This is a genomic window from Pseudomonas gingeri (assembly GCF_013385425.1).
GTDB classification, from domain to species: Bacteria; Pseudomonadota; Gammaproteobacteria; order Pseudomonadales; family Pseudomonadaceae; genus Aquipseudomonas; species Aquipseudomonas gingeri_D.
In genome coordinates this window covers 286,001-342,409 of sequence record NZ_JACAQA010000005.1, presented here as the reverse complement: position 1 = coordinate 342,409, position 56,409 = coordinate 286,001, and the positions used below count along the sequence as shown (strand labels likewise).

Here is a 56,409-nt window from a genome sequence, read left to right as displayed (position 1 = left end):
GCAAAAGCTGGAAAGCAGCCTCAACAGCAAGTTATTTGTGCGCAATAAAGCGGGGGCCAAACTGACCGCGGACGGGGAAGCCTTCGTTGTCTATGCCAACCAGTTGGTGCAAACCTGGGAGGCCGCAGTCAGGGATTTACCCCTGCCCGAAGGTTTCCATAAAATATTGCATATCGGTGGCGAAGTCAGTTTATGTAATCCGCTTATTCTGGATTGGGTGCGCGAGATCCAGAAATCAATACCGACCCATGCCATCAAAACCGAGATCAGGGACGGCTCAATGCTATTGCGGCAATTGGAGCTCGGCCTTTTAGATGCGGCCCTGGTTTATCAACCGGCCTACTGGCCCGACCTGCAGGTCGAGCAGATTCTCGAAGAGAAATTGATACTGGTCCGCCTGATCGCCAAGCCTGAACCTTATGTCTACATTGATTGGGGCGATGGTTTTCGGCAATCCCATGATGCGGCCCTGCCGGAGAAGGCAAAGGCGGCGCTTTCCTTCAACCTGGGGCCCGTAGCCCTGCAATATATCCTCGACAATGGCGGGGCCGGCTACTTCAGGACCCGCGTCGTGCAATCCTATATTGAAAGCGGCATTCTTGAGCGCGTCAGCTCAGCGCCAGAATTCAGCTACCCGACCTTCCTGGTCTACTCCCGTAGCCGATCATCAACCGAACTGCAGCTTGCCATAAAACTATTGAAAGACATTGTCACTCGGGATAGCGATTGGTCTCAACGCTGGGACCCACTGATCTGACTAATGCAGGTGCACGATCAGATCGCGGTGCAAGGCCGCGATCAAGTCCGTCTGTGTGATCACCCCAACAAACACGTCATCTTGCAGGACCGGAATACAGTGCAAACCCTGCTTTGATAATAACGGTATCAGCTCAACCATGTGGGCCGTTGTCGTGACACAGGTCACGGGGGCATGCATGATGTCTTTCAACAAGGTTTTTTTCTTGCCCCCAAATACGCCTGACAACCCGCGACTCCGACGGGTTACCGGGTGCTTGATAATATCCGTCAGGCTGATAATGCCGACAATATGTTTTTCTTCATTCAACACCGGCAAGGTTTTGATGTGGTGGTGCATCAGGATCCGCACCGCCTCTTTAATAGTGGTTTCCGGCGTCCCTGACAGCACGTCCCTCGACATGATATGGGAAGCTTGAATATCCCCCATGCTCCGTCTTAAAGCATGCTTTTCAGTGGATCGAATAATACTTTCCAGATCCTCTCTCGTAACGTCAACAAATCCGTCAATATCCGCCAGGGCTGCGTCCAGGTCATCACTATTAAAACCTAGCCTCTCGAACGGCGGGATGTCCCTGGTGTGATTGATCTCTGCCGATGGATTGATATGGGCTTTAGGGTAACGAACCCCTGTCAGATTGTTGAATACCAGCGCACACCCCAAGAGAACCCCGGCATTCAGCATCACGGGATAAAAAACCTGCAGCCCCAAGGGTGCCAAATCGGTTTGAGACAAGACCACACAGAGCGCCACAGCCCCACCGGGAGGGTGCAGACAACGCAGCATGCACATGCCGCCAATGGCCAATCCCACGGCGACACTGGCACTCAGGAACGAATGACCGAGTAGCGGCACTGCTACCAGCGCAGCCACCGTAGCGACAAAATAACTGCCGACGATCGACCAGGGCTGAGCCAGCGCGCCCGTAGAAACAGCGAACAATAAAACAGCCGATGCGCCGACGGGCCCTACAAGATGAAGCGTCAGCTCCAGCCCATAGAAGTATTGGCACACCAGGGCCGTCACAAGAACACCTGCACACGCCCCCACTGATGCGCGCAACCATTCTCTGGGCTTGGTATTCGAGGGTGCCGGATAAAAACCCGACAAAGCAGACTTGATCATTTTTCACACTGAATAAAAAAGGCTCATTAATATTAATGAGCCGGTGTACCGGGGGAGGCACGAAAAAGAGCATTCGTTGGAGTCAGGCCGATATTTTGGCAACGCTGGACGTGGCTGACAAACGCAAAATATTGCTATTTGAATTCATTTTTTTTGATATAAAACTCCATCCCTTATCTTTCCCACCACTTTTCGAGCGTACAGGCCCAGCCCCCCTCCAGAAAACAAGATCAGACTGGCTACCGGGCGGTCAGGTGTAATCAGAACAAATCGTTCCGTTACCCCTGGCCGTGTAGGTAGGGTGCTTACAACTTTAATCGTCGCCGCCAATACCGGAACGGAAACGGCGCATCGAGATCAGTGAAAAATTTGTAGACCTGGCCGTTGGTCAAGATAGAAATCCGGGCACTGGTGACATGAAAATAACGAAACAGCTGAGAGGCATGATTGAGATTGAGCGATTCGCCGATTTTTTTGCATTCAATCCGAATCTGAACCTCCCCGTCCTTCATGATCGCGTAATCAATCTTCTCGCCTTTCTTCGCCCCCACATCACAGACAAACTCTGGCGTTACCTCCTGCGGGTCGAAAACATCGTAGCCAAGAACGGCGTTGATAAAGGGCATGACAAAAGCGTTTTTTGGTGGCCTCTTCAGTCTGAATGGCAGCCCCCTGAAGACGGACCTCGGCGGCGAGACTGGTGAGCTTTTCGAAGAACGCCATGAACGACCTCTGACCTGTTCAGATCCATTGACGGGAATGATGGCAAAGTGACTTCCCTTAGGGCCCCAACCACACAAAACCCGCCGTAGAACAATCCCGAAACAGATATCGTCTACCTCTCAAACATTGATTGCGAGAATCTACGGCTCCCTCTCTTGACACGAAAGTAGCTTAAAAGCTACTTTAAAAGCCAATGAACGACATTGTCCATTATCTGAATGCCACGGGCCGAGACCTCTACCAGGACTGGCTGGATCGCCTGAAGGACAGGACCGCAAAGGCAAGGATTACCCTGCGCATCAACCGTATGGCTGCTGGGGCTTTCGGAGACTGCAAACCCGTTGGACACGGGGTATGGGAGTTGCATATCGACCACGGCCCCGGCTACCGGGTCTACTACGCAAAAGCGGGAAGGCAACTGGTTCTGCTGCTGTCCGGCGGCGACAAGCGCCAACAGCAAGCCGGTATAGAACACGCTATCGAGTGCTGGCTCGATTACCAGCGGAGGGCAACATGAACAGATCGCGTAGCCATGATCAAAGTGTGATCGAGATGATTCGCAACGATCCTGCGTTTGCCGTCGAATACCTGCGGCTTGCCTTCGAAGAACTGGATGCCGACGGCGGTGAGGCCGGCTTTCTAACCGCATTGCGCCATGTGATCGAAGCACGCGGCGGCATGGCGGAAATCGCCGAAAAAGCCGGCCTGTCTCGGGAAAGCCTCTATCGCTCACTCTCGCCAAAAGGCAATCCGACACTGCGCACAATGAAACGGGTTGTGCATGCCACAGGCCTGACATTTGCCTCCATCGCGGCAGCCTGAAAGAGCGTGGTCAACCCTGATCACGCCTTGCCACCTGAATCAGCCGTTACTTCCCGTCAGCCTGCTTCTTCAAGGCCGAGATCAACGAGCTGTTCAGAGTGGCCAACGACCCGAACAGGGCCGACAACTCGGTATTCAGGGCGTTGACCTGCGCTGCCTTCTGATCCGGACTCATGCTCTTGTTCGCCTGAAGTCGCTGCAGTTCGGCCTGTTTCTGGGCGATCATCTTCTGAATCTGCTCGATCTGCTTGCGCAGTTGCTTGATCCCCGGCGGTTCCGAGGCCGCCGCCTGGGCCTGGGCGGCTTTGGACGCATCGACCCCGGCACCGGACAAATTGACCTTGACCCCTGTCGAGCTTTCAGCTTCGGTCTTGCCGTCTTTACCGGCATTGGCGGAATTCGCAGTACCGAGCGCAGACGATGCGGGAACGACAGTGGGGGTATTGATGGTAACGCTACTGATGGAAACCATGGCAGAAGCTCATTCAGGTTTAGGTCTCCTTGACATCGACCTGAAACCACCGAACTTTAGCGATTTTGTACAAACACAGATACAAATCACTACAATCGCCTTTATCAGTGCGCCACCGCCCCCCGCTTGACCCCATACATCGCCTCATCCGCGTGCTTGAACAGTTGCTGTGCTTCTTCGCCATTTTCCGGATACAGCGCAATCCCGATACTCGCCACGATGATCAGGCCGCAATCCTCCCATAACACGGGCTCGCGCAGCAGGCTGCGGACCTTGTCGGCCACCCGGTTCGCGTGCTCCGGCAGTTGCAGATGCTCCAGCAGAATAACGAATTCGTCACCACCGATACGCGCCACGGTATCGGTATCCCGGACACATCGTTGCAGGCGCCGGGCCACTTCCTGCAGGAGCAGATCGCCCACCGCATGTCCAAAGCTGTCGTTGACCTGCTTGAATTTGTCCAGATCGACATAAAGCAACGCCAGTAACGCCCCCTCGCTCCGCGCCCGGACCAATGCGCTCTTCAGGCGCTCGTGGAGGAAAGCCCGGTTGGGCAGATGAGTCAGTTGATCGTAGCGCGCCATGTACTCCAGGCGTGCATGCAATTGCTTGCGCTCGATAGCCGCCGCGACCTGGGCCGAGACGAATTGCAGCAGTTCCAGGTCGTGTTCGGTGTAGCGCTCGCCACCGCTGCTTTTTACCAACAACGCACCAATGGTGCCGTTCTGTGAATTCAACGGCACGCCCAGGCAAGAGGGTGCGCCTTCAATGTTCAGCAACAGGGGCTGGCCGCTGCGCACGATCTCGGCACAGTTACGGTCGACCGTGTGCGGTTGGCGGCGGTCGTCAATATGGTAGGGAAAACTCAGCTGATCGCGCTGCTGATCGTAAAGCGCCACGCAAAAGTTCTCCGCCGGCAGCCATTCGCCGATGATCTGGTGCACCCGCTGGAACAGCGCCAGCAGATCCTCGGTGGCGTGGGCGGCCTCGGAAATCGCGTAGAGCGCCGCCTGCCGGGACTCCGCCAGTTTGCGCTCGGTGATATCCCGGGCCACGGCGATACGCAACTGGTCGACCTCGGACCAGCGCGCCGACCACATGATATGCACCACCTGGCCATCTTTGCGCACATAGCGGTTTTCAAAATACGGTTTGGGCTGGCCGCCCATGATTTCGCTGGCGGCCATCAACGTGCGCTCGCGGTCTGCCGGCAGCACCAGGTTGATCATCGGCATACCGATCAGTTCGCCCTGGGTGTAGCCGAAGATCCGCTCGCAGGCGGCGCTGACAAAAACGAATCGCCCTTCGATATCCACCGCGCACACGGCGTCCATCAACAGGTCGATAAAGCTGGCCAGCGGTGTGACAGTCTTGGATTCCATCAGAAAGAGATCGCCCAAAAAAGTAAGCGTCAGCATCTATCCATGGAAACACCGGCTTCCTGCCCTCCCCTTGCAGCAGATTCAAGCCTTGTTCGGCATCAATCCCGGCAACGCATGGACCAGCGCATTGATGGCGAAGCCGATAAACATCACGCCACATAAGCGGGTGATTATCAACTCGTGCCGCTGGTAAAACGTCCTGACCCGCCGGGCACCGACAACACCAATGAGGATAGCGTATGCCGCGACACCGCCAAGGAAACTGAGAAAAATCAGCCAAGGCAACATCGACCACTGCAACAGTTCGGCACGACTGGAAAGCAAGGCAGTAAAAGTTGCGACCGCCACCGGGTAAGCCTTGGGGTTGGTCAGGCCGAACAGGATGCCGTGTACGAAGGGTTGCCGCGCCGCGCCCTGGGGCGTCTCGGCACTGGAGCGCCGGGTGCGGATCGCCCGCAGACCCAGCCAGAACAGGTAGAGACCGCTGAGTACACCAAGGATATCGAACGCACTGCTGCCGATTTCCCGGGCACCGACGATGGCCACCAGCGCCGTGCTGCACCAGATCACATCGCCCAACAAGTGCCCACAGAGAAACCCCGCCCCCGCCACCCGTCCGCGGGCTGCACCGATGCCAAAGACCGCCAGCACACCGGGCCCCGGGGTAATGCCGTAGATAAAGCCGGAGGCGAGCACAGCCATGAGCAACGAAGCAGTCATCGGCAATTCCTGGGCGCAAGGCGTATTGGACTGGAGTCTATCAACCCCGCCGATTCAGCGCATTGACTACCAACCGATCAACCCAACCCCATAGCCGCTGCTTGACCCGCCGCCATAGCGGCCGTGCCTTCCAGTCCTGCAGGCTGACCGGCTCGCTGAGGGCGAAATCGTAGAGGAAACTGGCCTCCACCGCCCGGGTCAACGACGGATCGAGGGCTTCGAGATTGGCCTCCAGGTTGAAGCGCAGGTTCCAGTGATCGAAATTGCACGAGCCAATGCTGACCCAGTCATCGATCAGCACCATTTTCAGATGCAGGAAGCACGGCTGGTACTCGAAAATCTGCACCCCGGCCCTGAGCAGGCGCGGATAATAACGATGGCCGGCATAGCGCACCGAGGGATGATCGGTACGCGGCCCGGTCAGCAGCAGCCGCACATCGATGCCTCGATTGGCGGCCCGACGTAGGGAGCGGCGGACTTTCCAGGTCGGCAGGAAATACGGGGTCGCTAACCAGACGCGCTCCTGGCCGCTGTTCAGCGCCCGCACCAGAGAGCGCAGAATGTCCCGGTGCTGCCGGGCATCGGCGTAGGCTACCCGGCCCAGGCCCTGCCCGGCCGGTGGAACCCGCGGCAGGCGTGGCAGACCGAAAGGCGTTACGGGTTTCCAGGCCGCACGCTGGGCGTTGGCCAGCCACTGGCGGTCGAACAGCAGTTGCCAGTCAAGTACCAGGGGACCGCTGATCCGCACCATGACTTCGTGCCATTCGAAGCGCTCTTCGCCCGGGGTCCAGAATTCATCGGTAACACCGGTACCGCCGACCACCGCCAGGGACTGATCCACCAACAAGAGCTTGCGATGATCGCGGTAGAGGTTACGTACCCAACGGCGCCAGCTCAGACGATTGTAGAAACGCAACTCGACCCCGGCCTCGGTCAAGCGTCGACGCAGGCCAAGGGTAAACGCAAGGCTGCCGTAATCATCGAACAGGCAACGCACCCGCACGCCCCGTTCGGCCGCTTCGGCCAGCACCCGGACCATGGCCTCGGCACAGGCACCGGCCTCCACCAGATAGAGCTCCAGCTCCACCTGCCGCTCGGCCCGGGCAATCGCCTCAAACATCCGTGGGAAAAAATTCGGGCCGTCGATCAACAGTTCGAAAGCGTTGTCGGCCCGCCAAGGGAAGATCGCCCCGGCCATGTCAGCGCGCCGCGAAAATCAGTACCGCGCCCACCGGTACCGACAAACTGATGGCCGACAGACCGGCGGCCTTGCGTAATGTCGCCAGCCCTGGCAGCAGGTCGAAGTCTTCGGCATGCAGCACCAACGGCTCCAGGGTCACCACCTGGAAACGCCGGTCATCGAGTCGGGTCGCCAGCAGTTCGGCGTTGTAGCTGTGCTCCTTGCCGCGCAGCTTCACCACCAGCGGCAGACGCAGCTCCAGTTGTGCGCCAGACGCCAGGTCGCTGATCGGCTGGACATTGATCTGCGCGACGATCTGCGCCTCGGGCCAGGTCTTGATCTCGAACAGGTCGCGACGCAAGCGCTCGTCGCGCAGGGGAATGCCAGTGCTGACCGACTCCAGTTCCACTTCCAGGGTCGCCAGGCCCCGACCGTCGATCTTGCCGTGCAAGGTCAGGAAACGATGGACTTCGGAAATATCGGCGTTGTGGGTGCTGATGAACGACAGGCGTGAGGACTCATTGTCCAGGTACCAGTTGGCCTGTGCCGGCAGGGCGAGCACCCCGAGCAGGGCCAGAAATAGGCGGGACCGGTGCATGCAAGCTCCTGATTGAACGTAGGCACCACCTTACCCGCCACGGATAGAGGTGGCAAACCACGGATCAGGGCTCCAGCCGGCAGCCCTCGCGCGGGCCAACCCAGACAGCACTGCTGCTGCGCCCCAGCCCCCGGGCGGTGACCCGGTGTTGCTGGGGATCATCATGGAAATCACTGACCGGAACCGACTGTTTGACGTACCCCAGGCAATAGTCCGCCGAATTGTTCATCACATAACGGCAGGAACAGTATTCCTTGGCGGTATAGGCGCTGATGATCCCCGGAAAGGCGTGCAAGGCCTGCCGCTCATACCAGGTCCAGGTGCCCAGGGCCACCAGCAACACCAACAACAGACTGACCAGCGGACGCCGGCGCACAAATCCCTTGGTACTCATGGCGCCACCGTCGGCGCGAACGCCGCCAGTGCTCGTTTGAGCAGTTCGTTGTGCCGGTAGCTGCCGTCGCGGTCATCGCCGTAGCGCACGATGACCAGGTCCGCGCTGGGGATCACGTACAACACCTGGCCCCAATGCCCGAGGGCGGCGAAGGTGTCCGGCGGCGCATCCGGCCAAGGCTTGGCGGCGCCCTTGATCGAACGATTGAGCCACCACTGGCCGCCGCCCACGGCTTCGTCCTGCCCTGGTTTGTAGCCGGCGAAGGGCCGCAGGTTGAAATTCACCCAGGCCCTGGGCAGCAGTTGCCGTTCCCCCCAGCGTCCCTCGCGCTCCATCAACAGGCCGATCCGCGCCAGATCCCTCGCCGTCATATAGACATAGGACGAGGCCACGAAAGTGCCGCTGGCATCGCGCTCCCAGACCGCGCTGCGAATACCCAGCGGGTCAAACAGAGCTGTCCAGGGATAGTTCGGGTAACGCTTGGCACCAACAATCCGGCGCAAGGCGGCGGACAGTACGTTGCTGTCGCCACTGGAATAACGGAAGGCCTGCCCCGGCCGGGCGAACTCACCATGGCCGGCGGTGTAGCCAGCCATATCGGTGTGCCCAAGGGTGTAGAGCATCGCCACCACCGATGACTTCAGCGGCGCGTATTCGTAGTCCTCCTGCCAGTCGATACCGGAGGACCAGTTCATCAGGTGTTCCAGGGTCACATTGGGATGGGCGCGCATGGGTCGATAGAAGCGCGCCGCCGAATCATGCAGCTGGAACAGGCCTTGGCCATAGGCCACGCCAAGCACGGCGGCCATCACGCTTTTGCTGACGGACCAGGTGAGGTGCGGGGTGTTGACGCTGGTGGGACCGGCATAACGCTCATAGACGATCTGGCCATGGCGAATCACCAACAGCGCATCGCTGCGAATGCCTTTTCGCGTGTCATCGTCACGGGCGGGAAACGCGTAGGACTCCAGGGCTGCAACCGCCGGCCCGGACACCTGCGGCCCCAGGGACCAGTCTTCAGCCGGCCAGACCTCGGCACGCGCGGTGACGCAGAACGCCAACAACAAGGCAGGAAAAAAGGTCGAACCCTTGGACATGGAGCCCGCTCGCAGAAATAGCCTCGCGCCAGCTTAAGCGCGTTTGATGACAGTCCGGGGCACGGACTCTCCGAGGACGAATATAAAACCTGTGGGAGCAGGGCTTGCCAGCGAAGCCTTTTGCGTTCTCAAGGACGCCTTCGCGGGCAAGCCCTGCTCCTACGGGTTTTGGGGAGTATTCAAGGTCTCGGCGCCTTGAGTGGCCCATCCCGGGACCCTGTCATATAAGCATCACCAAAGCTTCATGGCGATGACACCGGGGCTAAATAGCCTGACTTTGCACAACAAAGTCGACTGGCCGCACCCCTGGCCGGCAACCGGAGACTCGTAATGACCCAGATCGCCCGCATCAGCGACACCGGCAGTGAACGCCGCCTGCAAGCCGAACGCCTGTTGGGCGCCGCGGCATTGCAAGAAGCCCAGGCCTTGCGCTTCAACGTCTTCAGCGGCGAATTCAATGCCAAGCTCAAGGGCGCTGAACTGGGCCTGGACATGGATGATTATGATGTGCACTGCGCCCATATCGGCGTGCGCGACCTGAACAGCGGTCGCCTGGTGGCCACCACCCGCCTGCTCGACCACAAGGCCGCCAACACCCTGGGCCGTTACTACAGCGAAGAAGAATTCAGCCTCCACGGTCTGGGCCATCTGCAAGGGCCGATCCTGGAAATCGGCCGTACCTGCGTCGATCCGGCCTACCGCAATGGCGGTACCATCGCCGTGCTCTGGAGCGAACTGGCCGAAATCCTCAACGAAGGCGGCTACAGCTACCTGATGGGGTGCGCCAGCATCTCGATGCAGGACGGCGGAATCCAGGCCCAGGCGATCATGCAGCGCCTGCGCGAACGCTACCTGTGCAACGAGCACCTGCGCGCCGAACCGAAAAAGCCGCTGCCGTCACTGGATATTCCCGGCAACGTCATCGCCGAAATGCCTCCTTTGCTCAAGGCCTACATGCGCCTGGGCGCGAAGATCTGCGGCGAGCCGTGCTGGGACGAAGACTTCCAGGTAGCCGACGTATTTATCCTGCTCAAGCGCGACGACTTGTGCCCACGCTATGCGCGGCACTTCAAGGCGGCAGTCTGATGAGCCGCCTACGGGTATACGGCCGCATCGCACGGGTGCTGGTGGTGGTGGGGCTCGGCCTGAGCATGGCCAGCGTATTCGGGGTTTTCGAACGCCTGGGGGTCGCCAACTCCATGGTCCGGCGGCAACGCTGGTCACGCTTTTTCATGGCGCGCCTGAGCAATGCCCTGCCCTTTCGCGTAACCGTGCGCGGCGAACTGCCGAGCCGGCCGATGCTGTGGGTCAGCAACCACGTGTCCTGGACCGATATCGCCCTGCTCGGCGGCTTGGCCCCGATGTCCTTCCTGTCCAAGGCCGAAGTACGGACCTGGCCAGTGGCCGGGTGGTTGGCGGCGAAAGCCGGCAGCCTGTTCATCCGCCGTGGCTCGGGCGACAGCCAACTGATCCGCAAGCAGATGACCCGTCACCTGGAGCAGCAACACCCCTTGCTGATGTTTCCGGAGGGCACCACCACCGACGGTCGTTCGCTGCGCACCTTCCATGGTCGCCTGCTGTCGGCGGCGATTGATGCGGACGTGGCCTTGCAACCGGTGGCCATTCGTTATCTGCGCGACGGCAAGCCGGACCTGCTGGCCCCGTTCATTGGCGACGACGATCTGCTCTCGCACCTGATGCGCCTGTTTTCCAACGACCAGGGCGATGTGGAGATCCAGATTCTCGAACCGATCGCCTGCAACGGTCAGGAACGCGCGGCGCTGGCCTTCCAGGCGCAACAGGCGGTTCAGATGGCGTTGTTCGGTGAGGTGGCGCAAGTGAAACGTTCGGCACCGCGTCAGGCCGAAACCGAAACGGCTCGATCGGAAGCGGCATAAAACCCGGCGAGCCAGGCTACAGGGGGTCGCGCTCACTCAGCGAGTGAGCGCGGGAAAACGCCAGCAGCTCGGGATAGAACAGCCGGAAGTCCTCGCTCAACGGCTCATACAACCCCTCCAATTCGCCCATCGCATGCAGCAGCGCCTCCGGCCGCGACAAACGCCGCGAAATCCCTCGCAACACCTGTCCCAGCACCTCGAAATCGCGGTAGGAACCCAGCCAGTCGTTCGCCACCATATAAGGCACGATCTCGGCCAGACGCCCCGGCAGATTCCTCTCACTTTCCAGCACGCGATAGACCTGGGCGGTAAAGCTGTCCAATTCGCCTTCGGCATAGAGCGCCCAATCCCGCGCCAGGCAGTGATCGAAGAACACATCCAGGGCGATCCCGGCATAGCGCCGCCGTGTCAGGGAAAACCGCGACAAGGACTGACCCACCAACGGGTGCCGATCGGTAAACACATCGATATGGCGATGCAGCTGAATCGCCGCTTCGATCGAGGGGGTGAACTGCCCTTGCACGCGACCCTTGACGAAATCGCCATAGAGGCTGCCGAGCAGTTGTTCCGGGCGCTGGCCGCCCAGATGCAGGTGTGCGAGATAATTCATGGTCGACAGCTTAGCACCTCGCCAGCCTATATCGTTATAACCCGATATAGCGAACCACACTGAGTTCAGATCAAAATCATATTGGTGTATCGCGAAATACCGATATATATTTCGCCCCATCGCGATATAACGTTTTACCCACCCCGAGCAACGACCATGCCCCTTGACCTCGACGAAATAATAAAAGCGCTGGCACACCCAGTACGCCGAGACATTCTCAGCTGGCTGAAAGACCCGAAAAACCAGTTCCCTGAACAGCACCACAACCATGAGTACGGCATCTGCGCCGGACAGATCGACCAGCGCTGCGGCCTGTCGCAGTCCACCGTGTCCGCGCACCTGGCGACCCTGCAACGCGCCGGGTTGATCAGCAGCCAGAAAGCCGGTCAATGGCACTTCTTCAAACGCAATGAGGAAACCATCCAGGAATTCCTCCGCATCATGAGCCAAGAGCTCTAAACAAGGACCGCACAAGATGCCCCTCTCGTTACTCATCCTGGCCCTCAGCGCTTTTGCCATCGGCACCACGGAGTTCGTCATCATGGGCCTGCTGCCCAATGTGGCGGCGGACCTCGGCGTGTCGATTCCCGGCGCCGGCTGGCTGGTGACCGGCTATGCCCTGGGCGTGGCGATCGGCGCACCGTTCATGGCCATGGCCACCGCAGGGCTGCCGCGCAAGACAGCCCTGGTCGCGCTGATGGGGATATTTATCGTCGGCAACCTGCTCTGTGCCATCGCCAGTGACTACAACGTGCTGATGTTCGCCCGGATCATCACCGCCCTGTGCCACGGTGCCTTCTTCGGTATCGGTTCGGTGGTGGCGGCCAACCTGGTGACCCCGGACAAGCGTGCCTCGGCGGTAGCCCTGATGTTCACCGGCCTGACCCTGGCCAACGTGCTCGGTGTACCGCTGGGCACCGCACTGGGCCAGGAAGCCGGCTGGCGCTCGACCTTCTGGGCGGTGACCGTGATCGGCGTGATCGCGCTGATCGGCCTGATCCGCTACCTGCCGGCCAAGCACGACGAGGAGAAACTCGACATGCGCGCCGAACTGGCGGCACTCAAGGGCGCCGGGCTCTGGCTCTCTCTGAGCATGACCGCACTGTTCTCCGCCGCCGTGTTCGCCCTGTTCACCTATATCGCGCCGCTGCTCGGCGAAGTCACCGGCGTCTCGCCACGGGGCGTGACCTGGACCCTGGTGCTGATGGGCCTGGGCCTGACCCTCGGCAACATCATCGGCGGCAAACTGGCGGACAAGAACCTCGCCGCGACGCTGATCGGCGTGTTCATCGCCATGGCCGTACTGGCCACCGCGCTGACCTGGAGCAGCCTGGTGCTGATCCCCGCCGAGATCACCCTGTTCCTCTGGGCCACGGCCTGCTTCGCCGCCGTGCCGGCCCTGCAGATCAACGTGGTGACCTACGGCCAGGCCGCCCCCAACCTGGTCTCGACCCTGAACATCGGCGCCTTCAACGTCGGCAATGCCCTCGGGGCCTGGATCGGCGGCAGCGTCATCGCCAACGGCTTCGGCCTCACCAGCGTGCCCCTGGCCGCCGCGGCATTGGCGGTCCTGGCCCTGCTGGTGACCCTGATTACCTTTCGCCAGAGCGACAACGACGAACTGGCGCCTGCTACCCACTGAATTCCGCGACTAACTGATAACGAGGGTTGTACACATGGCAACTATTTTCGATCCGATCAAACTGGGCGACCTCGAACTGCCCAACCGCATCATCATGGCCCCGCTGACCCGCTGCCGCGCCGATGAAGGTCGCGTACCCAACGCCCTGATGGCCGAGTACTACGTACAGCGCGCCTCCGCCGGCCTGATCCTCAGCGAAGCCACCTCCGTGACCCCAATGGGCGTCGGCTACCCGGACACCCCGGGTATCTGGTCCAACGACCAGGTGCGTGGCTGGGCCAACGTGACCAAGGCTATCCACGCTGCCGGCGGGCGGATTTTCCTGCAACTGTGGCACGTGGGCCGGGTTTCCCATCCCTCGTACCTGAACGGCGAACTGCCGGTCGCACCGAGCGCCATCCAGCCCAAGGGCCATGTCAGCCTGGTGCGCCCACTGTCGGACTACCCGACCCCACGCGCCCTGGAAACCGCTGAAATCGCCGACATCGTCGACGCTTACCGGGTCGGTGCGGAAAACGCCAAGGCCGCCGGTTTCGACGGTGTGGAAATCCACGGCGCCAACGGCTACCTGCTCGACCAGTTCCTGCAAAGCAGCACCAACCGGCGCACCGACAACTACGGCGGTTCCGTGGAAAACCGTGCGCGCCTGATGCTCGAAGTGACTGACGCCGTGATCGAAGTCTGGGGCGCAGGTCGTGTCGGCATGCACCTGGCGCCACGCGCCGATTCCCATGACATGGGCGATGAGAACCTTTCGGAGACCTTCACCTACGTCGCTCGTGAACTGGGCAAGCGCGGTATCGCGTTTATCTGCTCCCGCGAGAAAGAAGCCGGCGACAGCCTCGGCCCACAACTGAAGGCGGCGTTCGGCGGCCCTTACATCGCCAACGAACGTTTCACCAAGGACAGCGCCAACGCCTGGCTGGCCAGCGGCAAGGCCGATGCGGTGGCCTTCGGCGTGCCGTTCATTGCCAACCCGGACCTGCCAGCCCGCCTGAAGGCCGATGCGCCATTGAACCCGGCGCACCCGGAAACCTTCTACGGCAAAGGCCCGGTCGGCTATATCGACTACCCGACGCTGTAAGCGCGCGCCCACAAAGCTCGCCAGCAGCAAGCCCCGGCCCGAAAGTGCCGGGGCTTTTTTGTGGGCGGCGGGTAGGACAGTCGCCTGCAACTCGCCATATTCATTGAAGCAACTCACCACAATACAGGAATAAGCCTACATACGACGCTGCCCTTTACTCCGGGTATTTTCGGTAGCAAACCCCATACTTACCCAGCAGCCCGCCGGAATCGGCCAGGCGCGCAGTGTCATGGGATGACGCTGTCTCAAAAGACCTCATTAAAAGGAATTAATAAGATGACACCCCTCTTGCAGTCCATCAGCCTCGCCCTGTTCTGTGCCGTACTCTCGGGCCTGATTTCATTGGCCGCCTTCGCCACCGGCGCGGCTGACGGCGACACGTTCGGACCTGGCGCCGCAGAACCAGACCCGTCAACACCGGGCTTTTCCAAAATAGTCACGTCCATCGAGATCAGCAACGACTCCCCCGAGCCCCTCGAACTCCTGGGCACCGGCCTAGACCTGCACGGCGCGGCGCCGTCAAGTTTCAACATCGCCAGTGGCGAGCGCCGTGAACTGGTACTGGACGGGCCGCGGGCCTGGTTTATCTATGGCGCCGGGCCGCGCAAGTGCCGATTCGTTGCCCAACATACCCTGGAAGAACGCTTCGCCCACACCCAGCGCCCCAACTACCTGCCCATCTGGATCAGGAAAGCCGAGTCCATCGGTGAGCGCCAGGCTTCCTGCAAGGCGCGCCTGAGCAAAACCCTCAAGGCGCCCCCCTACAGCTACAACGTCAAGTTCAGCATGAGTTGAGTTGTATCGAGTATTGAACAATCGCGGTGGTCAACACCGGGTCAAGACGGAGCCTGCGGGGAAAAACACCGGGCCTTGTCGCCGCCGGCCCCTCCCCCAGGCCACCGCCAGCCCGCAGAGAGCCAGCATCACCATGCCGTTGAGCGCCAGCTCAGCAATTTGTGCAACAAATCGGCACATTCATTCACAGAGTCGCAACACTTTCGCTACAAAATACGTAGCTTACTAACTACCAAGATAAAGCTGTCGGGTAGATAATGGTCAGCTGATATCTGTCGATATGACGCATCAACTTTGCTCGCGTCCGACTCTGATACAACTAGAATCAATTACGCATTTTGACTTAATTGCGCAGGCCCGGGCTCAAGCGCAGCATGTCCAGCCCGGTGTCGACCAGACGCTCCGCTTCCGTCTGCAGTTCAAAGCTGTCGGAGACCAACAGCCATTGAGCAATGATCCCATGGATGTAAGCGTGTATGGCAATGGCCGCACGGGCCGGGTCGAGTTGCTCGGGCAATTGTCCGCGGGCAATGGCGTTACGCAAGGTCAGGCCGATCTTCAGATTGCAGTCCACACTGGCGGCCTGGCGCTGACGGCGCAGGTCACACATTTCATCGGTGAACTCGCACTTATGAAACAGAATTTCGTTGATTCGCCGGGTCTGGGGGTCCAGCGCAACCTGACGAAGCACATGGATCAGCAACGTGCGCATGCAGCCCAGCGGATCGACTTCCTCTTCACTCTCGCTCGCCCGGGCCAACGCATCCAGCGGCTCGTGGAGGCTGTCGAGCATCGCCTGCACCAACTCGGCCTTGTTGCTGAAATGCCAATAGATGGCACCCCGGGTCACGCCCGCCAGGGTCGCGATGTCGGCCAGGGTCGTGCGCGCCACACCACGCTCATAGAAGGCCTTTTCGGCAGCTTCGAGTATCTGTCTCCGGGTCTCCTGAGCTTCCTCTTTGGTGCGACGGACCATGGCAGTAAAACCTCAATCAGGGTGCCACGGAGCAACGCCGGGCGTAATCGGAACTTAATGGCGGGAGGCGATTCTTGTGCCTTTTCCCGGGCTAAATTACATGCTTTGTAACTATTTCTGCGCAAAGCGCAAGTATTTACAAACAACCATGAATGTAAGTATATTCATTAGCAACCTATTTATCCACCCGGATCACCTTTCTTACCCTTCCACTTTTCTTGTGCGCATCGTGCGCGCCTGACCCGAGGATCTTCATGCAACTCAAGCCAGCTGTTACCGCTCTGGTCACTGCCGTCGCCCTGGCATCGCTGCTCAGCGGATGTAAAGAGGAAAAGGCGGCTGCGCCAGCTCCCGCCGCGCCTCAGGTCGGCGTCGTCACCCTGCAAGCCCAACCGTTTACCCTGACTTCCGACCTGCCCGGCCGGACCACGGCGTACCGCATCGCGGAAGTTCGCCCACAGGTCAATGGCATCATTCTCAAGCGTCTGTTCAAGGAAGGCGGCGATGTCAAAGCCGGCCAGCAGCTGTACCAGATCGACCCATCGGTCTATGAAGCGACCTTGAAAAGCGCCGAAGCGAACCTGCAATCGACCAAGTCGATTTCCGATCGCTACAAGCAACTGGTGAATGAGCAGGCCGTCAGCCGTCAGGAGTACGACACCGCCGTCGCCAACCGCCTGCAATCGGAAGCGGCCCTGCAAAGCGCCCAGATCAACGTGCGTTACACCAAGGTCTACGCGCCGCTGTCCGGCCGTATCGGTCGTTCCTCGGTGACCGAAGGCGCGCTGGTCAGCAGCGGCCAGACCGATGCCATGGCCACGATCTCGCAGCTCGACCCGATCTACGTCGACGTGACGCAGTCCACCGCCGAACTGCTGCAACTGCGTCGCGAGCTGGAAAGCGGTCGCCTGCAGAAAGCCGGCGACAATGCCGCCTCGGTCAAGCTGACCCTGGAAGACGGCAGCCAGTACAAGCAGGACGGCAAGCTGGAGTTCTCGGAAGTCACCGTGGATGAAACCACCGGTTCCGTGACCCTGCGGGCGGTGTTCCCGAACCCGGATCACACCCTGCTGCCCGGCATGTTCGTGCATGCCCAATTGCAGGCCGGTGTGAACAGCGCCGCGATTCTCGCCCCGCAACAAGGCGTGACCCGCGACCTGAAAGGCACCCCGACCGCCCTGGTCGTCGGCCCGGACAACAAGGTCGAACTGCGTCAGCTCAAGGCCAGTCGTACCGTCGGCAACCAATGGCTGATCGAAGACGGCCTGAAAGCCGGCGATCGGGTGATCACCGAAGGTCTCCAGTTCGTGCGTCCTGGCGTTGAAGTCAAGGCCTCCGAAGCCAGCAATGTGAAGGCAGCCAACCCGGCACCTGCCCCGGCCACAGATAAAGCCGCAGGCAGCAAAGGGGAGTAAACCATGTCGAAATTTTTTATCGACCGCCCGATTTTCGCCTGGGTGATCGCCCTGGTGATCATGTTGGTCGGGGCTCTATCGATCCTCAAGTTGCCGATCAACCAGTACCCGGCCATTGCGCCGCCGGCCATCGCGATTGCCGTGACCTACCCGGGCGCTTCGGCGCAGACCGTGCAGGACACCGTGGTCCAGGTGATCGAGCAGCAACTCAACGGTATCGACAACCTGCGTTATATCGAGTCGTCGAGTAACTCCGACGGCAGCATGACCATCACAGCGACCTTCAATCAGGGCACCAGCCCCGATACCGCCCAGGTCCAGGTGCAGAACAAACTGAACCTGGCCACCCCGCTGCTGCCGCAAGAAGTGCAGCAGCAGGGTATCCGCGTGACCAAGTCGGTGAAGAACTTCCTGATGGTGATTGGTGTTGTCTCGACAGACGGCAGCATGAACCGCGACGACCTGGCCAACTACATCGTTTCCAACATGCAGGACCCGATCTCGCGGACCGCCGGTGTCGGTGACTTCCAGGTGTTCGGTGCCCAGTATGCGATGCGCATCTGGCTTGACCCGGCCAAGTTGAACAACTTCAAGCTGACCCCGGTGGACGTGAAAACCGCCATCGCCGCGCAGAACGTCCAGGTCGCCTCCGGGCAACTCGGTGGGCTGCCGGCCATGCCCGGCCAACAGCTGAACGCCACCATCATCGGCAAGACCCGCCTGCAGACCGCCGAACAGTTCAAGGCGATCCTGCTCAAGGTCAACCAGGACGGCTCGCAAGTACGCCTGGGGGATGTCGCCGATGTCGCCCTCGGCGGTGAAAACTACAGCATCAACGCCCAGTACAACGGCAAGCCGGCCTCCGGCCTGGCAGTGAAACTCGCTGCCGGCGCCAACGCCCTGGACACCGCCAAGGCCTTGCGCCAGACCATCGCCACCCTGGAGCCGTTCTTCCCGCCGGGCATGCAAGTGGTCTACCCGTACGACACCACCCCGGTGGTGACCGAATCGATCAAGGGCGTGGTTGAAACCCTGGTCGAGGCGATCGTGCTGGTGTTCCTGGTGATGTTCCTGTTCCTGCAGAACTTCCGCGCCACCATCATCACCACCATGACCGTACCGGTGGTATTGCTCGGGACCTTCGGGATCCTCGCGGCGGCCGGTTTCAGCATCAACACCCTGACCATGTTCGGCATGGTGCTGGCCATCGGCTTGCTGGTGGACGATGCCATCGTCGTGGTGGAAAACGTCGAACGGGTGATGAGCGAGGAAGGCCTGTCACCCAAGGAAGCGACCAAGAAATCCATGGGGCAGATCCAGGGCGCATTGGTGGGTATCGCCCTCGTGCTCTCGGCGGTACTGCTGCCCATGGCGTTCTTCGCCGGCTCCACCGGGGTGATCTACAAACAGTTCTCGATCACCATCGTCTCGGCCATGGCCCTGTCGGTGATGGTTGCCCTGATCTTCACCCCGGCGCTATGCGCCACCATGCTCAAGCCGATCGCCAAGGGCGACCACGGCACGGCCAAACGCGGCTTCTTCGGCTGGTTCAACCGCAATTTCGATCGCAGTGTGCGTGGCTATGAGCGCACCGTCGGCAGCATCCTGCGCCACAAGGCGCCGTACCTGCTGGTCTACGTGATCATCTTTGCCGGCATGATCTGGTTGTTCCTGCGCATTCCGACCTCGTTCCTGCCGGAAGAAGACCAGGGCGTACTGTTCGCCCAGGTACAGACACCATCCGGTTCCAGTGCCGAGCGGACCCAGGCGGTCCTCGACGAGATGCGTGAGTATCTGTTGACCAAGGAATCCGACACCGTGGCCTCGGTGTTTACCGTGAACGGTTTCAACTTCGCCGGTAATGGCCAGAGCTCGGGCCTGGGCTTCATCATGCTCAAGCCATGGCATGAGCGCACCAGTCAGAACAGCGTGTTCGGCCTCGCTGCCCGCGCGCAGCAGCACTTCTTCTCCTTCCGCGATGCGATGGTGTTTGCCTTCGCCCCTCCGGCCGTACTGGAGCTGGGTAACGCCATCGGTTTCGATGTCTATCTGCAAGACAAGGCCGGTATCGGTCACGAGAAGTTGATGGCCGCCCGCAACCAGTTCCTCGGCATGGCCGCGCAGAGCAAGGTGCTCAGTCAGGTGCGTCCGAACGGACTGAACGATGAGCCGCAGTACCAACTGAGCATCGACGACGAACGCGCCAGCGCCTTGGGCCTGTCCCTATCGGACATCAACAACAGCTTGTCGATTGCGCTGGGTGCCAGTTATGTCAACGACTTCATCGACCGTGGTCGGGTGAAGAAGGTGTTCGTGCAAGGTAAACCGAGTTCACGGATGAGTCCTGAGGACCTGCAGAAGTGGTACGTGCGCAACACCGCCGGGGTCATGGTGCCGTTCTCCGCCTTCGCCAAGGGCGAGTGGGTCTACGGTTCGCCGAAGCTCTCGCGTTTCAACGGCGTCGCCGCCGTGGAGATCCTCGGTGCTCCGGCCCCCGGCTACAGTACCGGCCAGGCCCTGGCGGAAGTCGAAGCCATCGCCGCGAAACTGCCGGCCGGCGTCGGGATTTCCTGGACCGGCCTGTCGTACGAGGAGAAGCTGTCCGGCTCCCAGGCGCCGGCGTTGTTCGCCCTGTCGCTGCTGATGGTCTTCCTGTGTCTCGCCGCGCTGTACGAGAGCTGGTCGATCCCCATCGCCGTGGTGCTGGTGGTACCGCTGGGGATCATCGGCGCGCTGTTGGCGACGACCTTCCGCGGGCTGTCCAACGATGTGTATTTCCAGGTGGGCCTGTTGACGACCATCGGCCTGGCGGCGAAAAACGCCATCCTGATCGTCGAATTCGCCAAGGAACTGCATGAACAGGGCCGCAGCCTGATCGATGCCGCCGTCGAGGCTTGTCGGATGCGTCTGCGTCCGATCATCATGACCTCCCTGGCGTTCATCCTCGGCGTGGTGCCGTTGGCGATTTCCACCGGTGCCGGTTCGGGTAGCCAGCACGCCATCGGTACGGGCGTGATTGGCGGTATGATCACCGCGACGATTCTGGCGATCTTCTGGGTTCCGCTGTTCTTCGTATCGGTGTCGTCCATCGGCGGCGAGAAGAAGCACAAGAAGTCAGACACTACTGAAACTCCAAGCAACGAGGCTGGCCAATGAGCAAGTCCCTTCTCAGTGTAGCGGTCGCGGCCTTCGTGCTCAGCGGTTGCTCGTTGATCCCCGACTACCAGCGCCCCGAAGCGCCGGTAGCGGCGCAGTACCCGCAAGGACCGGCCTACTCGCCGGCCCAGGCGGCGAATGTCGCGGCCGCCGAACAGGGCTGGCGCCAGTTCTTCAACGACCCGGCACTGCAACAGCTGATCCAGGTGGCCCTGGAAAACAACCGCGACCTGCGGGTCGCGGCATTGAATATCGACGCCTACCGCGCCCAGTACCAGATCCAGCGCGCGGACCTGTTCCCGGCGGTCACGGCCAATGGCAACGGCAGTCGGCAACGGGTGCCGGCCGCCGTCTCGAGCACCGGCAGGGAAACGATCAACAGCCAGTACTCGGCGACCCTCGGCGTCAGTTCCTATGAGCTGGACCTGTTCGGCCGCGTCCGTAGCTTGAGCGAGCAGGCACTGCAGACTTACTTCGCCAGCGAAGAAGCCCGCCGCACCACCCAGATCAGCCTGGTGGCCAGTGTGGCCAACGCCTACCTGACCTGGCAGGCCGACAAGGAACTGCTCAAGCTGACCCAGAACACCCTGTCGGCCTATGAGGAAAGCTACAAGCTGACCGCACGCAGTAACGAAGTCGGCGTGGCTTCCGCCCTGGATGTGAGCCAGGCGCGGACCTCCGTAGAAGGTGCCCGCAGCAGCCTGGCACAATTCACCCGCCAGGTGGCCCAGGACCAGAACAACCTGACCCTGTTGCTCGGTAGCGGTATCCCGGCCAACCTGCCGACGGCTCAACCGCTGTCGGCCAAGCTGCTCAGCGACATGCCGGCCGGCCTGCCGTCCGAGCTGCTGCAACGACGTCCGGATATTCTCGGCGCCGAGCACCAGTTGCAGGCGGCCAACGCCAATATCGGCGCCGCCCGCGCAGCGTTCTTCCCAAGCATCAGCCTGACCGCCAATGCCGGGACCTTGAGCCCGGACATGGGCGGTCTGTTCAAGGGCGGTTCGGGAACCTGGTCGTTCGCACCGAGCATCAACATTCCGATCTTCAACGCCGGTAGCCTGAAAGCCAGCCTGGATTACTCGAAAATCCAGAAAGACATCAGCGTCGCCAATTACGAGAAAGCCATTCAGACCGGCTTCCAGGAAGTCTCCGATGGCCTGGCCGCACGCCAGACCTTCAACCAGCAGTTGCAGGCCCAGCGTGACCTGGTCGCCGCCAACCAGGATTACTACCGCCTGGCCGAGCGTCGCTATCGCATTGGTGTCGACAGCAACCTGACCTTCCTCGATGCCCAGCGCTCGTTGTTCAGTGCCCAGCAATCGCTGATCAGCGATCGCCTGTCGCAGCTCACCAGCGAGGTCAACCTGTACAAGGCCCTCGGCGGTGGCTGGTACGAAAACAGCGGCCAGGCCAAGCCGATCTCCGAGGAACCGCCGAAAGGCTGATCCCTCACCAGCCCACCGCTTCCAGGTGGGCTTTTTTTACCTGGACAAAAGGGCTAGTGGGAATCGCCGTCCCACCACCAATTCCAGAACCCCGGCAGGTGCACGGGCACGGTGCTGTCATGCACCGTGCGCGCCATGATCGCTCGCAACAAGGTCGAACTGTCCGTATAGAAAGGCTGCTCGGCGGTCCGCACGCCGGTGTCCCGTGCGCAGTCCATCAGGATCTGCAGATATTCCTGCATATGCCGGGCGGTGTAGCGATTGAGGTCGTGAAAGGTCACCACCACCGGAATCACCCCATCGACCACCGGCATTTCACCACGGGCGATCTGTTCGCGGACTTCGGCCAGGTGCTTGAGCAGGTTGGCTCGCCGCTGCGGGCTGGCGGTGATACCCCAGACCTTGCCGTCATTGGCACTCAGGTCGGTCAACAACACGTGCAGGCCATGCTGCTGGTAAGCGGCGAAGGTGCGCTTGTCGTAGTTCCAGAACGGCGGACGCAGGATCGTCGGCGGCGCGCCGGTGATCGCCGTAATGTCCGCAATGCCATTGTTGAGCGACTGCTCCAGTTCTTCCGGGCTCAAGGAGCGGTGATTGGTGTGCGAGGGGGTCGCGGTATGAAAGCCGAGGATATGCCCTTCGGCATGCTCGCGACGCATCAGCGCACGACCGATGTCGCTGTTACCCGCTCGGGTGGCACGGGTCTGGACGAAAAATATCGCCTTGATTCCCGGTTGGATCGGGTTATGCGCCAAGTCATCGAGCACCGACGCCGTCGGGTTCCAGAAACTCGAGGCGTTGGGACCGTCATCGAAGCTCAGCAGAAAACGGATCGGCGGCTGCGAACGCAGGGCCTGTTCGGTTTGGGGTGTCAGGGGCATCGGCGGACCGATGCAAGCGGCAAGGCTCGTGGCGATCACGAGCCCTGACAGCAATGCAGCAAACGACTTCATGGATGGGGTGGGTCCGGATCAAGGCAATGGCAGAAGGGCCATCGCCCTTATCAGAGCACAACATCCGCGAAGGCGTTCAGGCCGCAGTGAAAGTTTCATCTAAAAGAGAAGGATTTCACTCGGAACGTTTCACACCCTGGCGGACAGGAAATCCAGCACCCGCTGGCTGAAGCCGTCGCCGGCCTGCACGTTGGACAGGTGCGCGGCATGGAACTCGGCGTATTCGGCGCCCTCGACGTGCTGCTGGATAAAGATCCCGCCCGAAGGCGGCGTCACCGCGTCCTCGCTGCCGGAAATCACCAGCAACGGCAGCTGGATCTGCGTCAACTGATCGCGAAAATCGGCGTCGCGCACGGCGCAGCAGTTGGCCGCATAGCCCTCGGGCGAGGTGGCCGCGAGCATCTCGGTAATCGGTTTGACCCGATCCGGGTGCGCCTCGACGAATGCCGGGGTGAACCAGCGTGAAACCGCCCCGTCGCGCAGGGCCCGCATCGCCGCCTGGCCGCCCGTCGAAACGGCTTCGATCCGTGGATTCCAGCCGGCCGCATCGCCAATCTTGGCGGCCGTATTGCAGACAATCAGCCGGTGCAGGCGATGGCCGGCATTGATGCCCAACCATTGGCCGATCAGACCGCCCATGGACAGGCCGCAGAAGTGCGCCCGCTCGATATTCAGTGCGTCGAGCAACGCCAGGACGTCACGCCCCAATTGCTCGATGCTGTAAGGCCCGGGTGTCACCAGCGAGCGGCCATGGCCACGGGTGTCGTAACGCAGTACCCGAAAGTGCTCGGCAAACAGCGGAATCTGGGTGTCCCACATCCCCAGGTCAGTGCCCAGCGAGTTGGACAGCACCAGTACCGGAGCCTCGGGCGGTCCATCAAGCTGGTAATGCAGTTCACCTTCGGCAAGTCGTACGAAACCCACGGTTATCCCCTTCAAATAAAAACCCAACGTATTGACGCGCGTCCGTAAAGGACGCGCGCGAACCGATCAATGATCGTGGTGCAGGTAGGCCGCTTCTTTCGGCAGGCGCAGGCTGAACAGGAAGGCCACCGCCATCATCACCGTCACATACCAGTAGAAGGCGTTTTCCATTCCCACCGACTTCAGGTTCAGGGCCACGTATTCCGCCGAGCCACCGAAGATCGCATTCGCCACCGCGTAGGCCAGGCCCACGCCCAATGCGCGCACCTGGACCGGGAACATCTCGGCTTTGACCAGGCCGCTGATGGAGGTGTAGAAACTGACGATCGCCAGTGCCAGGGTGATCAGCACAAAGGCCAGGAACGGGCTGGTCACGGTCTTCAGGGTCAGCAGGATCGGCACCGTGCACAGGGTCCCCAGGGCGCCGAACCAGAGCATGCTGTTACGCCGGCCGATGCGGTCCGAGAGCAGGCCGAACAACGGCTGCATGCACATATAGAGGAAGAGTACGGCAGTCATGATGAAACTGGCGGTCTTGGCCGTCATGCCGGCGGTATTCACCAGGTACTTCTGCATGTACGTGGTGAAGGTGTAGAAAATCAGCGAGCCGCCGGCGGTGTAGCCGAGCACGGTGATAAAGGCGGCCTTGTGATCGCGGAACAACGCCCGGATGCTGCCGGCGTCCTTGTCCTGGCGGGTTTCCTTGCTGGTGGTTTCCTTCAGGGCGCGACGCAGCAACAGCGAGATCAACGCCGCGATGGCACCGATCACAAATGGAATCCTCCAGCCCCAGGCCTTGAGCTCCGGGTCGGTAAGGAACTGCTGCAGGATCACCAGTACCAGCACCGCCAGCAACTGGCCGCCGATCAGGGTCACGTACTGGAACGAGGCGAAGAAGCCACGCTGGCCACGCAGGGCCACTTCACTCATATAGGTCGCGGTGGTGCCGTATTCACCGCCCACCGACAGCCCCTGGAACAGACGCGCGACCAGCAGCAGAAACGGTGCCCAGGCACCGATGGACGCGTAGGTAGGCAGGAAGGCGATGACCAGGGAGCCACCGCACATCATCAGCACCGAGATCATCATCGAGTTCTTGCGGCCATGTTTGTCGGCCACGCGGCCGAACAGCCAGCCACCGATGGGCCGCATCAGAAAGCCGGCGGCGAACACACCGGCGGTGTTGAGCAACTGCGCCGTAGGGTCGCCAGACGGAAAAAACGCCGGGGCGAAATAGATCGCGCAGAAGGCATAGACGTAGAAGTCGAACCACTCGACCAGGTTGCCGGAAGAAGCACCGACAATCGCAAAAATTCTCTTGTTACGTTCTTCGGAGGTGTACGGCATCGTTGTTGTTGTCATGTCTCATCACTCGAAGGAGGTAAGTTGCAGTCTAGACATACTTTGCAACAGACCTGTTTTGCAAGAACATTCGCCCGAATGACAGTGCGTGGCAGTCATCCGGGCGCCTGTTTTGTTGCCTGTGGATCTCAGATCCGCTCAATCGCCAGCGCCAGCCCCTGCCCGACGCCGACACACAGGGTTGCCAGGCCCTTGCTGCCGCCGGTCTTTTCCAACTGGTGGAGTGCTGTCAGCACCAGGCGGGCCCCGCTCATGCCCAGCGGATGACCGAGGGCGATGGCACCACCGTTCGGGTTGACCTGCGGCGCATCGTCAGCGATGCCCAGTTCGCGCAGCACCGCCAGGCCCTGGCTGGCGAAGGCTTCATTCAGTTCGATAACGTCGAAGTCGCTGACGGCCAGCCCCAGGCGCTCGGTCAACTTGCGCACGGCCGGTACCGGGCCGATCCCCATGACCCGGGGCGCGACACCGGCACTGGCCATGCCGAGCACCCGGGCACGGGCCGTCAGGCCATGTTTCTTCACGGCCTCGGCGGAGGCCAGGATCAGCGCGGCGGCGCCATCGTTGACACCCGAGGCATTGCCCGCGGTGACGGTCTTGTCCGGACCGTTGACGGGCTTGAGCCGGGCCAGGGCCTCCAGCGTCGTGTCCGCCCGTGGATGCTCATCGTGCTCGACCAGGGTTTCGCCTTTTTTGTGGGCGATTCGCACCGGCACGATTTCCTCACTGAAGAAACCGGCGGCCTGGGCGACAGCCGTGCGTTGCTGGCTGCGCAGGGCAAAAGCGTCCTGGTCGGCGCGGGACACCTGATAGTCGTCCGCCACGTTGTCGGCGGTCTGCGGCATCGCATCGACACCATATTGAGCCTGCATCAGCGGGTTGATAAAACGCCAGCCGATGGTGGTGTCTTCCAGTTTCATATTGCGGGAGAACGCCGCGTCGGCCTTGCCCATCACGAAGGGGGCACGGGACATGGACTCCACGCCGCCGGCAATCGCCAGCTCCATTTCGCCGCTGGCAATGGCGCGGAACGCGGTGCCGATCGCGTCCATTCCCGAGGCGCAGAGACGATTGAGGGTCACGCCGGGCACCGTCTCCGGCAACCCCGCCAGCAACAGCGCCATACGGGCGACGTTGCGATTATCTTCGCCAGCCTGGTTGGCACAGCCGAGAAACACTTCATCGAGCTCGTTCCAGTTCACCGACGGGTTGCGTTCCATCAGCGCCTTGATCGGCACAGCCGCCAGGTCATCGGCGCGCACGCCGGCCAGGCCGCCACCGAAACGACCGATGGGGGTACGAATGGCGTCACAGATAAAGACATCGCGCATCAGGCTTCTCCAGGGGTTTGGCCGTGGGCCGCGGCGGTGCGGGCTTCGAGGTCGCGCAAGGCGTTCAGTTCGATCTCGCTGGGGGCATCGCTGACCGCAACCTGATCGGCAAAGCGCACGGCCCAGCCGGTGGCGGCGATCACTTGCTCGCGGGTCACCCCCGGGTGCAGCGCGGTCACCACGAACTCGTGGCTGGGGGCTTGCGGCTCCATGATGCACAGGTCGGTGATGATCCCCACCGGGCCGGCCCCCGGCAGACCCAGGCGTTTGCGCGAATCACCGCCTTCGCCGTGACCGACCGAGGTGATGAAGTCCAGCTTGTCGACGAAGGAACGTGCCGACTGCTTGAGGATGATCAGCACGCTTTTCGCCGAGCCGGCGATTTCCGGGGCGCCACCGGCACCGGGCAGGCGGACCTTGGGCGAGAAATAGTCGCCGACCACGGTGGTGTTGATGTTGCCGAAACGGTCTACCTGGGCCGCACCGAGAAAGCCGACATCGATGCGCCCGCCCTGCAACCAGTAGCGGAAGATCTCGCCGGTCGGCACCACGGTGTCGGCGGTTTCCGCCAGTTCGCCGTCGCCGATGGACAACGGCAGCACGCTGGGCTTGGCGCCAATCGGACCCGACTCATAGATCAGCACCACGTCCGGCGAAGAGGTCAGGCGCGCCAGGTTGGCGGCCTTGGAGGGCAGGCCGATGCCGACGAAGCAGACCGAACCGTTCTTCAGGCGGCGGGCGGCGGCCACCGTCATCATTTCATTGGTGGTGTAGGTCATCACTTAACCTCCGAAGCGTGGGCCAGTTTGCTCTGGAACTCGGCAAAGTTCGCGGTGCCATGGATGTACTCGTCGATCCAGGCGGTGAAGGTGGCGCGGTCGCGGGCGATCGGGTCCCAGGCCTGGTAGAAACGGTTATCACGTTCGGTATAGCCATGGGCGTAGGACGGATGGGCACCGCCGGGGACATGACACACCGCGCTCAGGGCCCAGGTCGGCAAGACGCAGGCGTTCATCGGCGCCTGCAGGTCGTCGACGATTTCCTCGACGGTGACGATGCAGCGCTTGGCCGCCAGGGCCGCCTCCTTCTGTACACCGAGAATGCCCCAGAGCAACACATTGCCCTTGCGGTCGGCTTTCTGGGCATGGATCACGGTGACATCCGGGCGTACCGAAGGTACGGCGGCCAGCACTTCGCCGGTGAACGGACAGGTGACCGTCTTGATCAGCGGATTGACCTTCGGCAGATCAGAGCCGGCATAGGCCCGCAGGACCGCGAACGGCAAGCCGGAGGCGCCGGCCACATAGGCGTTGGCCAGGTCGGCATGGCTGTGCTCTTCGATTTCCAGCGGGTGCGGCCAGTGTTTCTCGACGGCATCACGCAGGCGGTGCAGCGAGCCCACGCCCGGATTGCCGCCCCAGGAGAAAATCAGCTTGCGGGCGCAACCGGCACCGATCAACTGGTCATAGACCAGATCGGGCGTCATGCGTACCAGCGTCAGGTCTTTCTTGCCCTGACGAATGATTTCATGACCCGCCGCCGTCGGAATCAGATGGGTGAAGCCTTCGAGCGCGACGGTATCGCCGTCGTTGACGAACTGCTTCACCGCGTCATGCAGCGAAAGGATTTCAGCCATGGATGCAGACTCCCGGTTTCAACACACCTGAGGGGCGGCGCGAAATTCAGCGCCGTGATGAGCTCAGGGTAAGCCGGGGGTCGGCGGCCAAACAATCCGATAATCGATTAACTGTTCGATAATCGAACGGATTGTTTGCAAGCTACCGTTTAATCCTTCAAGCGATTCGTCCAGGAAGGCGCAGCCGCGTCGACTCAGGAAAACAGCTGCGCACTCAGTTCACGACTGGCCTTGAGCATGCTCGGCAGGAAACGTTGCTCCAGTTCGCTACAGCTGACACGCCCGGCATGAGCGCTGACGTTCAGCGCCGCCAGCACTTGCCCGGAGGCGTCGTAGACCGGTACGGCAATCGAACGCAAACCTTGCTCCAGTTCCTGGTCGACAATACACCAGCCTTGCTGGCGAACCTGTTGCAGGCATTCGAGCAAGGCGTCGGGGGTATGCAGGGTCCGGCTGGTCTTGGCCTGCAGGTCGGCGTGCTCGAGATACTCGTGCAAGGAAGCATCGTCCAGCGCCGCCAGGAGGATTCGGCCCATGGACGTGCAATAGGCCGGCAAGCGGCCGCCCACCGAAAGATCGACCGAGATCAGCCGCCGGGTGGTGGCGGAGCGGGCGATATAGAGGATGTCGTCGCCTTCCAGGGTCGCCATGTTGCAGGCTTCGTGCAGTTGCTCGCTCATGCGATCGAGATAGGGCTGCGCCGACACCGCCAGGGGCGTGGAGGACAGGTAGGCGTGCCCCAGGGTCAAGACCTTGGGCAACAGCGAATAGGTCCGTCCGTCGGTGGTGGCATAACCGAGCTTGATCAAGGTATGCAGGCAGCGTCGCACCGCCGCCCGCGGAATTTCCGTACGGTGGCTGATCTGCGCGATGGTCAGGTGTCGCTTGCGTTCCTGGAACGCCTGCACCACCGCCAGGCCACGAGCCAGCGAAGTCATGAAGTCGGGGTCGCCGGTAAACGCCTGGATACGCTTGGCCGGCGAGGCGACGATGGGCGGTGCCACGGAGGCGAAGGCATCACGCAGTTGGTCGTTCATTACAAGTTCCTTGTCTGCCGTGGAGGCCCATTACAGGCCGGGCCCGGGCGGATAGGCAAGCCGGGGCCACTCAACTTTGTGCGATTATCGAACCACTGGCCGATAATCGCAATTGACCCTGATCGCCGCAGCTTATACCTTGGACGCGCCGCTGCGGGTTTCCCGGGATACTGGTCAGGTACCCACCGGGAGGGCTGCGTCGGTCCGGCCTCACCCACGAAGTGAGGCCGTTTTTTTAATCCTCTGGCGGTCACGCCCAGGGCGTCGATCAAGAAATTGAACAACGGCGCCTCAACAGAACCGGGATTGTATTTCCAAGTATCGGGTTTATTGCACTGCAACTTGAATTGATAACTGTCGTCAAAAAACAGGCAGCGGTTACCTCGCCCTCAAGTTACAGTTAAAAACTCCTACACCACAAAACTCACCAACAAAGTTGACGAATTCCCTTATCTTCGCGATAGTATCAGTCAAACCGACCGCTATAATACCCTGTACGACCTCAAGGCCGTCTGGCCCGACAGGGGTTCCGACTCTCAGCGCTCAAGCCCGAGATTGAACGTCTCGTCAGGGCGGTTGTGTTTAATTGAAGACAATAACTCAACTCAAATTAGGTAGTACTGTGACGAAAGACGAACTGCGCGCGGAACTTGAGCGCCAGGAACAACGTTACAAGGATGTTTACGGCGGGGCTGTCACCACCTACGCCGCGCAACCCGATCCGGAGCGCAAACCCTGGCGCAAACGAGCCAGTCTTCTGGACCAGGCATTTACCCAGGAACTGCAAAAAATGGAAAAGGAACTCAAGGCCGAAGAGCCTTAGGCTTATCGGTATTGATACCTTGCCGGGCCTCGCCCCTCGCCGCCAGGCCTTTCCTATCCGGACAACGCCTGGTCCGCTGGACACCAAGACCTACGCCATCCGCGTGTCAACCGTCGGGCCTGACCGCCCACCCAGGTCAAATGGCGTCAGGCAGGCCCTCACCTGAAAGTTTTCTGGCATAATCGCGCCCCCTTATGACCGGGTCAGAAAACCTTCATGATCGATTTATTCAGCGGACTGGATGCCTGGGTGATTGTAAGCCTGGTGCTCGCCCTGGCCTTTGTCCTCAGCTTCGAGTTCATCAACGGCTTTCATGACACCGCTAACGCGGTGGCCACTGTTATCTACACCAAAGCCATGCCACCTCATCTGGCGGTGTTCTTTTCCGGTGTATTCAACTTTCTCGGCGTGCTGCTGGGCGGGGTCGGCGTCGCCTATGCGATCGTCCACCTGTTGCCGGTGGAACTGCTGATCAACGTCAACACCGGACATGGCCTGGCCATGGTGTTTTCGCTGCTGGCGGCGGCCATCGCCTGGAACCTGGGCACCTGGTACTTCGGTATCCCGGCCTCCAGCTCCCACACCCTGATCGGCTCGATCCTCGGTGTCGGCCTGGCCAATGCCCTGCTCAACGGTATTCCCGTGAGCGAAGGGGTGAATTGGCAGAAAGCCGTCGACATCGGCGCCTCGCTGGTCTTCTCGCCGATTGCCGGCTTGCTGGTGGCGGGCCTGATACTGGTTGGCCTGAAATGGTGGCGCCCGGAGTCCAAGATGCACAAGACCCCGGAACAGCGGCGCAAGATCGACGACAAGAAGCATCCGCCGTTCTGGAACCGCATGGTGCTGGTGATCTCCGCCATGGGCGTGAGCTTCGTGCACGGCTCCAACGATGGCCAGAAAGGCATCGGCCTGATCATGCTGGTGCTGATCGGTATCGTCCCGGCGCAGTTCGTCCTCGACCTGAGCACCACCACTTACCAGATCGAACGCACCCGCGACGCGACCCTGCACCTGAGCCAGTTCTATCAGCGCAACAATGCCACCCTGAGCGAATTCCTCGCCCTGGGCAAGAATGTTGCCGACGATATGCCGGGCAAGTTCCGCTGCAACCCGCAACGCACCGAAGCGAACATCAACGCCCTGATGAGCAACCTCACGGGCGTGACCGACTACCATTCGCTGTCGCCGGACAAGCGTATTGAAGTGCGTCGCGACCTGCTCTGCCTGGATGACACCGCCAAGCAAGTCGGCAAGTTGCCGGGCCTGGATTCCCGGGAAAAGGCCGACCTGGAAAAACTGCGCAAGGACCTGACCGCCACCACCGAATACGCCCCGTTCTGGGTGATCATGGCGGTAGCCCTGGCCCTGGGCCTGGGCACCATGATCGGCTGGAAGCGCGTGGTCCTGACCATCGGCGAGAAAATCGGCAAGCAGGGCATGACCTATGCCCAGGGCATGTCGGCGCAAATCACCACCGCCGGTTTGATCGCCCTGGCGAATATCGTCGCCCTGCCCGTCTCGACCACCCACGTGTTGTCGTCAGGCGTGGCCGGGACCATGATTGCCAGCAAGAGCGGCCTGCAAGGCAGCACCATCAAGACCATCCTGCTGGCCTGGCTGCTGACCCTGCCAATGACCATCGGCTTGTCCGCCGGCTTGTTCTGGCTGGCGACGAAGGTGCTCGGCAGCTGATTCCGGGCGGATAACAAAAAAGGTGCGCTCCCATCGGGACCGCACCTTTTTTATTGTCGATAAAAAGAGCAAAAAAAAGGGCGACCGAAGTCGCCCAAAATGCCTTGCGTGCTCGTTCCCTGGAAGCTCTACGGTTTTTTCCGTTTATGTGAGTCTTTCCAGATAAAAAATCCAAAACCGGCGAAGAACATCACCATGAGGCCGACGGTCAGCACTCCGGCGATCACCACGTTATCGAAGAACATGACTGGCCTCCTGCACTTGCCCTGTTGCGATGGGGCTAAGTTAGCCCAGGGGGCACAGTGAAAAATTGACCAGGATCAATGCCGCCCAAGGCCGGGCGCGGGAGAAGGGGAATAACTGATCCATATCAAGAATCAGCGGGGGTATCAGCGCTTTTTCGGTTTGTTCTTCGGTTTTTTCTTGCCCTTGCCCAGCGGCATGGCCTGTTCGAACGCCTGGCGAACTTCATTCAGGCGTTTTTCATTGAGATCATGGACACGCTTGGCCCGTTCGGCATTAAGGTCGATCAACTTGTCATCTTGGTTCATGGTCAGATTACATCGCTATCCGTCGAGTTACATCAAAGGGCCACTATCGGTAACCTTCAACACGCGCTATGGGTTAATAATGCGGGCAAGTCAGTCGGTTATCCAGACCTCACGCACAACAAGGCCTGGGCAGTCCCGCGATTTCCCAGCACAATCCCCCGACCACGATCAAATGCAAAGGAGCGCCGAAGTGGCGTTACACCGGGATCTGCCGCCCTTGATGGCCCTGCGCGCCTTCGAGGCCGTGGCCCGCCACCTGAGCTTCATCAAGGCCGCCGATGAGCTGTGCGTCAGTCAGAGCGCTATCAGCCACCAGGTGCAGAAACTCGAACAGCATCTGGGTCGACAACTATTTATCCGACGCACCCGCGCCATTGATCTCACAGAGGATGGCGACCAGTACTACCAGCAAATACGCCCGGCCCTGGAGCAGATCGCCCAGGCCACTCGCCAGCTCAGCCTGCCCCGGCAAAACCAGGTGCTGCGCATTGGCCTGCTGGCCTCCTTCGCCACTCTCTGGTTGGCCCCACGCCTGACCGGCTTCACGATTCGCCACCCGCAAATCAGGGTCGAGCTGGAACCCACGATCCAACTGGCCGATGTGGCCGGCGCCCAAGTGGACCTGGCGATCCGCTATGGCAAAGGCGGCTGGCCCCATGTCGACGCTGTACGCTTGATGGGCGAGCGCCTCTTTCCGGTCTGCAGCCCGGCCTTCAAGGCCAACGGCATCGAACACGGTCCGCTGCTCATGTCACAGGCACCGCAACCGTTCGAATGGATCGACTGGTCCCGCCACTATCACCTGGACGTTCAGCACTACCCCAGCGTCATGCTCCACGACTACAACATAGTGGTCGAAGCGGCCATCGCCGGGCAGGGTATTGCCATGGGGCGCCAGCGCCTGATCGAGCGCCGCCTCAAGGAAGGTGTGCTGGTGAATGCCTTCGACCAACCGGCCTTTGAAAGCGAGATCGGCTACTGGCTGGTCAAACCCAACAGCGCATTGAGCCCCGCCGCCGAATGCTTCTGTGAGTGGTTGCTGGAGCAGTGCAGCGCCGCCGACCCATGAGTTATCTGGATACGTCGGATTGAATCTATCCGTTTGTCGGCCCCAGGCCGGCCCAGCATGCTCAGGCCTCTTTCCCCGAGGTTTGCCCAATGAATCATTCCCTGTCCGACCGAGTGGCCCAGCTAGGCCTGAACCTGCCGCAACCGGGGCAGCCGATCGCCAACTATGTGAACTACGTCATCAGCCAGGACCAGCTGTTCATTTCCGGACAGATTCCCCTGCAAGACGGCAAGCCGGCCTTTATCGGACGCCTGGGCGACAGCCTGGACGAGGCCCAGGGTGCACAGGCCGCCGAACTCGCCGCGCTCGGCCTGCTGGCACAACTGGGCCACGCCCTTGACGATGATCTGTCGCGCCTGGTGCGGATCGTCCGTCTGGGTGTCTTTGTCGCCAGCAGTCCCGCTTTCCAGCGCCAGGGAGCCGTGGCCAACGGCGCCTCCAACCTGCTGGTCAATGCCCTTGGCGACAAGGGCCGCCATGCGCGCACCGCCGTCGGCGTCGCCAGTCTACCCAGCGGTGTGGCCGTGGAGATCGACGCGATTTTCGAGCTGCGGCCATGAACGATCTGCTTGCGGACGAAATCGTCCGCCTGCGTGCCGCCACCCCTGGCTGCGCCCGGGTGATCCATTTCAATCACGCCGGCGCCTCCCTGCCCAGCCAGGCCACGCTGGACGCCATCAACGCGCAACTGCTGCGCGAAGCGACCATCGGGCCCATGGAAGCCGGCGTTGAAGGGGCCAGGCTGCAAGAGCAGGCTCGCCACTGGGCGGCCCGACTGCTCGGCACCGACAGCACCGCCATCGCCTTTACCGGCAGCGGCTCGGCGGCCTGGGGCATGGCCTTCAGTGCCCTGGGGCAGTGGCGCCCGGGCGACCGGATTCTGGTGGGGCGGCATGAATGGGGCGGCAACCTGGCCTGCATGACCCAGGCCGTCCAATCCGGAGCCCGGATCGAGGTGATCCCCTGTGACGAGAGCGGCGCGGTGTCGGTGCCCGCCCTGGAACAGATGATCGATTCGCGCGTGAAGCTGATCGCCCTGACCTGGCTACCGGCCAACGGTGGCCTGATCAACCCGGCCCGGGCCATCGGCGAAGTGGCACGCCGACATGGCATTGCCTACTTCATCGACGCCGGACAAGCACTGGGCCAGTTGCCCTGTGATGTCCAGGCCCTGGGCTGCGATGTGCTCAAGGGCGCCGCCCGCAAGTTCCTGCGCGGACCGAGGGGAACAGCGCTGATGTATATACGCCCGGAATTCATGGCACGACTCAGGCCGGTCCAGCTCGATGTGCTCTCGGCCCCCTGGGACGGCCATGCCTTCACCCCGAGGAACGATGCGCGCCGCTTTGAAACCAGCGAAGTCTCCCTGGCGCTGCTGGCCGGACTGGCAAATGCGCTGAAAGAAGCCGTGGAGGTGGGAATCGAGCGCATTTATCAGCGAATCCAGGCGTTAAGCCAGCCACTGCGCCAGACCCTGGGCCAGATCAATGGCCTTGAACTGCGCGACCTGGGCCTGTCCGGGCAGCAATCAGGACTGATTGCGTTCACGCTGGAAGGTTGGGATGTTTTTGAATTGAAACAGCGGCTGGCCGCAAGCGGCATCAACCTGGGAGCCAATGGCACGGCTTATACGCCACTGGATATGCAAGCCCGGGACCTGCCGGCCATTGCGCGGATCGCCGTCAGTCATCTCAATACCGGGGAAGAAATCGACACCTTGCTCCGGGCCCTGCGGCTACTGGTCAACGAGCGCCGTCAGACCTCAACGTCCACCAGCAGGCCCTGACGCGGCTGATCGTCCATCAGCGCCACCACCGGTACGGTGTTGTCGGCATTCAACTCATCGCCAGGGACGGCCAGGTGCAACTCGGGGTCGTCGTCGGCTTCGCGGCGGCGTTGTTGCTGTTCCTGCTGGCGCCGCTGTTCCTCGCGCAGCAGCCAACCGGCCTCGTCCGGGTCACGTTTTTGCAGGTCGATGGTGCTCTCATTGGAGCTTTGCTGGACCGGCACCACGGGGGGGATATTCGGTTGCGGTCGAATCGGATCCGTCTGGGACGTAATCGGTACGACACTCAAGGGCAATATGGGTGGCAGCATTATGGCATTCTCCTGTCGTCAGGCTGTCGGCGGCGCGCTCGGCGACTTGAGCCCAGGATGGCCAAACTGTGACCGGATTAACAGACAAAGGTGCCCGAGATCCCGATGAGCTACCCTTTCCTTCAGGTCTCGCACCGACTAAAGGCGGGATGCTCGCTAAAAGCGCGGTATTTGTGAGCTTCTTTTGGCCTGAAAGCGTCGATTCCGTTAACATAGTCGGCTTTTTCAAGGCGGGAGTCAGGCAGCATGGCGCAGCAGTATCAACCGGGGCAACGCTGGATCAGTGACAGCGAAGCGGAGTTGGGTTTAGGCACCGTTCTGGCACAGGACGGCCGCTTGTTGACCGTGCTCTACCCGGCCACTGGCGACACCCGCCAGTATGCGCTACGGAATGCGCCCCTGACCCGCGTGAGGTTCTCGCCGGGCGACACCATCACCCACTTCGAAGGTTGGAAGATGACCGTGCGGGAAGTCGACGATGTCGACGGCCTGCTGGTTTATCACGGCCTCAACGCGCAGAACGAAGCCGTCACGCTGCCGGAAACCCAGCTGTCGAACTTCATCCAGTTCCGCCTGGCCAGCGACCGCCTGTTCGCCGGGCAGATCGACCCGTTGGCCTGGTTCTCGCTGCGCTACCACACCCTGGAACACACCAGCCGCCAGTTGCAATCCTCGCTCTGGGGCCTGGGTGGCGTGCGCGCACAACCGATCGCCCACCAGCTGCATATCGCCCGGGAAGTCGCCGACCGCATCGCGCCACGGGTCTTGCTGGCCGACGAAGTGGGCCTGGGCAAGACCATCGAAGCCGGCCTGGTGATCCATCGCCAGTTGCTCTCGGGCCGCGCCAACCGCGTACTGATCCTGGTGCCGGAGAACCTGCAGCACCAATGGCTGGTGGAAATGCGCCGGCGCTTCAACCTGCAGGTCGCGCTGTTCGACGCCGAACGTTTTATCGAAAGCGATGCCAGCAACCCGTTCGAAGACACCCAGTTGGCCCTGGTGGCCCTGGAGTGGCTGGTGGAAGACGAGAAGGCCCAGGATGCGCTGTTCGCCGCCGGTTGGGACCTGCTGGTGGTCGACGAAGCCCACCACCTGGTCTGGCACGAAGACCAGGTCAGCCCGCAATACGCCCTGGTCGAACAACTGGCCGAAACCATTCCCGGCGTCCTGCTGCTGACCGCGACCCCGGAACAACTGGGCCAGGACAGCCACTTCGCCCGTCTGCGCCTGCTTGACCCGAACCGTTTCCACGACCTCAAGGCCTTCCGCGCCGAGAGCGAGAACTATCGCCCGGTGGCCGAAGCCGTCCAGGAACTGCTGGACAAAGGTCGCCTGTCGCCTGCCGCGCACAAGACCATCCAGGGTTTCCTCGGTGATGAAGGTGAAGCCTTGCTGACCGCAGTCAACGACGGCGACGCCGAAGCCAGCGCGCGCCTGGTGCGTGAACTGCTCGACCGCCACGGCACCGGCCGCGTGCTGTTCCGCAACACCCGCGCCGCCGTGCAGGGTTTCCCGGAGCGCAAGCTGCACGCCTACCCGCTGCCATGCCCGGACGAATACCTCGAACTGCCCCTGGGCGAACACGCCGAGCTGTACCCGGAAGTCAGCTTCCAGGCCCAGCCGGACACCGACGACGAAGCTCGCTGGTGGCGCTTCGACCCGCGTGTCGAGTGGCTGATCGACCAGCTGAAAATGCTCAAGCGCACCAAGGTCCTGGTGATCTGTGCCCATGCCGAAACCGCCATGGACCTGGAAGACGCCCTGCGCGTGCGCTCCGGGATTCCTGCCACGGTGTTCCACGAAGGCATGAATATCCTCGAACGTGACCGCGCCGCCGCCTACTTCGCCGATGAAGAGTTCGGTGCCCAGGTGCTGATCTGCTCGGAAATCGGCAGCGAAGGCCGCAACTTCCAGTTCTCCCACCACCTGGTGCTGTTCGACCTGCCGTCCCACCCGGACCTGCTGGAGCAGCGCATCGGCCGTCTCGACCGGATCGGCCAGAAGCATGTGATCGAACTGCATGTGCCGTACCTGCAGACCAGCCCGCAAGAGCGCCTGTTCCAGTGGTACCACGAAGCGCTGAACGCCTTCCTCAACACCTGCCCGACCGGCAACGCCTTGCAGCACCAGTTCGGCCCGCGCCTGCTGCCGCTGCTGGAAAACGCCGACGACGGCCAGTGGCAGGCGCTGATCGACGAAGCCCGTGGCGAGCGTGAGCGCCTGGAAGCCGAGTTGCACACCGGTCGCGACCGCCTGCTGGAACTCAACTCCGGTGGCGCCGGCGAAGGTGACGCGCTGGTCGAGGCGATCCATGAGCAGGACGACCAGTTCGCCCTGCCTATCTATATGGAAACCCTGTTCGACGCCTTCGGCATCGACAGCGAAGACCATTCGGAAAACGCCCTGATCCTCAAGCCGAGCGAGAAGATGCTCGACGCCAGCTTCCCCCTGGGCGACGACGAAGGCGTGACCATCACCTACGACCGCAACCAGGCGCTGTCGCGCGAAGACATGCAGTTCATCACCTGGGAACACCCGATGGTGCAGGGCGGCATGGACCTGGTGCTGTCCGGTTCGATGGGCAACACCGCCGTGGCGCTGATCAAGAACAAGGCGCTCAAGCCCGGTACCGTGTTGCTGGAACTGCTCTATGTCAGTGAAGTGGTCGCGCCGCGCTCGCTGCAACTGGGCCGCTACCTGCCGCCGGCGGCATTGCGCTGCCTGCTGGATGCCAATGGCAACGACCTGTCGACACGGGTGGCCTTCGAAACCCTGAACGACCAGCTGGAAAGCGTGCCACGGGCCAGCGCCAACAAGTTCATCCAGGCCCAGCGCGACAGCCTGACGCCGAAGATCAACGCCGGTGAAGCCAAGATCGCACCACGTCACGCCGAGCGTGTGGCCGAGGCCCAGCGACGCCTGGCGGCGGATACCGATGAAGAGCTGGCACGCCTGACCGCGTTGCAGGCGGTCAACCCGAGCGTGCGGGACAGCGAGCTGGTGGCGTTGCGTCAGCAACGTGAGCAAGGTCTGGCCATGCTGGAAAAAGCCGCGCTGCGCCTGGAAGCGATTCGGGTGTTGGTGGCGGGCTGATAACTACCTGACGGTCCTGCATCGTTAGAACTGACGTCTTCGCGGGCAAGCCCTGCTCCTACAGTGCTGTGTCGTACACACCATCAGTGAACGACAATGTACTGTAGGAGCAGGGCTTGCCCGCGCAGAGACCCTTGAACCTTGCGAGGATCTGGCGTCAGGCGGTAACCGGCGCCACAGCCGGCGCATCCGCCACCATCCCCTCGCGCATACGCTGCGCATCCTTGCTGAAACACCGCGCCGCCTGGAACAGGAACGCCAGCGTCAATAACAAGGCACCCGGAATCAGGTACATCGCGTCATGCAGCCCGACCGCCTTGAACGCCTCGCTCATCTGCTCGGCCCCCGCCGCCAGCATCGCCGCATGGGCGAAATGATCGGACAGCAAGCCCACCACCACCGGGCCCAAACCACCCCCCAACAGATACAAACCGGCAAAGTACACGGCCATCGCCGTCGCCCGCAGCCGTGGCTCGACCACGTCCTGAATCGCCGTATAAACACAGGTGTAGAAGTTATAGGCAAACAGCCAACCGACGCTGAACACCGCCACGAACACGCCGATCTCGATCCGCCCGGCATGCAGCGCCCAGCCGGTGGTCAACGTCGAGATCACCAGGCTTACCGCTGCGAACAACAGCCGACCATTGGCAACACGCTGGTGCAGTTTGTCCGCGACCCAACCGCCCAGCGTCAAGCCAACCAGGCCGGTGACCCCGACAATAAAGCCGGTCGCCACCGCGGCTTCCTGCAAGGGCATAAGGAAATAGCGCTGCAGCATCGGCACCAGAAACGAGTTGCAGGCGTAGGTGGCAAAGTTGAAGGTCAGCCCCGCCAGCACCAGCCAGAGAAACGTCGGGATCGCCATCAGGCGACGCACAGGACGGTCGATCTTCTCCTGGGAGACCTTCACCGTTTCCGCCGCACCGCGCTTCGGTTCCTTGATCAAGAACATGAACCCCGCCAGCAGCAACCCCGGCACCGCCGCGATAAAGAACGGTGCGCGCCAGCTGTCGAAGGCCTTGACCATGGCCCCGGTGGTGAAGAACGCCAGCACCAGCCCCAGCGGCAAGCCGAGCATGAAGATGCCCATGGCCCGCGCCCGGCGGTGCGCCGGAAACAGATCGCCGATCAGCGAATTGGCGGCGGGCGCATAAGCGGCCTCGCCAATGCCCACCCCCATGCGTACCAGCAGGAAGGTCGCGAAACTGCCCACCAGGCCGTTCGCCGCCGTCAGCCCACTCCAGACCGCCAGGCCCCAGCCCATCAGCTTGCTGCGCGAGCCGTTGTCGGCCATCCGCCCCAGGGGCAGGCCGGCAATGGCATAGACAATGGTAAATGCGGTGCCGATGATGCCGATCTGGAAGTCACTCAGATGCCACTCCATGCGGATCGGCTCGATGATGATCGCCGGCAGGGTACGGTCGTAGAAGTTGAAGAGATTGGCGAGGAACAACAGGAACAGAATGCGCCAGGCATTCGCCGCTTGGGTCGAGTTCTGCATGGGGTCCGTCTCTTTTATTGTTATAGGGGCCTGCCCGCCAGACGCGTTGAGCCCGGAACCCTCAATCTAGTGAGCGGCGCCGGGACTGTCTGCCACCATTCGTGGCGCTGATACCCGGCAATACCCCGCGCGCCCTGCCCTATCGCCTGATTGCCGCAGCCCCGGAGGTCGGCAAAGGTTATGCAAAAAAATACCTTTCAAAGCCCGGGCCGAAGCCTAGAATAGCCCTCGATTGACTCTCCCACCTTCTCCGTGACCTTCCATGCCCGACGCCAATCCGTGTCTGAATTGTGGTGCCTGCTGTGCGTATTTCCGCGTGTCCTTCTATTGGGGTGAATGCGCCTCGGCCGGCGGCCTGGTGCCCGACGAACTGGTCACCCAGGTCGGCGTCAACCACGTGGCCATGCTCGGTACCGAACGCAGTGCCCCACGCTGCACCGCCCTTGAAGGCAAGGTCGGCGAGCAGGTCAGTTGCTCGATCTATCATCAACGTTCAAGCACCTGCCGGGAATTCGAGGCCTCATGGGTCGACGGCGTGCACAACGAGTACTGCGACAAAGCCCGCGCGGCGGCCGGACTGCCACCGCTGGAGCCGGAACAGGCCGGTTTTTTAGTACCCATCGCTATTTAGGTCATTTCCAAATCATTGGCGTCGCTCTGCCATGCCCCCTTGCAGCCTGAGGTGAGCCTCTATACTCCATCGCACTGGTCGGTGCTGAGTCACCGGTAGTCCAAGGCGTCAAGTAGGGCATGCTATGGAATGGCTGGGCTTGCATTTTGTTAACGAGCTTCCCGAAACCGGGCAGCTGCTGCTCAATTGCAGCCACAATCCGTTGCTGGTGCTATTGGCTTATCTGGTGGCCTGCGCGGCCTCTTTTGCCATGCTGGACATGGCCGAGCGCGTCGGTCATGTGGAAAAACCTTCGCAACAGCGGATCTGGCGCTGGGTCGGTGCCTGTTGCCTGGCCGGTGGCATCTGGGCCATGCACTTCATCAGCATGCTGGCATTCCAGGTGCCCATCGACATTCAATACGACCTGTCGATCACCCTCTCCTCCCTGCTGATCGCCCTGCTGGCCTCCTTCCTGGCCATGCACACCCTGGGGCATCCCGAGCTGCGCACCTCACAGTACGTGCGCGCCGCGCTGTTCATGGGATTGGGCATCGCAGCCATGCACTACGTCGGCATGTCGGCGTTGCAATCGAGTGCGGTGCAGTACTACAACCCCGGTCTGGTCGGTCTTTCTGTCCTGGTGGCCATCGGCACCAGTCTCGGGGCCCTGGTCTTGTCACGGCGCTTTCGCACCGGCAGCGGGATCTTTCACCAACTGCTCAAATACACCGCCAGCCTGGTGATGGGCGCCGGCATCTTCAGCACCCACTTCATCGGGATGTGGTCGTTGCACCTGATGCTGCCGGCAGGCAGCGCCTTGCCCGCACTGGCGGACAACCATCACCAGCAATTGGGCATGACCATCGCCCTGATCACCCTGCTGATCATCGGCAGCAGCATCAGCGCGGCCCTGGCGGACAAGAAGCTGCAGGGCAAGGAACACGACCTGCGACGGGTCAACGCCCTGCTCAGCCAGCTCGACCAGGCGCGCCTGTCACTGGCGCAAGTAGCCCATTACGACGCCCTGACCAACCTGATCAACCGCCGAGGTTTCAATCAGATCTTCGCCGAACGGCTGATGGAACGCAGCACCAACGGCGGCATGCTGGCGGTGATGTTCCTCGATATCGACCACTTCAAGCGGATCAACGACAGCCTCGGCCACGATGCCGGCGACGAACTGCTCAAGGTCATCGCCGGACATATCAAGAGCGCGACCCGCAGTCACGACGATGTGGTGGCACGCTTTGGCGGCGACGAGTTCTGCATTCTCATCGGCCTGCACAACCGCGAAGAAGCCCGGCACATGGCCCAGCGCATCATGCTGAAAATGAAGGAGCCCATCGAGCTGGCCGGGCGACGCATGGTCATGACCACCAGCATCGGCATCAGCGTGTTTCCCGATGACGGCAAATCCTGTGAGGAACTGCTGAAAAACGCCGACCTGGCGCTGTACCAATCCAAGGGCGCGGGGCGCAACAGCCTGCACTTCTTCAGCTCCAACCTGAAAACCCGCGCCACCCTGGAGCTGCAACTCGAGGAGGAACTGCGCCAAGCCCTGCGCGACGGCAGCGGCCTGGCGCTGCACTACCAACCGATCTACGACCTCAAGAGCGGCCAGGTCGCCAAACTCGAAGCCCTGGTGCGCTGGCAACACCCCCAGCACGGACTGCTCTCGCCCGACCGGTTCATCGGCATCGCCGAAGCCAACGGGATGATCGCCGAACTCGACGGTTGGGTCATGCGCAAAGCCTGCAAGGACCTGGCCTGGCTCTCCGAGCACGGCTGCGACGAACTGAAGATCGCGGTGAACTGCTCGGCCCTGAACCTGACACGGGAAGAACTGGCCGATGAAATTGAAAATATCCTGTGTGCCGCCGGCATGCCACCCCAGCGCCTGGAACTGGAAGTCACCGAGAACGCCCTGATGGGCAATATTTCCAGCACCCTGCAACTGTTGCGGCAGATCCGCAGCCTCGGCGTGTCACTGTCCATCGACGATTTCGGCACCGGCTACTCGTCCCTGGCCTACCTCAAGCGCCTGCCCCTCAACACCCTGAAAATTGATCGCTCGTTCATCCTCGATGTGCCCAAATCGACCCAGGACATGGAAATCGTCCAGGCGATCATCGTCATGGCCCACACCCTGCACTTGCAAGTGGTCACCGAAGGCGTCGAAACCCAACAGCAGTACGAGTTCCTCGCGCAGTACGACTGCGACTTTATCCAGGGCTACCTGCTCAGCCGACCGGTCCCGCTCGAGGAGTTGTTACCGGTGCTGCGCCAGCTCGACCTACACTGGCAATTTCCCAGCACCGCCTTCAATCCGCTGATAGTACAAAATTCATAAAAAGTTCCACGCCAATTAAAGAACGCCAATTTTTGGCCGATCCATCGGTACTACAAGCAAGGATTCCCCCTAGGGGAGCCTAGGGATAAACCCTATCGCTCAGGCCAATATCGCGAGGTACAGTCGCGATCTCTCACTCCGTGATGGCGCGTTGATACCCCTTCGACCGCCGAACCAGACCAGGCAAATGGCGCACAATGACCTCTAAAAATACTCCAGCCAACGCAGTATCCGATCTGATAGCGCCCACGGTCGCGGAAAAACCCTACAAGGCCTATTCAACTCCCCGTCCGCTGTCGACTCAGCAATACCTGTACTTCACCGAAACCAACACCGACCGCATCCTCGACAACCTCGACGGCCTGCGCGACATGGTGTTCCCCCGCTCGCCCCATACCGAAGGCGAAAGCGAGGCGCGCCGCGAGCAGGAATTCCCATCGGTATGCCTGATCGGCCTGGGTCGCTGCGGTTCGAACATTGCCCTGGACGTCGCGGAACTGGTGTACAACGCCCGCAAGTTCTACCTCAACGAGTTCAACAACGAAGACAAGGTCAGCGACAAGGGCTACCGCCCGGCGCAATGGATCCGCAACAACCTGCGCCTGGTACAGAACAAATCCGCCAAACCGGTGTTCCTGGTGGAGCCGCTGGTGATGCTCGGCGACCTGGACAAGGACATCGCCGGGCGCATCCGTTTCTCGCGCAAGGGCGAGAAAAGCGGTTTTATCCGCGACTACAGCAAGATGAAGATCATGGACCTGTCGGAAGTCCATGCCGGTGGTGCGGGCAACGCGCCGATCCTCGGCCAGTACCTGGCCAAGATCATCCTGAACAAGGACACCCAGCGCTTCTCCAGCCCCGACTGGAAGATGATCCATTCGTATCTGATCGACTCCTGCGGCATCAAGGCCAACCAGTCACGCCTGTACTTCTCGATCTTCAGCGCCGGCGGCGGTACCGGTTCAGGCATGGCCTCGGAATTCGGCCTGGCCCAGCAATACTCCTACATGAACAAGACCTTCGACACCAAGCCGGCCGACGAGCACGACAGCAAGAGCGGCCACTCCTTCGTGTTCGAACCGATCTTCACCAGCGGCATCTGCGTACTGCCGAATATTTCCGACCACCGCAGTGAAATGTCCGAAGCACTGCACATCAACGCCGGTCGCCTGCTCTGCAAGTACCTGTCCGAAGAGTGGGACTTCTCGTACAACTTCGACAATGACGACAGCAGCGAAGCCAGCGTCATGGGCCGTATTCGCCCCTGGAACGCGATGATGCTGATCTCCAACGACATCATGCGTTATGCCGAAGAAAGCGATGACGGCAACATCCAGAACATTGATGTCAATGCCATGGAGAAACACGCCAACCAGTACATCTCCCAGCAGATCTTCAACATCCTGACCGCCCAGGCGGTAACCACTGACTACGACCAGAACTATTTCCGGCGTGCCGGCATCGACATTGGCGAGACCATTCGCCTGGATGCCAACGACCTGTTTATGAGCCTGGCCGGCCCGGTGGCGATTGCCTACGCCGAATCCGTGGTACCGGAACAGCCGGCGCCCACCGGCGACAAGTTCAAAGTGTTCGAGAAAGAACCCCAGCGGCTGAATATCGACGACCTGTTCTTCCGTTCCATCGACCTGCCGCACTTCAACAAAGTGACCCAGGCGATCGAAGGCATCAGCCTGCTACCGATCGAGTCCAAGCGCTATCGCGCGGCCCTCGACCAGTACAAGACCTCGGGCTACGACGCCGCGGCGCTGCACGACCTGCACTTCTTCAAGAACTGCTCGTCGGTGGTCTCGATCGTCTCCCTGCCCAAGGACTACAAACTGTCCTATATGGACCTGAACCGGCTCAAGACCCACCTCAACAGCCTGTTCCCCAACACCACGCTCAAGCGCTACGCCCTGGTGATCGGTGCCTCGGCGAACCTGTCGCTGACCACCCTGATCGCCAAGAGCCCGTGCCTGTCGGACGACTTCCTGACCCTGATCGTGGCTTTTATCAAGCGTTGCTTCGCACGTAACCCGTACCGTTTCGACGATACGCTGGACAACTCGATGCTGGACTTCATCACCCGCGATGAGTTCGACGAAGACAGCCTCGACGAATTGCTCAACGAGTTCGAAAACCCGGCGAAAATCCTCGATACCAACTGGTACGCGATCAAGCCGATGTACGAGAAGAAGTACCGCGAGCTGATCAACGACAAGGAAAAGTTCGTCTCGATCAACGATATCCGCCTGTCCCGCGACTGCGTGAAGAAGGCCATCAAGTACCTGCGCGAGATCTACCGTCACCGCATCGGCAAGACCAAGGTCATTTCGCTGAACAACCACACCGGCAAGACCGAGTACTAGAAAAGCTCCCACGAGCCGCAAGCCATTGGCTGGCGACTCGTGGGGTGCATCTGTCTCTGTGCATTTTCTCCACGGGCAAACTGCCATTACTGCGCAACGCAGTTACTGACCTACACACCGGCAAGCTATAAACGCACAAGGGTTATGCACTATTAGTGGGCGCTGAATTATTTTGTTGCTCTTTCCTGGATCATCACCCAGGGCGAAACCACCACCGCCCACAACTCCGGATCGCGTTCGAAAAGATCCAGCGCCCGCGACTCAGACACCTTGGCGAGCTCCCCGCTCGCCAGCCATGCGGCGACTTTCCCAGCCTGGTTCTCGGCCACGGCCTCGGCGGCGGCGATCAGATCCAGTGCCGGCTCGACCCACAATAGGGCACCCCGGGCAAAGAACGGTTGCAGCTCTTCCCAGCGAATAGATGCAGTTTCACCAAGCAGCTTGGCATAGAGGGTGCTAGGTTCTTGAATCATGGGGTTCCACCTGAGAAAAAATCGGCGCAATCATAACGTCGAGGCTCGCTTGGAAACACCCAGATGAAACTGAAGGGGTGATCGAGGGGATGGAAGGCGCCAGGGATTGCAGCTGAAAGCTAGCAACATCCAGACAAAAATCTGCATGATAATCTGCCGCTATTCTGTCTTTTTCTTTCACTTAAGCGACATATCTCGATTTTGCCTCCGGCTGCCCGCTATCCAATCGATGAGGGCGCACACTAAACTGTATCGGTACAGTTGCCGGGGCAAGAACCGGGATATCGGCGTTAAATCTGACCCGGTCCCACAGCTCCGGCCGTAGGACTCTAAAAACTACAACAGCAAGAGTGGAGCACTAATGACTAAGCAGATTTCCAAACTGTTCGCCGCTATGGTTCTGGCCGGGGTTGCCAGCCATTCTTTCGCTGCAGACACCATCAAGATCGGCATTGCCGGCCCGAAAACCGGCCCTGTGACCCAATATGGCGACATGCAGTTCATGGGCGCGAAAATGGCCATCGAACAGATCAACGCCAAGGGCGGCGTCGACGGCAAGATGCTCGAAGCCAAGGAATACGACGATGCGTGCGACCCTAAACAGGCCGTAGCCGTGGCCAACAAAGTGGTCAACGACGGCGTCAAATTCGTAGTCGGTCACCTCTGCTCCAGCTCTACCCAACCGGCTTCGGATATCTACGAAGACGAAGGCGTGATCATGATCACTCCGGCTGCCACCAGCCCGGAAATCACCGCTCGCGGCTACAAGATGGTGTTCCGTACCATCGGCCTGGACAGCGCCCAGGGCCCTGCCGCCGGTAACTACATCGCCGATCACGTCAAACCGAAAATCGTTGCTGTCCTGCACGACAAACAGCAATACGGTGAAGGCATCGCCACCGCGGTCAAGCAGACCCTCGAGAAGAAAGGCGTGAAGGTTGCCGTCTTCGAAGGCCTGAACGCCGGCGACAAGGACTTCTCCTCGATCATCCAGAAACTCAAGCAAGCCAACGTCGACTTCGTCTACTACGGCGGCTACCACCCGGAACTGGGCCTGATCCTGCGTCAGTCCAAGGAAAAAGGCCTGAACGCCAAGTTCATGGGTCCGGAAGGCGTCGGCAACGACTCCATCTCGCAAATTGCCCAGGACGCTTCCGAAGGCCTGCTGGTGACCCTGCCGAAGTCCTTCGACCAGGATCCGGCCAACAAGGCCCTGGTAGATGCGTTTGCGGCCAAGAAAGAAGACCCGACCGGCCCATTCGTATTCCCGGCCTACTCGGCTGTGGAAGTCATCGCCGAAGGCATCAAGGCCGCTAAGAGCGAAGACACCGCCAAGGTGGCAGCCGCCATCCACGCCGGTACCTTCAAGACTCCGACTGGCGACCTCAGCTTCGACGCGAAGGGCGACCTGAAGGACTTCAAGTTCGTGGTCTACCAATGGCACTTCGGCAAACCGAAAACCGAAGCATCCCCTCAGTAAGTCAGGCCTGACCGGTCAAGAAGCCCACTGTGCAAGCAGTGGGCTTTGTTTTACGAGGTTTATGGGCCCGACACCCGCGATCCGGGAGCTGGCTCACCTGAAAATCTTAAAACCGTCACCAGCGGTTCGCTGGCAAACGCTCGTGCCGACGTGGCCACAGACCACGGCACCGGGCCGGAACATGACTCCACCAGTGAAATGCGTATCGGGTTTTTAGGAGCGCTGTAATGCCTGAGATCTATCACTTCTTCCAACAGCTGGTTAATGGCCTGACCATTGGCAGCACCTATGCCTTGATTGCCATTGGCTACACAATGGTTTACGGCATTATTGGAATGATCAACTTCGCCCATGGCGAGGTGTACATGATTGGTTCCTACGTGGCCTTCATCGCCCTTGCCGGGCTGGCCATGCTGGGTATCCACTCACTGCCGCTGTTGATGACCGCCGCGTTTATCGCGTCGATCGTCGTGACCAGTGCCTATGGCTACAGTATCGAGCGCGTTGCCTATCGCCCCTTGCGTGGCAGCAACCGCCTGATACCGCTGATTTCCGCCATCGGCATGTCGATTTTCCTGCAGAACACCGTACTGCTGTCCCAGGACTCCAAGGACAAGTCCATCCCCAACCTGATCCCGGGGAGCTTCTCCTTCGGTCCAGGCGGCGCAGAGGAAGTGCTGATTTCCTACATGCAGATCCTGGTATTCGTCGTCACCCTGGTGGCCATGACCGGACTGACGCTGTTCATCTCCCGTTCACGCCTGGGCCGCGCCTGCCGCGCTTGCGCCGAAGACATCAAGATGGCCAACCTGCTGGGTATCAACACCAACAACATCATCGCCCTGACCTTCGTCATCGGCGCCGCCCTCGCGGCGGTAGCGGCCGTGCTGCTGAGCATGCAATACGGCGTGATCAACCCCAACGCGGGCTTCCTCGTGGGCCTGAAAGCCTTTACCGCGGCAGTCCTGGGCGGCATCGGCAGTATTCCGGGCGCCATGCTCGGCGGGCTGGTGCTGGGGGTGGCCGAAGCCTTTGGCGCCGACATCTTCGGCGACCAGTACAAAGACGTAGTGGCATTCGGTCTTTTGGTTCTGGTGCTGTTGTTCCGGCCGACCGGCATCCTGGGCCGTCCGGAGGTTGAGAAAGTATGACTAAATATCTCAAATCGGCGCTGTTCAGCGCCTTGCTGGTGTGGGCAGTAGCGTTCCCAGTACTCGGGCTCAAGCTGAGTATCGTCGGGATCAACCTCGAAGTGGAGGGCACGGGTCCCGTCACCCTGGGCATCATCGCCCTGTGCTCGATCCTGATGTTCCTGCGGGTGCTCTTCAGCCAGCAGTTCAGTGCAATGTTCAAGTCGAACCGTGGTCCGCTGGTTTCGCCCAAGGTCGGTCAGTTCCTGACCCTGCCGCGCACCCAGCGCTGGATCATCATCGGCCTGATCGTGACCGCGTTGATCTGGCCGTTCTTCGGCTCGCGCGGCGCGGTCGACATCGCCACCCTGATCCTGATCTACGTGCTACTGGGCCTGGGTCTGAACATCGTGGTCGGCCTGGCCGGCCTGCTCGACCTGGGTTATGTCGGCTTCTACGCGGTAGGCGCCTACACCTACGCACTGCTGTCGCACTACTTCGGCTGGAGCTTCTGGATCTGCCTGCCGCTCGCCGGCCTGATGTCGGCCACTTTCGGCTTCCTGCTGGGCTTCCCGGTCTTGCGCTTGCGCGGTGACTACCTGGCCATCGTAACCCTGGGCTTCGGGGAAATCATCCGGCTGTTCCTGCGTAACCTCACCGACCTCACCGGCGGCCCCAACGGCATCAGCAACATTCCCAAGCCGACCTTCTTCGGGCTGTCGTTCGAACGTAGCGCCGCAGAGGGCGCGCGGACCTTCCACGAATTCTTCGGGTTGGCCTACAACCCGGTGAACAAGGTGGTGTTCCTCTACCTGGTGGCCCTGTTGCTGGCCTTGCTGGCGTTGTTCGTGATCAATCGCCTGCTGCGCATGCCCATCGGCCGTGCCTGGGAAGCATTGCGTGAAGACGAAATCGCCTGCCGCGCACTGGGCTTGAATCCTACCGTGATCAAGCTCTCGGCCTTCACCCTGGGCGCCTGCTTCGCCGGTTTCGCTGGCAGCTTCTTCGCCGCGCGCCAAGGCCTGGTGACGCCGGAGTCGTTCACCTTCATCGAGTCGGCGATCATTCTCGCCATCGTCGTGCTGGGTGGCATGGGCTCGCAACTGGGGGTGATCCTTGCCGCCGTGGTGATGATCCTGCTGCCGGAGCTGATGCGTGACTTCAGCGAATACCGCATGTTGATGTTCGGCGCCCTGATGGTGTTGATGATGATCTGGCGTCCACAAGGTCTGCTGCCCATGCAACGTCCTCACATGGAGCTGCGTAAATGAGCCGTGAGATCCTGAAAGTAACCGACCTGAGCATGCGCTTCGGTGGTCTCCTGGCAGTCAATGGCGTGGCCCTGACCGTCCAGGAAAAACAAGTGGTGGCCTTGATCGGCCCGAACGGCGCCGGCAAGACCACGGTGTTCAACTGCCTGACCGGGTTCTACAAGCCGAGTGCCGGCAGCATCCTGCTCGACGGCCAGCCGATCCAGGGCCTGGCCGGCCATGAGATTGCCCGCAAGGGCGTGGTACGGACCTTCCAGAACGTGCGTCTGTTCAAGGACATGACCGCAGTGGAAAACCTGCTGATCGCCCAGCACCGGCACCTGAACACCAACTTCCTCGCCGGCCTGTTCAAGACCCCATCGTTCCGCAAGAGCGAACGCGAAGCCATGGAATACGCCGAGTACTGGCTGGACAAGGTCAACCTGACCGAGTTCGCCAACCGCCCGGCGGGCACCCTGGCCTATGGTCAGCAACGTCGCCTGGAAATCGCCCGCTGCATGATGACCCGCCCGCGGATCCTCATGCTCGACGAGCCCGCGGCCGGCCTGAACCCGCGGGAAACCGACGACCTCAAGGCGCTGATCAGTGTGCTGCGTGAGGAACACAACGTCACGGTGCTGCTGATCGAGCACGACATGAAGCTGGTCATGAGCATTTCCGACCATATCGTCGTGATCAACCAGGGCACACCGTTGGCCGACGGCACGCCACAACAGATCCGCGACAATCCCGACGTGATCAAAGCCTACCTGGGGGAAGCGTAAATGCTGCAATTCGAAAACGTTTCCACCTTCTACGGCAAGATCCAGGCCCTGCACAGTGTCAACGTGGAGGTTCGCCAGGGTGAAATCGTCACCCTGATCGGTGCCAACGGCGCGGGCAAATCGACGCTGCTGATGACCCTGTGCGGTTCACCGCAGGCCCATAGCGGCAGTATCCGCTACCTGGGCGAAGAGCTGGTGGGGCAGGAATCTTCGCAGATCATGCGCAAAAGCATCGCGGTGGTGCCGGAAGGCCGTCGCGTGTTCTCCCGCCTGACCGTGGAAGAAAACCTCTCCATGGGCGGCTTTTTCACCGACAAGGGCGATTATCAGGAGCAGATGGACAAAGTCCTGGGACTGTTCCCACGTCTCAAGGAACGTTTCAACCAGCGCGGCGGCACCATGTCCGGCGGTGAACAGCAGATGCTCGCCATTGGCCGGGCGCTGATGAGCAAGCCGAAACTGTTGCTGCTGGACGAACCGTCCCTGGGTCTGGCGCCGATCATCATCCAGCAGATCTTCGATATCATCGAACAGCTGCGCAAGGACGGTGTGACAGTATTCCTGGTGGAGCAGAACGCCAACCAGGCACTGAAAATCGCCGACCGTGCCTATGTGCTGGAAAACGGCCGGGTGGTGATGGAAGGCAGCGGCAACGACCTGCTGACCGATCCTAAGGTGCGTGAAGCGTATCTGGGCGGTTGATGCCCCGGCGAAACCCGCAAAGCCCCGATTTATCGGGGCTTTTCTTTGACCGGCGAAACATCGGGAAAGCCTTGCCGGGTACCGCCGCGAAAAATAGTCGATTATTTTTGCCGCTGGCTGTAACAACCACTAGCCTCGAGGCTCAAGTAAAGCAAGAAAGCAATGAAACCCAACCAACCCCTGCTTTCATCATTGAAGACACATCGGAGATCGACCATGAGCACTTCCACTACCCGCACCCTGTCCGCCGCCACCCTCGCCCTGGCCCTCGGTTCTGCCCTGAGCATGGCGGCATTGCCGATGAGTGCCCACGCCGCCGACGGCGTGGAAAAATGCTTCGGTGTGGCCATGGCAGGCAAGAACGACTGCGCCGCCGGTGCCGGTACCACCTGCGCCGGCACTTCGACCAAAGACTTCCAGGCCAACTCCTGGAAGTCCGTGCCAAAAGGTACCTGCTTGAGCACGAAAAGCGAGACCTCGCCCACCGGCAAGGGTCAGCTGGAAGCCTTCACCCCCAAGGCCTGATCAACCAGAGCCCTGCCACCCGTCAGCCTGAGCGCCGAAGATGCCCATGTCACTGCAACCCATCCCTCTTCACCGCGCTCAGGCCCTCGGGCCCGGGCTCCCGCCCCGTGCCGGGCTGGGGCTCAAGACCGAACATTTTCAGACGGTACTCGAAACGCGCCCCGACCTCGGTTTCTTCGAGGTCCACGCCGAAAACTACATGGTCGCCGGCGGGCCGTTTCATCATTACCTGGGTTTGATCCGCGAACAGTATCCGCTGTCGTTGCACGGCGTCGGTTTGTCCATTGGTGCCGAAGGCCCATTGGACAGCGAGCACCTGAAGCGCCTGGCGACACTGATCGAGCGCTATCAACCCCAATCCTTTTCCGAACACCTGGCCTGGTCGACCCACGGCCCGGTGTTTCTCAACGACTTGCTGCCGCTGGCCTACGACCCCGCCACCTTGCAGCGGGTCTGCGAGCATGTCGACCAGGTGCAAAGCACCTTGAAACGTCCAATGCTGCTGGAGAATCCCGCGACTTACCTGCAATTCCAGCGCTCGACCCTGGATGAGGCGGACTTCATCAGCGAAATCATCCGCCGCACCGGTTGCGGACTGCTACTGGACGTGAACAACGTCTACGTCTCCAGCATCAACCACCAGCGCGATCCGCTTGCCTACATTGAGGCCCTGCCGCTGCACGCCGTGGGAGAAATCCATCTGGCCGGTTTTGCCGAAGATACCGACAGCTTCGGTGATCGCCTGCTGATCGACGATCACGGCGCGCCCATCGACCAGGCGGTCTGGGCCCTGTATCAACAGGTACTGGCGAAGATCGGGCCGATGGCGACCCTGATCGAACGCGACAACCGGATCCCCGCCTTCGCCCTGCTCCTGGCCGAAGCCGGGCAGGCCCAAGGGCTGCTGGATCGGGCACAGGTGCACGTATGAGCGACCAGGCCAGCTTCAGCGCCGCGCTGCTCGACCCGCAGTTGCCTTGCCCACCCGGCCTGTGCAGCCGCAACGGGGCCGACCCGGCCAGTCGTTTCGCGGTGTATCGCAACAATGTCCAGAGTTCGCTGATCAACGCCCTGGCGGACAGCTACCCGGTGGTCATGGCCCTGGTCGGCGAGGAGTTCTTCCGTGCCATGGCCGGCCTTTATATCCAGCACTTCCCGCCCACCAGCCCGATCCTCAACGACTACGGCCAGGACTTCGACAGTTTCATCCAGGGCTTCGCCCCGGCGGCGAGCGTGCCTTACCTGGCCGACGTGGCCCACCTTGAGCGCTTGCGGATCAACGCCTATCACGCCGCCGATGCAACGCCCCTGAGTCCGGAACAGATTGGCGTTTACCTCGCCGATCCCGAGGCCCTCAATCGCCTGCAGGTTCACCTGCACCCCAGCGTCGCCGTGCTGAATTCGTCCCATGCGGTCGTGTCGCTATGGGAGGCCCATCAAGGCGACGGCCTTATGGAACAGCTCGACCCGACGCAAGCCGAAGCCGCACTGGTCCTGCGCCTGAACTGGCGGGTCGAGGTGTTCAAGATCGATATCGGCACCCTGGTATTTATCCAGAGCCTGCAAAACGACTGTCCGCTGGAGTTGGCCCTTGCCTACGCTTATGACGCCAGCACTGCGTTCGATCCGAGCCATGCCCTTGCCCTGTTGATTCGCTACAGCGCCATCATCCACCTGCACCCAGAACAAAAGGCCCGCCCATGAACATTCACACTGAATCGCAGAACCCCATCGCGCGCCTGATCGGGCGGATCATCCAGCTGTTCGAGATGATCCCCTACAGCCTGATTGCCTTTGTCGCACGCTTCTCCATCGCAGCCGTGTTCTGGAAGTCCGGACAGACCAAGGTCGAGGGCTTTGCCGTGGACCTGATCTCCGGCACATTCGATATCGGCCTGCCGCGCCTGGCCGACTCCACCATCCCGCTGTTCGCCAGCGAGTACAAGGTGCCGTTGCTGTCGCCGGAAGTGGCCGCCCACCTGTCGGCCTTTGGTGAACACTTTTTCCCGGTGCTGATCCTGCTGGGGTTCGCCACGCGCTTTTCGGCATTGGCGCTGTTCGGCATGACCTTGACCATCCAGCTGTTCGTCTACCCGAATGCCTACCCGACCCATGGCACCTGGATGGCTATCCTGCTGCTGTTGATGGCCAAGGGACCGGGTGTGTTCTCCATCGATCACTTGATCGCCAAGCGTTATCGCTGAAGCCGCTCCAAGGCCTCGCCGCTACGCTTGAACCAGCCGATCAGATAGTCGGCCAACACCTGCGTACGGCGCGGCAGGCCGCCCTGGTAAGGGTGCACCAGATATAGCGGCATATCGCGGGTACGGTAGTCGCGCAACAGCCAGCGCAGGCGGCCATCAGCCAGTTCCGCGGGCAGGACGTAGGACGGCAGGCGGGCGATACCGGCGCCCACCAGTGCCGCTTTCTTCAGCAAGTTGTAGTGATTGCTGGCAAAGGGGCCACCCACCCGCACCCGTAGCAGCTCATGCTGCCGGTGGTATTGCCACTCCTCGCGGCCGCTGTAGTGGCTATTGAGCAGACAACGGTGATTGGCCAGCTCCTGGGGCGTCTGCGGCTCGCCGTAACGTTCCAGATAGGCCGGGCTGGCACAGGTCAGTTCGTTCATCACCAGCAATGGCCGAGCCACCAGGCGTTCGTCGTTGCCGACTTCGGTGCGAATCGCCAGATCGAAGCCCTCGCGGGCCAGATCGCGGAAACCGTTGTTCAGGTCCAGCTCGATCTGGACATCGGGATAATCCCGGGAAAACTCCAGCAACAAGCCATCAAAAAAGGTTTCCCCCAGGGACACCGGCACGGTCATGCGCACGGGACCGGCGATATCGTCCTTGAGCCGGGCCAGGGCCTGATGCGCCCGCTCCACTTGCACCACCAGCGCCTGGGCCTGGGGCAACAAGGCCGCACCGGCGGCGGTGAGGCTCAGGCGCCGCGTCGTGCGGTGCAACAACACCACCGAGAACTGCGCCTCCAGTTGGCTGATGCGCTTGGATAACTGCCCCTTGCTGCAGCCCAGTTGCTGGGCGGCCAAGGTAAAGCTGCCCGCCTCGACCAATACTGCGAACGCCGCCAGATCATCCATCTCGCTCACTGGATTGTTTCCAAAAGAAAACCAAAGGTTGCCTATTAGCGCGCTTATCAATGGAAAAATCCACTCTAGACTGAAAGCTCAATCACCCACTGGAGGAACCGCACCATGAAAATCCTATTGATTGGCGCCCACGGCACCATCGGCTCGGCCGTGGCAGAGGAACTGGGCCAGCGTCACGAGATCATCAAGATCGGCCGCAACAGCGGTGACCTGCACGTGGACATCAGCGACAGCGCGTCGATTCGCAAGCTGTTCGAGCAAACCGGCAAGTTCGATGCATTGGTCTGCGCCGCCGGTAACGTGAACTTCGTGCCGTTGGCCGAGATGAGCGAGAAGGACTTTGCGCTGGGTCTGCAGGACAAATTGATGGGCCAGGTCAACCTGGTGCTGATCGGTCGCGAGTACGCCAACGACGGCGCCTCGTTCACCCTGACCAGTGGCATTCTGAACCGCGATCCGATCCGTACCGGTGCCTCGGCCAGCCTGGTCAACGGGGCCATCGACGGCTTCGTCAAGGCCGCCGCCATCGAGTTGCCGCGCGGTCTGCGGGTGAACTCCATCAGCCCGAACGTGCTGGTGGAAGCCATGGGCAGCTATGCGCCGTACTTCCGTGGATTCAAGCCGGTGCCTGCGGCGGATGTGGCCTTGGCCTACGCCAAGAGTGTGGAAGGATTGCAGACGGGTCAGACCTATCAGGTCGGTTAAGGGCCGGGGATTTTTATCGATCTCGAGGGCCTCTTCGCGGGCAAGCTCCGCTCCCACGGGTTCTCGGTCGCACACAAACTTGAGGTTCGAAGCGAATTACTGTGGGAGCGGAGCTTGCCCGCGAAAGGGCCCTTGATGTCGCCGCAAACCCCATGGCAGCCAACCTCAAGCTTGTGCAGCTCTCCTGGCCTGAGTAACGTGGCGGCACTTGCCAGGAGACCCCATGATGCGCGTTGCCCGTTCCTTGATGATTTTCGCCCTGCCGCTGTTCGCCGCCGGCTGCCAGATGCTTGCGCCAGCCACTTCGCATCCCACGGCGGGCCTGAGCCGGATGCAAGGCGAACTCACCAGCGTCGATGGCAAGCTGATGTTCCAGCCCTGCCAGGAACAGCGTCGCTTTGTCGTCAGCGACAGCGGCAACACCAGCGTCCTGCAGCAGGCCGCCAGCTTGTCCGGTCCGTCTGGCAAGCTGTTCGCCGACCTGCGCGGCAAGTTTTCCTCCAGCACGACCGACGGCAGCGACGGCCAGTTGAACCTGCAACAGTACTA

At 61.1% G+C, this 56,409-nt stretch carries 55 protein-coding genes and 1 pseudogene (2 of these 56 only partly in view); 32 read left to right on the top strand and 24 right to left on the bottom strand.

Annotated elements, in window-relative coordinates; genetic code table 11:
• Positions 1–757, top strand: partial view of a LysR family transcriptional regulator gene (locus tag HX830_RS09310; RefSeq protein ID WP_152737990.1) — the 3' portion only. The gene continues 107 nt to the left of window position 1, outside the view; the window shows 757 of its 864 coding nt (coding positions 108–864); the start codon falls outside the window, past its left edge; it ends in the stop codon at positions 755–757.
• Here HX830_RS09310 and HX830_RS09305 read toward each other — a convergent pair whose 3' ends face one another.
• Positions 758–1,882, bottom strand: a complete 1,125-nt coding sequence (locus tag HX830_RS09305) for an HPP family protein (RefSeq protein WP_177099888.1) — start codon at positions 1,880–1,882, stop codon at positions 758–760. It abuts the gene before it with no gap.
• A 344-nt stretch (positions 1,883–2,226) separates the two neighbouring features.
• Positions 2,227–2,605, bottom strand: a pseudogene (locus HX830_RS09300) (type I restriction endonuclease); the annotation flags it as partial.
• A gap of 193 nt (positions 2,606–2,798) precedes the next feature.
• Here HX830_RS09300 and HX830_RS09295 point away from each other — a divergent pair.
• Together HX830_RS09295 and HX830_RS09290 are read left to right on the top strand one after the other, a co-directional pair.
• Positions 2,799–3,122 carry a type II toxin-antitoxin system RelE/ParE family toxin gene (locus HX830_RS09295; protein WP_177099886.1) on the top strand — a complete coding sequence of 108 codons (324 nt, stop codon included), beginning with the start codon at positions 2,799–2,801 and terminating at the stop codon, positions 3,120–3,122.
• Positions 3,123–3,157: 35 nt separating this feature from the next.
• Complete coding sequence (locus HX830_RS09290) at positions 3,158–3,427, top strand: addiction module antidote protein (protein WP_371317485.1); 270 nt, start codon at positions 3,158–3,160, stop codon at positions 3,425–3,427.
• Between the two features lie 46 nt (positions 3,428–3,473).
• On the opposite strand, the gene HX830_RS09285 is transcribed toward HX830_RS09290, so the two are convergent.
• From HX830_RS09285 to HX830_RS09255, 7 genes are all read right to left on the bottom strand, one after another.
• Positions 3,474–3,899: a hypothetical protein gene (locus HX830_RS09285; RefSeq protein ID WP_177099882.1), complete on the bottom strand. Its 426-nt coding sequence runs from the start codon at positions 3,897–3,899 to the stop codon at positions 3,474–3,476.
• A gap of 104 nt (positions 3,900–4,003) precedes the next feature.
• Positions 4,004–5,281, bottom strand: a complete 1,278-nt coding sequence (locus HX830_RS09280; RefSeq protein WP_152737974.1) for a GGDEF domain-containing protein — start codon at positions 5,279–5,281, stop codon at positions 4,004–4,006.
• An 81-nt stretch (positions 5,282–5,362) separates the two neighbouring features.
• Complete coding sequence (locus tag HX830_RS09275) at positions 5,363–6,001, bottom strand: LysE family translocator (protein ID WP_177099880.1); 639 nt, start codon at positions 5,999–6,001, stop codon at positions 5,363–5,365.
• Positions 6,002–6,041: 40 nt separating this feature from the next.
• Positions 6,042–7,199, bottom strand: a complete 1,158-nt coding sequence (locus tag HX830_RS09270; protein WP_103496350.1) for a phospholipase D-like domain-containing protein — start codon at positions 7,197–7,199, stop codon at positions 6,042–6,044.
• 1 nt (position 7,200) lies between these two features.
• Complete coding sequence (locus HX830_RS09265) at positions 7,201–7,779, bottom strand: YceI family protein (protein WP_152737968.1); 579 nt, start codon at positions 7,777–7,779, stop codon at positions 7,201–7,203.
• A 64-nt stretch (positions 7,780–7,843) separates the two neighbouring features.
• Positions 7,844–8,173: an amidase gene (locus tag HX830_RS09260; RefSeq protein ID WP_177099878.1), complete on the bottom strand. Its 330-nt coding sequence runs from the start codon at positions 8,171–8,173 to the stop codon at positions 7,844–7,846.
• The gene (locus tag HX830_RS09255; RefSeq protein WP_103496347.1) at positions 8,170–9,270 is read right to left on the bottom strand and encodes a serine hydrolase domain-containing protein; all 1,101 of its coding nucleotides are present in this window, start codon (positions 9,268–9,270) and stop codon (positions 8,170–8,172) included. The genes HX830_RS09260 and HX830_RS09255 overlap by 4 nt, the downstream gene beginning before the upstream one ends.
• Positions 9,271–9,600: 330 nt before the next feature.
• On the opposite strand from HX830_RS09255, the gene olsB reads away from it, so the two are divergent.
• Together olsB and HX830_RS09245 are read left to right on the top strand one after the other, a co-directional pair.
• On the top strand, positions 9,601–10,356 hold the full coding sequence (olsB, locus tag HX830_RS09250; RefSeq protein ID WP_103496346.1) for an L-ornithine N(alpha)-acyltransferase: 756 nt from the start codon (positions 9,601–9,603) through the stop codon (positions 10,354–10,356).
• Complete coding sequence (locus HX830_RS09245; RefSeq protein WP_177099876.1) at positions 10,356–11,168, top strand: lysophospholipid acyltransferase family protein; 813 nt, start codon at positions 10,356–10,358, stop codon at positions 11,166–11,168. Before olsB ends, HX830_RS09245 begins: the two co-directional genes overlap by 1 nt.
• A gap of 16 nt (positions 11,169–11,184) precedes the next feature.
• Here HX830_RS09245 and HX830_RS09240 read toward each other — a convergent pair whose 3' ends face one another.
• The gene (locus tag HX830_RS09240; RefSeq protein ID WP_103496344.1) at positions 11,185–11,778 is read right to left on the bottom strand and encodes an acyl carrier protein phosphodiesterase; all 594 of its coding nucleotides are present in this window, start codon (positions 11,776–11,778) and stop codon (positions 11,185–11,187) included.
• A gap of 156 nt (positions 11,779–11,934) precedes the next feature.
• Between HX830_RS09240 and HX830_RS09235 the strand changes: the two genes are divergently transcribed.
• The 4 genes from HX830_RS09235 (at position 11,935) to HX830_RS09220 (ending at position 15,299) form a co-directional block, all read left to right on the top strand.
• Positions 11,935–12,237: an ArsR/SmtB family transcription factor gene (locus HX830_RS09235; protein ID WP_100938725.1), complete on the top strand. Its 303-nt coding sequence runs from the start codon at positions 11,935–11,937 to the stop codon at positions 12,235–12,237.
• A 16-nt stretch (positions 12,238–12,253) separates the two neighbouring features.
• Positions 12,254–13,420 carry an MFS transporter gene (locus tag HX830_RS09230; RefSeq protein WP_177099874.1) on the top strand — a complete coding sequence of 389 codons (1,167 nt, stop codon included), beginning with the start codon at positions 12,254–12,256 and terminating at the stop codon, positions 13,418–13,420.
• Between the two features lie 34 nt (positions 13,421–13,454).
• On the top strand, positions 13,455–14,504 hold the full coding sequence (locus HX830_RS09225; RefSeq protein ID WP_177099872.1) for an alkene reductase: 1,050 nt from the start codon (positions 13,455–13,457) through the stop codon (positions 14,502–14,504).
• 276 nt (positions 14,505–14,780) lie between these two features.
• A complete protein-coding gene (locus HX830_RS09220; RefSeq protein ID WP_103496341.1) occupies positions 14,781–15,299 on the top strand; it encodes a hypothetical protein in 519 nt (172 codons plus the stop codon).
• 343 nt (positions 15,300–15,642) lie between these two features.
• Here HX830_RS09220 and HX830_RS09215 read toward each other — a convergent pair whose 3' ends face one another.
• On the bottom strand, positions 15,643–16,275 hold the full coding sequence (locus HX830_RS09215) for a TetR family transcriptional regulator (protein ID WP_103496340.1): 633 nt from the start codon (positions 16,273–16,275) through the stop codon (positions 15,643–15,645).
• Positions 16,276–16,529: 254 nt separating this feature from the next.
• Here HX830_RS09215 and emhA point away from each other — a divergent pair, with 254 nt between their 5' ends.
• Genes emhA through HX830_RS09200 form a run of 3 tightly spaced genes read left to right on the top strand, consistent with a single transcriptional unit; the run spans position 16,530 to position 22,294 of the window.
• Positions 16,530–17,690: an efflux RND transporter periplasmic adaptor subunit EmhA gene (gene emhA / locus HX830_RS09210; RefSeq protein ID WP_177099870.1), complete on the top strand. Its 1,161-nt coding sequence runs from the start codon at positions 16,530–16,532 to the stop codon at positions 17,688–17,690.
• A 3-nt stretch (positions 17,691–17,693) separates the two neighbouring features.
• Positions 17,694–20,846: an efflux RND transporter permease subunit gene (locus HX830_RS09205; protein ID WP_152737953.1), complete on the top strand. Its 3,153-nt coding sequence runs from the start codon at positions 17,694–17,696 to the stop codon at positions 20,844–20,846.
• Positions 20,843–22,294 (top strand): AdeC/AdeK/OprM family multidrug efflux complex outer membrane factor, encoded by a 1,452-nt coding sequence (locus tag HX830_RS09200; protein WP_152737950.1) that lies wholly within the window; start codon positions 20,843–20,845, stop codon positions 22,292–22,294. The genes HX830_RS09205 and HX830_RS09200 overlap by 4 nt, the downstream gene beginning before the upstream one ends.
• A 53-nt stretch (positions 22,295–22,347) precedes the next feature.
• Here HX830_RS09200 and HX830_RS09195 read toward each other — a convergent pair whose 3' ends face one another.
• From HX830_RS09195 to pcaR, 7 genes are all read right to left on the bottom strand, one after another.
• Positions 22,348–23,175 carry a polysaccharide deacetylase family protein gene (locus tag HX830_RS09195; RefSeq protein WP_370868270.1) on the bottom strand — a complete coding sequence of 276 codons (828 nt, stop codon included), beginning with the start codon at positions 23,173–23,175 and terminating at the stop codon, positions 22,348–22,350.
• 201 nt (positions 23,176–23,376) lie between these two features.
• Entirely contained in the window at positions 23,377–24,171 is a 795-nt protein-coding gene (gene pcaD, locus HX830_RS09190) for a 3-oxoadipate enol-lactonase (protein ID WP_177099868.1), read from the bottom strand.
• Between the two features lie 66 nt (positions 24,172–24,237).
• Positions 24,238–25,533 carry an MFS family transporter gene (locus HX830_RS09185; RefSeq protein WP_177099866.1) on the bottom strand — a complete coding sequence of 432 codons (1,296 nt, stop codon included), beginning with the start codon at positions 25,531–25,533 and terminating at the stop codon, positions 24,238–24,240.
• Positions 25,534–25,661: 128 nt separating this feature from the next.
• Positions 25,662–26,867 carry a 3-oxoadipyl-CoA thiolase gene (gene pcaF / locus HX830_RS09180; protein ID WP_177100219.1) on the bottom strand — a complete coding sequence of 402 codons (1,206 nt, stop codon included), beginning with the start codon at positions 26,865–26,867 and terminating at the stop codon, positions 25,662–25,664.
• Positions 26,864–27,646, bottom strand: a complete 783-nt coding sequence (locus HX830_RS09175) for a CoA-transferase subunit beta (RefSeq protein WP_177099864.1) — start codon at positions 27,644–27,646, stop codon at positions 26,864–26,866. The genes pcaF and HX830_RS09175 overlap by 4 nt, the downstream gene beginning before the upstream one ends.
• The gene (locus HX830_RS09170) at positions 27,643–28,500 is read right to left on the bottom strand and encodes a CoA transferase subunit A (RefSeq protein WP_103496331.1); all 858 of its coding nucleotides are present in this window, start codon (positions 28,498–28,500) and stop codon (positions 27,643–27,645) included. Before HX830_RS09170 ends, HX830_RS09175 begins: the two co-directional genes overlap by 4 nt.
• A gap of 194 nt (positions 28,501–28,694) precedes the next feature.
• Positions 28,695–29,537, bottom strand: coding sequence for a pca regulon transcriptional regulator PcaR (pcaR, locus tag HX830_RS09165; protein WP_152737931.1), 843 nt, complete (start codon positions 29,535–29,537; stop codon positions 28,695–28,697).
• 622 nt (positions 29,538–30,159) lie between these two features.
• On the opposite strand from pcaR, the gene HX830_RS09160 reads away from it, so the two are divergent.
• Positions 30,160–30,360 (top strand): hypothetical protein, encoded by a 201-nt coding sequence (locus HX830_RS09160; protein ID WP_040064907.1) that lies wholly within the window; start codon positions 30,160–30,162, stop codon positions 30,358–30,360.
• 216 nt (positions 30,361–30,576) lie between these two features.
• Positions 30,577–32,052 (top strand): inorganic phosphate transporter, encoded by a 1,476-nt coding sequence (locus tag HX830_RS09155; protein WP_152737925.1) that lies wholly within the window; start codon positions 30,577–30,579, stop codon positions 32,050–32,052.
• A 128-nt stretch (positions 32,053–32,180) separates the two neighbouring features.
• Here the strand turns inward: HX830_RS09155 and ccoM are convergent, their stop codons facing one another.
• Both ccoM and HX830_RS09150 read right to left on the bottom strand, forming a co-directional pair.
• Positions 32,181–32,297: a cytochrome c oxidase subunit CcoM gene (gene ccoM / locus HX830_RS32320; RefSeq protein ID WP_017127681.1), complete on the bottom strand. Its 117-nt coding sequence runs from the start codon at positions 32,295–32,297 to the stop codon at positions 32,181–32,183.
• A gap of 144 nt (positions 32,298–32,441) precedes the next feature.
• Positions 32,442–32,603, bottom strand: coding sequence for a hypothetical protein (locus HX830_RS09150; RefSeq protein WP_177099862.1), 162 nt, complete (start codon positions 32,601–32,603; stop codon positions 32,442–32,444).
• A gap of 190 nt (positions 32,604–32,793) precedes the next feature.
• Here HX830_RS09150 and HX830_RS09145 point away from each other — a divergent pair, with 190 nt between their 5' ends.
• From HX830_RS09145 to HX830_RS09135, 3 genes are all read left to right on the top strand, one after another.
• Complete coding sequence (locus HX830_RS09145; RefSeq protein ID WP_177099860.1) at positions 32,794–33,672, top strand: LysR substrate-binding domain-containing protein; 879 nt, start codon at positions 32,794–32,796, stop codon at positions 33,670–33,672.
• 89 nt (positions 33,673–33,761) lie between these two features.
• Entirely contained in the window at positions 33,762–34,232 is a 471-nt protein-coding gene (locus HX830_RS09140) for a RidA family protein (RefSeq protein ID WP_177099858.1), read from the top strand.
• A complete protein-coding gene (locus tag HX830_RS09135; RefSeq protein WP_177099856.1) occupies positions 34,229–35,458 on the top strand; it encodes an aminotransferase class V-fold PLP-dependent enzyme in 1,230 nt (409 codons plus the stop codon). Before HX830_RS09140 ends, HX830_RS09135 begins: the two co-directional genes overlap by 4 nt.
• On the opposite strand, the gene HX830_RS09130 is transcribed toward HX830_RS09135, so the two are convergent.
• A complete protein-coding gene (locus HX830_RS09130) occupies positions 35,428–35,769 on the bottom strand; it encodes an aspartate-semialdehyde dehydrogenase (protein WP_100938707.1) in 342 nt (113 codons plus the stop codon). The two genes, HX830_RS09135 and HX830_RS09130, sit on opposite strands and share 31 nt — an antisense overlap.
• 246 nt (positions 35,770–36,015) lie before the next feature.
• Between HX830_RS09130 and rapA the strand changes: the two genes are divergently transcribed.
• Positions 36,016–38,862 carry an RNA polymerase-associated protein RapA gene (gene rapA / locus HX830_RS09125; RefSeq protein WP_103496325.1) on the top strand — a complete coding sequence of 949 codons (2,847 nt, stop codon included), beginning with the start codon at positions 36,016–36,018 and terminating at the stop codon, positions 38,860–38,862.
• A gap of 157 nt (positions 38,863–39,019) precedes the next feature.
• Here rapA and HX830_RS09120 read toward each other — a convergent pair whose 3' ends face one another.
• Positions 39,020–40,366 carry a spinster family MFS transporter gene (locus tag HX830_RS09120; protein ID WP_177099854.1) on the bottom strand — a complete coding sequence of 449 codons (1,347 nt, stop codon included), beginning with the start codon at positions 40,364–40,366 and terminating at the stop codon, positions 39,020–39,022.
• A 262-nt stretch (positions 40,367–40,628) separates the two neighbouring features.
• Here HX830_RS09120 and HX830_RS09115 point away from each other — a divergent pair, with 262 nt between their 5' ends.
• From HX830_RS09115 to HX830_RS09105, 3 genes are all read left to right on the top strand, one after another.
• Complete coding sequence (locus HX830_RS09115; RefSeq protein ID WP_103496323.1) at positions 40,629–40,997, top strand: YkgJ family cysteine cluster protein; 369 nt, start codon at positions 40,629–40,631, stop codon at positions 40,995–40,997.
• A gap of 124 nt (positions 40,998–41,121) precedes the next feature.
• The gene (locus HX830_RS09110) at positions 41,122–43,329 is read left to right on the top strand and encodes a putative bifunctional diguanylate cyclase/phosphodiesterase (protein ID WP_177099852.1); all 2,208 of its coding nucleotides are present in this window, start codon (positions 41,122–41,124) and stop codon (positions 43,327–43,329) included.
• Between the two features lie 197 nt (positions 43,330–43,526).
• On the top strand, positions 43,527–45,701 hold the full coding sequence (locus HX830_RS09105) for a hypothetical protein (protein WP_103496321.1): 2,175 nt from the start codon (positions 43,527–43,529) through the stop codon (positions 45,699–45,701).
• A gap of 167 nt (positions 45,702–45,868) precedes the next feature.
• Here the strand turns inward: HX830_RS09105 and HX830_RS09100 are convergent, their stop codons facing one another.
• Positions 45,869–46,174, bottom strand: a complete 306-nt coding sequence (locus tag HX830_RS09100; RefSeq protein ID WP_103496320.1) for a DUF2288 domain-containing protein — start codon at positions 46,172–46,174, stop codon at positions 45,869–45,871.
• Positions 46,175–46,535: 361 nt separating this feature from the next.
• Here HX830_RS09100 and HX830_RS09095 point away from each other — a divergent pair, with 361 nt between their 5' ends.
• The 9 genes from HX830_RS09095 (at position 46,536) to HX830_RS09055 (ending at position 54,250) form a co-directional block, all read left to right on the top strand.
• Positions 46,536–47,654 (top strand): branched-chain amino acid ABC transporter substrate-binding protein, encoded by a 1,119-nt coding sequence (locus tag HX830_RS09095; protein WP_103496319.1) that lies wholly within the window; start codon positions 46,536–46,538, stop codon positions 47,652–47,654.
• 227 nt (positions 47,655–47,881) lie between these two features.
• Positions 47,882–48,805, top strand: coding sequence for a high-affinity branched-chain amino acid ABC transporter permease LivH (livH, locus tag HX830_RS09090; protein WP_103496317.1), 924 nt, complete (start codon positions 47,882–47,884; stop codon positions 48,803–48,805).
• Positions 48,802–50,055 (top strand): high-affinity branched-chain amino acid ABC transporter permease LivM, encoded by a 1,254-nt coding sequence (locus tag HX830_RS09085; RefSeq protein WP_103496316.1) that lies wholly within the window; start codon positions 48,802–48,804, stop codon positions 50,053–50,055. Before livH ends, HX830_RS09085 begins: the two co-directional genes overlap by 4 nt.
• Positions 50,052–50,819, top strand: a complete 768-nt coding sequence (gene livG, locus HX830_RS09080) for a high-affinity branched-chain amino acid ABC transporter ATP-binding protein LivG (RefSeq protein WP_103496315.1) — start codon at positions 50,052–50,054, stop codon at positions 50,817–50,819. Before HX830_RS09085 ends, livG begins: the two co-directional genes overlap by 4 nt.
• Entirely contained in the window at positions 50,820–51,521 is a 702-nt protein-coding gene (locus HX830_RS09075; protein ID WP_103496314.1) for an ABC transporter ATP-binding protein, read from the top strand. It begins immediately after the preceding gene.
• 216 nt (positions 51,522–51,737) lie between these two features.
• Positions 51,738–52,046 (top strand): BufA1 family periplasmic bufferin-type metallophore, encoded by a 309-nt coding sequence (locus tag HX830_RS09070; protein WP_152737904.1) that lies wholly within the window; start codon positions 51,738–51,740, stop codon positions 52,044–52,046.
• 46 nt (positions 52,047–52,092) lie between these two features.
• Positions 52,093–52,977, top strand: coding sequence for an MNIO family bufferin maturase (gene bufB, locus HX830_RS09065; protein ID WP_177099849.1), 885 nt, complete (start codon positions 52,093–52,095; stop codon positions 52,975–52,977).
• Positions 52,974–53,750: an HvfC/BufC N-terminal domain-containing protein gene (locus tag HX830_RS09060; RefSeq protein ID WP_177099847.1), complete on the top strand. Its 777-nt coding sequence runs from the start codon at positions 52,974–52,976 to the stop codon at positions 53,748–53,750. The genes bufB and HX830_RS09060 overlap by 4 nt, the downstream gene beginning before the upstream one ends.
• On the top strand, positions 53,747–54,250 hold the full coding sequence (locus HX830_RS09055; protein WP_177099845.1) for a DoxX family protein: 504 nt from the start codon (positions 53,747–53,749) through the stop codon (positions 54,248–54,250). The genes HX830_RS09060 and HX830_RS09055 overlap by 4 nt, the downstream gene beginning before the upstream one ends.
• On the opposite strand, the gene HX830_RS09050 is transcribed toward HX830_RS09055, so the two are convergent.
• On the bottom strand, positions 54,241–55,155 hold the full coding sequence (locus HX830_RS09050) for a LysR family transcriptional regulator (protein WP_103496310.1): 915 nt from the start codon (positions 55,153–55,155) through the stop codon (positions 54,241–54,243). The two genes, HX830_RS09055 and HX830_RS09050, sit on opposite strands and share 10 nt — an antisense overlap.
• Positions 55,156–55,260: 105 nt before the next feature.
• Between HX830_RS09050 and HX830_RS09045 the strand changes: the two genes are divergently transcribed.
• Positions 55,261–55,860 (top strand): short chain dehydrogenase, encoded by a 600-nt coding sequence (locus HX830_RS09045; protein WP_177099843.1) that lies wholly within the window; start codon positions 55,261–55,263, stop codon positions 55,858–55,860.
• Between the two features lie 226 nt (positions 55,861–56,086).
• Positions 56,087–56,409 carry the start of a COG3650 family protein gene (locus HX830_RS09040; RefSeq protein WP_177100217.1) on the top strand. It continues 349 nt past the right edge of the window, so the window shows 323 of its 672 coding nt (coding positions 1–323); it begins with the start codon at positions 56,087–56,089; its stop codon lies beyond the right edge, outside the window.

Excerpts from the sequence above, each read along its gene's own strand:
- HX830_RS09305 (WP_177099888.1), bottom strand. The coding sequence starts at position 1,882 with ATGATCAAGTCTGCTTTGTCGGGTTTTTATCCGGCACCCTCGAATACC.
- HX830_RS09295 (WP_177099886.1), top strand. The coding sequence starts at position 2,799 with ATGAACGACATTGTCCATTATCTGAATGCCACGGGCCGAGACCTCTAC.
- HX830_RS09290 (WP_371317485.1), top strand. The coding sequence starts at position 3,158 with ATGATTCGCAACGATCCTGCGTTTGCCGTCGAATACCTGCGGCTTGCC.
- HX830_RS09285 (WP_177099882.1), bottom strand. The coding sequence starts at position 3,899 with ATGGTTTCCATCAGTAGCGTTACCATCAATACCCCCACTGTCGTTCCC.
- HX830_RS09280 (WP_152737974.1), bottom strand. The coding sequence starts at position 5,281 with ATGGAATCCAAGACTGTCACACCGCTGGCCAGCTTTATCGACCTGTTG.
- HX830_RS09275 (WP_177099880.1), bottom strand. The coding sequence starts at position 6,001 with ATGACTGCTTCGTTGCTCATGGCTGTGCTCGCCTCCGGCTTTATCTAC.
- HX830_RS09270 (WP_103496350.1), bottom strand. The coding sequence starts at position 7,199 with ATGGCCGGGGCGATCTTCCCTTGGCGGGCCGACAACGCTTTCGAACTG.
- HX830_RS09265 (WP_152737968.1), bottom strand. The coding sequence starts at position 7,779 with ATGCACCGGTCCCGCCTATTTCTGGCCCTGCTCGGGGTGCTCGCCCTG.
- HX830_RS09260 (WP_177099878.1), bottom strand. The coding sequence starts at position 8,173 with ATGAGTACCAAGGGATTTGTGCGCCGGCGTCCGCTGGTCAGTCTGTTG.
- HX830_RS09255 (WP_103496347.1), bottom strand. The coding sequence starts at position 9,270 with ATGTCCAAGGGTTCGACCTTTTTTCCTGCCTTGTTGTTGGCGTTCTGC.
- olsB (WP_103496346.1), top strand. The coding sequence starts at position 9,601 with ATGACCCAGATCGCCCGCATCAGCGACACCGGCAGTGAACGCCGCCTG.
- HX830_RS09245 (WP_177099876.1), top strand. The coding sequence starts at position 10,356 with ATGAGCCGCCTACGGGTATACGGCCGCATCGCACGGGTGCTGGTGGTG.
- HX830_RS09240 (WP_103496344.1), bottom strand. The coding sequence starts at position 11,778 with ATGAATTATCTCGCACACCTGCATCTGGGCGGCCAGCGCCCGGAACAA.
- HX830_RS09235 (WP_100938725.1), top strand. The coding sequence starts at position 11,935 with ATGCCCCTTGACCTCGACGAAATAATAAAAGCGCTGGCACACCCAGTA.
- HX830_RS09230 (WP_177099874.1), top strand. The coding sequence starts at position 12,254 with ATGCCCCTCTCGTTACTCATCCTGGCCCTCAGCGCTTTTGCCATCGGC.
- HX830_RS09225 (WP_177099872.1), top strand. The coding sequence starts at position 13,455 with ATGGCAACTATTTTCGATCCGATCAAACTGGGCGACCTCGAACTGCCC.
- HX830_RS09220 (WP_103496341.1), top strand. The coding sequence starts at position 14,781 with ATGACACCCCTCTTGCAGTCCATCAGCCTCGCCCTGTTCTGTGCCGTA.
- HX830_RS09215 (WP_103496340.1), bottom strand. The coding sequence starts at position 16,275 with ATGGTCCGTCGCACCAAAGAGGAAGCTCAGGAGACCCGGAGACAGATA.
- emhA (WP_177099870.1), top strand. The coding sequence starts at position 16,530 with ATGCAACTCAAGCCAGCTGTTACCGCTCTGGTCACTGCCGTCGCCCTG.
- HX830_RS09205 (WP_152737953.1), top strand. The coding sequence starts at position 17,694 with ATGTCGAAATTTTTTATCGACCGCCCGATTTTCGCCTGGGTGATCGCC.
- HX830_RS09200 (WP_152737950.1), top strand. The coding sequence starts at position 20,843 with ATGAGCAAGTCCCTTCTCAGTGTAGCGGTCGCGGCCTTCGTGCTCAGC.
- HX830_RS09195 (WP_370868270.1), bottom strand. The coding sequence starts at position 23,175 with ATGCCCCTGACACCCCAAACCGAACAGGCCCTGCGTTCGCAGCCGCCG.
- HX830_RS09185 (WP_177099866.1), bottom strand. The coding sequence starts at position 25,533 with ATGACAACAACAACGATGCCGTACACCTCCGAAGAACGTAACAAGAGA.
- HX830_RS09170 (WP_103496331.1), bottom strand. The coding sequence starts at position 28,500 with ATGGCTGAAATCCTTTCGCTGCATGACGCGGTGAAGCAGTTCGTCAAC.
- pcaR (WP_152737931.1), bottom strand. The coding sequence starts at position 29,537 with ATGAACGACCAACTGCGTGATGCCTTCGCCTCCGTGGCACCGCCCATC.
- HX830_RS09155 (WP_152737925.1), top strand. The coding sequence starts at position 30,577 with ATGATCGATTTATTCAGCGGACTGGATGCCTGGGTGATTGTAAGCCTG.
- ccoM (WP_017127681.1), bottom strand. The coding sequence starts at position 32,297 with ATGTTCTTCGATAACGTGGTGATCGCCGGAGTGCTGACCGTCGGCCTC.
- HX830_RS09150 (WP_177099862.1), bottom strand. The coding sequence starts at position 32,603 with ATGAACCAAGATGACAAGTTGATCGACCTTAATGCCGAACGGGCCAAG.
- HX830_RS09140 (WP_177099858.1), top strand. The coding sequence starts at position 33,762 with ATGAATCATTCCCTGTCCGACCGAGTGGCCCAGCTAGGCCTGAACCTG.
- HX830_RS09135 (WP_177099856.1), top strand. The coding sequence starts at position 34,229 with ATGAACGATCTGCTTGCGGACGAAATCGTCCGCCTGCGTGCCGCCACC.
- HX830_RS09130 (WP_100938707.1), bottom strand. The coding sequence starts at position 35,769 with ATGCTGCCACCCATATTGCCCTTGAGTGTCGTACCGATTACGTCCCAG.
- rapA (WP_103496325.1), top strand. The coding sequence starts at position 36,016 with ATGGCGCAGCAGTATCAACCGGGGCAACGCTGGATCAGTGACAGCGAA.
- HX830_RS09120 (WP_177099854.1), bottom strand. The coding sequence starts at position 40,366 with ATGCAGAACTCGACCCAAGCGGCGAATGCCTGGCGCATTCTGTTCCTG.
- HX830_RS09115 (WP_103496323.1), top strand. The coding sequence starts at position 40,629 with ATGCCCGACGCCAATCCGTGTCTGAATTGTGGTGCCTGCTGTGCGTAT.
- HX830_RS09110 (WP_177099852.1), top strand. The coding sequence starts at position 41,122 with ATGGAATGGCTGGGCTTGCATTTTGTTAACGAGCTTCCCGAAACCGGG.
- HX830_RS09105 (WP_103496321.1), top strand. The coding sequence starts at position 43,527 with ATGACCTCTAAAAATACTCCAGCCAACGCAGTATCCGATCTGATAGCG.
- HX830_RS09100 (WP_103496320.1), bottom strand. The coding sequence starts at position 46,174 with ATGATTCAAGAACCTAGCACCCTCTATGCCAAGCTGCTTGGTGAAACT.
- HX830_RS09095 (WP_103496319.1), top strand. The coding sequence starts at position 46,536 with ATGACTAAGCAGATTTCCAAACTGTTCGCCGCTATGGTTCTGGCCGGG.
- livH (WP_103496317.1), top strand. The coding sequence starts at position 47,882 with ATGCCTGAGATCTATCACTTCTTCCAACAGCTGGTTAATGGCCTGACC.
- HX830_RS09085 (WP_103496316.1), top strand. The coding sequence starts at position 48,802 with ATGACTAAATATCTCAAATCGGCGCTGTTCAGCGCCTTGCTGGTGTGG.
- livG (WP_103496315.1), top strand. The coding sequence starts at position 50,052 with ATGAGCCGTGAGATCCTGAAAGTAACCGACCTGAGCATGCGCTTCGGT.
- HX830_RS09075 (WP_103496314.1), top strand. The coding sequence starts at position 50,820 with ATGCTGCAATTCGAAAACGTTTCCACCTTCTACGGCAAGATCCAGGCC.
- HX830_RS09070 (WP_152737904.1), top strand. The coding sequence starts at position 51,738 with ATGAGCACTTCCACTACCCGCACCCTGTCCGCCGCCACCCTCGCCCTG.
- bufB (WP_177099849.1), top strand. The coding sequence starts at position 52,093 with ATGTCACTGCAACCCATCCCTCTTCACCGCGCTCAGGCCCTCGGGCCC.
- HX830_RS09060 (WP_177099847.1), top strand. The coding sequence starts at position 52,974 with ATGAGCGACCAGGCCAGCTTCAGCGCCGCGCTGCTCGACCCGCAGTTG.
- HX830_RS09055 (WP_177099845.1), top strand. The coding sequence starts at position 53,747 with ATGAACATTCACACTGAATCGCAGAACCCCATCGCGCGCCTGATCGGG.
- HX830_RS09045 (WP_177099843.1), top strand. The coding sequence starts at position 55,261 with ATGAAAATCCTATTGATTGGCGCCCACGGCACCATCGGCTCGGCCGTG.